Origin of the sequence: Perlucidibaca aquatica (assembly GCF_001676655.1) — a bacterium.
Lineage (GTDB): Bacteria > Pseudomonadota > Gammaproteobacteria > Pseudomonadales > Moraxellaceae > Perlucidibaca > Perlucidibaca aquatica.
On record NZ_LZDB01000002.1, the window covers coordinates 1,545,434 to 1,587,343 of the forward strand.

The following is a 41,910-nucleotide window of genomic DNA, read 5'->3' on the forward strand; positions in this document are numbered from 1 at the left end:
CCCGCCACACTCGACGACATACACAAACGTGAGTTGGTATCGATGTTGGCGGTGCCAAGAAAGCCCTTCATGAGCTTATTGGCGACGTAGTAGTCCTCGGTCAGCAGCTGACCCGACACATAGAAGGCGACGGCATCACGACCGTACTGCGCCTGCACGCGACGGATCTCGCTGGCGATGGTATTGGCGGCCTCGTCCCAGCTGGTGCGCTGACCGCGCACTTCCGGGTACAGCAGGCGCCCTTCCAAACTGAGCGTTTCGCCCAGCGCCGAACCTTTCGAGCACAGCCGACCAAAATTGGCTGGATGCGCACCGTCCCCATCAATGCGAACCTGCCGAGTGGCCGCATCTTCAACTGTGGCAATCACGCCACAGCCCACGCCACAGTATGCGCAGGTGGTATGTGTAGCGCCTTCGGCATCCGCCAAGGCAATGCGATTAGCGTCGAGCAGCACAGTGCCGCCCACGCGTTCAAGCGGCTGCGACATGTTCGCTCCCAGCACCAAATAACAGGTCATCCCTAAGGTGGCGAACGTCGCGCCCCTCACGAATCAAATCAAAATACCAAGCGCCATCCTGCGTATCGCCATACAGCACTGCGCCCACTAAACGACCATCGGCCACACACAGCTTTTTGTAGACGCCACGCGCAGGGTCGCGATAAATCAGCTTATCCGCCGCTTCATGGTTAAAGTCGCCGGCCGAAAATAACGCCACGCCACTGACTTTCAAGGTGGTGGCCGTGGGTTTTTGGATGTAGCGACTAATGCCCATTTCAGCGAGATGATTGGCGCAGACTTTGGCTTGGTCATACAAAGGTGCGACAAGACCAAAAAGTGCACCACGATGTTGCACACACTCGCCCACGGCATAAACACGGGGGTCGAAGGTCTGTAGGGTGTCGTTAACCAGAATGGCTTTATCAACCTGCAAGCCCATGGACCGCGCCAGCGCCACATTAGGGCGCACACCCACGGCCATCACTAATAAGTCGCAGGGCAGCTCGCTGCCATCTTTGAAGTGCAAGGCCTGTAATTTGCCCGTTTCTGCCTGATGGCTGATGTGCGAGCTCATGGCCGAGACTTTGAACGCTATGCCATTGGCTTCAAGGGCTGAGCGCAATAATTTAGAGGCTTCCTCGTCTAGCTGGCGATTCAGCAAATAGGCGGCATCATTCACGACCGTGACCTTCATGCCTTGCTTCACCAGGCCATTGGCCGCTTCCAGACCCAACAATCCGCCACCCAGCACGGCGACGCGAGCCGGCACTGAAGTGGGTGCCAACATGCGGCGAACGTCTGCGATATCGCGAAAACTAATGACATCCGGATGGTCGTGACCGGGCAACGGCACCATAAAGGGCAGCGAGCCTGTGGCCAGCAACAGGCGGTCATAGCTCACGTCAGTGCCTTGATCCGTTGTGACGCGGCGTTGAACACGATCCACCGCCGTCACGGTGTGGCCGGCCAGCAGCGTGATGCCGCGCTCGGCGTACCAACTCAGGGGATGAATAACGATGTCTTCAAAGGCTTTTTCACCCGCCAGCACCGGCGACAACATGATGCGGTTGTAGTTGCCATGCGGCTCACGGCCAATCACTGTGATGTCGTATTTGTCGGGTGCCAGCTGCAAAAGCTCCTCGACCGTACGCATACCGGCCATGCCGTTGCCGATGACCACCAGTTGCATTCGGGTCATATGCCCTATTCCCAGTAACGAAGTAATGCCGTGCCCAAAGCAAGAGCCATGCCATGCACTGCGCTGGTGCTGTTTTGCGTATTTATGGCATGGCACTTGCTAAAGCGCTTCACACCGATACTGGTCGATCTTGGAGCACCTACCTCATGGCCTTTCGTTTTCCCTTGCCGTTATTGAACTGGCAGGAACCGCGCATTCGCACCCTGCACTACACCTGGATGGCCTTCTTCATCACCTTCCTGATCTGGTTCGCGCATGTGTCGCTGATGCCGATGATCAAGGAAACCATGATGCTCACCGATAATCAGGTGAAAGCCTTCCTGATTCTGAATGTGGCGCTAACCATTCCGGCGCGCATCCTGATTGGCATGCTCGTGGATAAATACGGTCCGCGTCGTAGCTATAGCGTGTTACTGCTGGTCTGCGGCTTCCTCTGCTTAGGCTTCGCGGCGGCACAGACTTTTGAACAGCTCGCGGTTATGCGCTTCCTGCTCGGCTTCACGGGTGCCGGCTTCGTCATCGGCATCCGTCTCGTCAGCGAATGGTTCCCGGCTCGCGAAGTCGGCATCGCTGAAGGCATTTACGGTGGCTGGGGCAACTTTGGTGCGGCGGTCGCCAAAATCTCCATGCCCATCATTGCGGTCAGCGTGTTTGGTGGCGAGTTCGGCTGGCGTTATGCCATCGCCCTTACCGGCGTGCTGGCCATCCTCTACAGCGGCGTGTTCTACCATAATGTGCGCGACACCCCGAAAGGCGCGACCTACTTCAAACCGAAGAAGACCGGCGGCCTGGAGGTCACCAGCAAGGGTGATCTGGTGTTCTACATGCTGGTCAACCTGCCGATTTATCTGATCCTTTATGTACTGGCCTGGCGCTTATCGCCGACCGGGCTCGACATCATTAGTCAAACCTTTACCGAAGCCTGCTACGGTATCATCACCTTCCTGATGGTCTGGCAGTCGTGGAAGATCTGGCAGGTCAACCGTCACCTGATGACCGAAGTGATTCCCAGCACGCAGCGCTACAAATTCAAGCAGGTCGCCATTCTCAACCTCGCCTACATGGCCTGCTTCGGCTCTGAAATCGCCGTGGTATCTATGCTGCCGATGTTTTATGGCGAGACCTTTGGCTTGTCGCCCGCGATGCTCGGCCTCATGGCTGGCTCGTTCACCATCATGAACTTGGTGGCGCGTCCGGCCGGTGGTCTGATCTCCGACCGCATCGGTCGTCGTACCGTACTGATGACTTGCCTGGCGATTCAAACCGGCGGTTACGCGCTGCTGTCGCAGGTCAATGCGGGCTGGGGCATCGCACTCGCGGTCGTCGTGACGCTAGGCACCTCCGTATTCGTGCAGGCGGCCTGTGGCGCCGTGTACTCGGTGGTGCCGCTGATTCAGCGCCGCATGACTGGCCAGATCGCCGGCATGGCGGGTGCTTACGGCAACGTCGGTGGCGTGTTCTTGCTCACCGTGCTGTCGTTCGTCTCGCCGATGACCTTCTTCTTTGTTATCGCCGGGCTGTCAGCCGTCGCCTTTGCTGCCGCACACTTTCTCGATGAACCCCGTGGGCATATCGTAGAGGTCGATGAAGATGGCAATGTCCAAATGATTGCAGTGAGCTAATGTGACTTCAGCCCAAACCAGTACCGCGACACTTCAACTCAGCGTTGCCCAGCGCTCCCTTGCCGGCGTCAAGCCCGGCAACGAGGATGCCCTGGGCATTCGTTTGCCTGATGCCAGCGAGCGCCATCGTGGTGCCGCGCTGGTCATTGCCGATGGTGTCAGCAGTGCCGATGCCGGCCGGCAAGCCGCCGAAGCCGCAGTGCAAGGCTTTCTCAGCGACTATTACGCAACGCCCGACACCTGGTCGATCCAGAGCGCGGGCGAGCGCGTGGTGACCGCCATCAACCATTGGCTGCATGGCCGAGGCCAGGCGCATGCCGAGAATCAGGGCTGGCTAACGACCTTCACGGCGCTGGTGCTGCGTGGCCGTAGCGCACACATCTTGCACATTGGCGATACCCGCGTGTATCGCCTGCGCGGCGAGACGCTGGAACCGCTGACTCAGGATCACTGCACGCGCATCAATGCCGACACGACTTACCTGAGCCGCGCACTGGGCATGGACTGGCGTGTCGACATCGACTATCGCCACAGTGACATTGAAGTGGGCGACCTCTTTATGACCTGTAGTGACGGGGTTCATGGATTTATTTCCAACCCGCAACTAAAGCAGTTATTGCGCGAGCAGCAGCACGACCTGGAAGCACTGGCCGATACCCTGCTCGCCACGGCACTCGCGCAAGGCAGCAACGACAACCTGTCTTGCCAGCTCGCACGGGTGGAGTCGGTCGGACTGGACACTCATGACGAACTCGGCCAGCAGCAGTCACGCTTGCCAGTTCCGCCGAGCTTACTGCCGGGGCAGACGCTGGATGGCTACTTCATTGAAGCCGAAGTGCATGCCAGCCCACGCAGCCACCTCTACCGTGTGCGTGACAGCAAGACCGGCCAGCTCTTCGCACTGAAGGCGCCGAGCGTGCAGTTCGAGGATGACGAAGACTATCGTTCGCACTTCGCCATTGAGGGTTGGATAGGCCAGCGCATCACGCACAAAAACCTCATTCGTATTCATCCGCCCACACGAGCGCCTCAATGCCTGTACCACATCATGGACTGGCTCGAAGGCGAATCGCTGGCAGGCTGGCATGATCGCCAAGCGCGGGTGGATATTGCCGTGGTCGTGGGCTTTGCCCGCCAGATCGTTGCCGGTCTGCGCGCCTTGCATCGCCGTGACACCCTGCATCAAGACCTGAAGCCCGACAACATCCTGCTCTGCAACGATGGCACGCTGAAACTCATCGACCTCGGCTCAGCGCGCGTGGCCAGTCTGCAGGAGTCATCTCCACGCGATGTGCTGGATCGGCCGGGTGCAGCTGATTACGCCGCGCCGGAATATGCGCTGGGGCTGGCTCGTGACACGCGGGCCGATCAGTTCTCCTTGGCGGTGACACTCTATGAGTTACTGACCGGTCAGCACCCCTATGGTGAAGACTACGATCAAGCTCAGACACCGGCGGCGTTTCATCAGCTGCGCTATGTCAGTGCCTGCAAGTACAACCCGCATCTGCCGCTCTGGTTCGATGCAGCCCTGCGCAAGGCCTGCGCCATCAATGCCGACAATCGCTATGAGGCGCTTAGCGAGCTGCTGCTGGATTTGGAGCGACCGAATCCAGGTCTTACGCCGAATCAGCGCCTGCCGTGGATCGAGCGCGATCCGGTGAAGTTCTGGAAGTGGCTGGCACTGGTGGCCGTGGCGGGACATGTGGCGTGGCTGGTGCGGGCGCTGATGCCTTAACAACGGTGCTCCGAACATCGGCCAGCGAGGGCCAACACCGGCTGAAACACGCCGCTAGTACGTCCAGCTCGCGCGCTACATCGCGCGGTCGTTCACGCGGTTCGGCGCGATGCGCCGACAAACCCCGCGCTCACCCTTATAGGCTCTCATGCGCCATCCATGGCGCATGAAAGTTTCAGCCGGTGGCGACCCTCGCTGCCTTGTTTCAGGGGTGGTTTTTCGGGGGCGTTAGAACTTGTAGTCGATCTGGGCCCAGGCTTTGACGACATCCTTGGTTGTGGCCGAGGCATCTTCGCCACTGCCATCGTACTGAGCGACCTTGACCATGGCTGACCAGTTTGGCGTGAAGGTTTTGCTTATGCTGGCATCAATTTCCTGACCAAACTTTTTGCTGCTGTCGTTGGACTTAAAGCGATGCACCGCCAGTGCCAATCCCAGTCCCGCTACTTTGCCGGAAGCCTTGATATTGGTATCCACCAAGCCGCCTGCAGGTGTCACCAAGAAGCGATCGGCCCAACCGTTGAAGGCATGCAGTGTCGCCAAAGGCGTCTGAAAACCATTCTCCAGCGCTTCACGCTGAACCTTCACGAGCACCGGCCCAAAGTCGTAGCCAAGTTGAATGTCGCGATAGGTGGCATTCGGCACGACCGCCTCAACAGAATCTGCATAGTGACGCTGCTGACCATAAGAGAGGTCATATAAGAACTTGCCCTTCTTGCCATCCACTTTCAGCAAGCGATACTCACGACTCTTGTTTTTGCCCGCATTAGCCAGCAAGAACGGCTGACCAACCGCTTCTTTGCCTTCCAGACCTGCCCAGAACAGGATCACATTCGCCCCTATCGGCGTGCGCGCCTTCAGGTTCACGATAGGCAGGCGAATGTCGCCGTCCTGGCCACTGATCATGGCAACCTTGTTGGCATAGGTAGCGTGCAAGTCTAACCACGGGAGCAGCTTGGCTTTTTCGTAGCTGATCGCGGTGAACACCTGATCGTCCTGACGGAAAGCGACATCACCAATGAAGCGGGCATTGTTGTAGACCACTTTCTGCTTGCCGATTTTGAAGCCGTAACCCGCCAGCCAAGCCTGATTGATCGCCGTATTTTCGGGATCGACCACGGTGGCATATTTCGTATTCATCTGCACGGCAGGAACATGGTAATCGTCAGCCAAAGCACGAATGTCTTCGGCCTCGGCGTAGGCGGTGATGCCGGCAATCGGTGCCAGCTTGTAGCCGAGCACGGTACGCACAATAAACGCCTTCGCAGGGTCAGCAGCGGCCATGCCATCATCATCAACAAACTCGAAACGCGGGCGCACCTGAAAGGTCGCCTTGCCCGCTTTTACGGCATCGGTGAATACATCTGCTGCGTGCACTTCGGCGATGGCCAGCGACAACAGCGACACAGTTAAAATCAGTTTTTTCATGATCACATCTCCAAGTTTAGGTGTGTAGCAAGCTTCAGGCCGCAGGCCGTTTTTCTTTCTGATAAAGGAACTCCAGCACGCTAGAACGCAACTGGTGGTAAGCCGGATTTTCCGCCAACGCGAGGCGCTCACGCGGGCGCGGCAGATCTACCGTTAGGATGTCGCCGATGACCGCTGCCGGGCCGTTACTGAGCATGACGATACGATCAGACAGCAGCACGGCTTCATCGACATCGTGAGTCACCATAACGACCGTAGACTGTGTCTTGGCCACAATAGCCAGCAGCTCATCCTGCAGGTGGGCGCGGGTCAGTGCGTCGAGGGCACCAAACGGCTCATCCATGAGTAGCACACGAGGTTCCATGGCCAACGCCCGCGCAATGCCCACGCGCTGTTTCATGCCTCCGGAGATTTCATTCGGACGCTTCTGTGCCGCATGGCTTAGGCCCACTAAGGCCAGCGCCGCATCGGTACGCGCTTTCAATTGCGCTTTGCTCTCGCTCGCAGAAAAAACACGCTCAACGGCGAGGTAGACGTTGGCGTAGCAGGTTAGCCAGGGCAATAACGAGTGATTTTGAAATACCACACCGCGATCCGGGCCAGGGCCTGCAATTTCGCGGCCTGCACAAATTAAATGGCCGGTGCTGGGCAGCGTTAGGCCAGCAATCAAATTCAGTAGCGTTGATTTGCCACACCCTGAATGTCCGATCAAGGTGATGAACTCGCCCTGCTCAATGGTCAGGTTAATGTTTTTCAGGGCGGTGAAACTGCCTTTGGCCGTTTCAAAGGTCATGCCCACATCGGAGATTTCAACGAATTTTTTCGACAAGCTCATGGCTATTCTCCGGCTCAGTATTCGAAACGACGGGCCAACAACACCAGCGTCTGTTCCAACAGCAGACCAATTAGGCCGACCACAAAAATCGCGATCAGAATGTGTGCCACGTTTAAGTTGTTCCACTCATCCCACACCCAGAAGCCCAGCCCGGTGCCACCGGTGAGCATTTCAGCAGCGACAATCACCAGCCACGCCACACCAATAGCGAGTCGAACACCCGTCAGCAGGTAAGGCAGTACGGCAGGAAAGAGAATGGTGGTGAGTACCTTCCACTCACTGAGGTTGAGCACGCGCGCCACATTGAGGTAGTCCTGCGGCACCTGGCGCACACCGGCAGCGGTATTGAGAATCATCGGCCAGATACTGGAGATGAAAATGACCCAGATCGACGCCGGCTCAGCCTTCTGAAAGACGAGCAAGCCAATGGGTAGCCAGGCCAATGGCGATACCGGCCTTAACAGCCCCATGATGGGCGACAGCATGCCGGAGATAAACGCCGATCGGCCCACAATAAAGCCCAAGGGAATGCCCACCACAGCGGCCATGCCGAAACCCAGACCCACACGGGCCAGCGAGTGCAGCACGTTCCAGCCAATGCCCATGTCGTTCGGGCCGTTTTCATAGAAGGGGTCCGCAAAAAGTGTGAGTGCCGCATCCCACGTTGCTCCGGGGCCCGGCAGGTCACTGCGAAAGCCTGCCAGCATTTGCCAGGCCAGGAGGAACAGTAAGACGCCCAACAGAGGCGGCAAAACCTGCATGGCGTGAGCCTGCAATTTACGCCGGCGCATGCGGATGGATTCAGCGGCGATATTGGCCGGCAGTGCCGCAGAAAATTTCAACATAAATCTCTCCCAGCGAGGGCGCAAACGCCCTCGCAGATAACGGTTCCACTTCGTTATTAAGTCGTTCGCTTTAGGCGCGAATAGCGAAGCTCGCGGCATAGGCTTTAGGATCTTTGCCATCCCAAACCTTGCCATCAATTAACTTGCTGCTACGCATCACCTGCTTAGGTACAGGCACCCGCGCCATGGCGGCCGCTTGCTTGTACAAATCGATTTGGTTGATCTGCTTAGCGACACCGAGGTAATCCGGATCAGTGCTGAGCAGGCCCCACCGTTTGTGCTGAGTCAGGAACCACATGCCATCGGACAGGTAGGGGAAATTGGTTTGGCCTTCGCGGAAGAACGCCATGCTGTGTTTGTCCTGCCACTTGCGGCCAATGCCGTCGTCGTACTGACCCAGGAATCGACCGGCAATGACTGCTTCAGGGGCATTCACATACGACTTATCCGAGATCAATTTGGCCACCAACGGGCGATTTTTCGGGTTGTCGATCCAACGCGATGCATCCAGCACCGCTGCGATCAGCGCGCGTGCCGTGTTGGGGTTCTCTTTCACCCACGCCGCGGTTGCGCCCAACACTTTCTCGGGGTGATCAGCCCAAACATCCTGCGAGGTGGCCACGCTAAAGCCAATGTTGTCGGCAATGGCACGGGCATTCCAAGGCTCACCCACGCAATAACCGTCCATGTTACCGACCCGCATATTGGCAACCATCTGGGGCGGCGGCACCACGATATTCTTCACATCCTTGATCGGGTTCACACCCTGAGACGCCAGCCAATAATTCAGCCACATGGCATGCGTACCGGTGGGGAAGGTGTTGGCAAACGTGTACTCACGCGGGTTGGCTTTAATGTGTTTGGCCAGCGATGGGCCATCCTTCACGCCTTGATCTAACAACTGACGGGATAGCGTGATGCCCTGGCCGTTATTGTTCAGACCCATGAGCACGGCCATATCATTTTTGATGCCGCCAATGCCCAGCTGCACGCCGTAAATCAAGCCATAGAGTACATGCGAGGCATCCAGCTCGCCGTTGACCAGCTTGTCACGCACACCGGCCCAGCTTGCTTCTTTACTTGGGATAATCTCGATGCCGTACTTCTTATCAAAACCCATTGCTGCCGCCACCACGATGGAGGCGCAATCGGTGAGAGGAATGAAGCCCACTTTCACCTGTGTTTTTTCTGGCTTGTCGCTACCGGCAGCCCACGCCCCACTCGATACCGTCATACCCACGCCTCCCGCCAGGGTTGCAGCGCTAAAAAAAGCACTATTTTTGATAAAGTCGCGGCGATTGCTGACTAAGGTCTCGGCGACTGATTTGCTGTCTTCACTCATGTCCGTACTCCGCCTGTGGGCCATTTCTTCAATTCAAAAAAAAACGCCCGCACCGCTTTCGCGATACGGACGCCGTTGTCCGAAATGTCACTCGTTACCGAGTCACATCAGTCAAATTGTGACGACAACGCGAGGGAACCCGTTGTCGCTTGTACAGGCTTGAACTGCACATCTGAGTTAAAGCAGAAACTGTGCCAACTCTACAAAAAATGGCTTAGTGCTATCCCGGGCTGATGTCGCCGGCCTTCGCCAAGAGCAGCCGAGCCACATGCCCTAAGCTCTCACCGCGCTCCATCGCTTTTTGCCGCAATGCTTCGAAAGCCGCCTGGGAGCTGCATTTTCGGCTATCGCTCAGCCAATCTTTGGCTCGCTCAATATCCCGCCGATCACTCAATGCCTGACGCAAGCTGTCAACCTCGTCACGCAAGGTGCGCTCGCGCGACACCAGTACATCTAAGACCGGCAGCAAGGCTGCCAAATGCACCACATCACTACCAAAACCCGTGTAAACCGCGAACCCCGCACGACTAACGCGCTGCGATAGGCCTTGATCTAAGCCTTGGCCTAATAACAACAAGGGGGTGTCGAGCCCGAACGGGGCATAGCAAAGCTGCTCCACACTGTCGCGTAAGGGGTCGGTGTAGTCGACAAGCACCACATTGGGGCGCATGGCCGTCACCAATGCTTCGAGATGCATCAGGCGCGACGCGGGCAAGGTTTCCACCGCGTGCCCAGCGTCCAGCAGCAAGCGCCCGAGCGAATCGGAGCGAGTACCAGGCTCACCGAGTAAAAGCACACGCAACATCAGAAAAACCTTTGGCTATTTTGCCGAAGCTAAGCAATCGCTGTGCCATCGCTGTTTTACCTGCATTAGAATGACTGCATTCAGATCACTAGTTCGGACCCTTCAGATGAACCGTATCCTCTCCACGACCTTCCTTGCTGTATTGCTAAGCAGTGGCTTTGCTAACGCCTTTGTTGTGCCCAACCCACCTGCACTGGAAAACAAATCCTATGTGGTCATGGATGCTGACTCAGGTCGCGTATTGGCCGCCAGCAATGCCGACTTGCAACTTGAGCCGGCGTCACTCACCAAAATGATGACCAGCTATATTGTTGAGCATTCATTGGTGAGCGGTCGTCTAAAAGAGTCGGACCCTGTGTTGGTCAGCGAGCATGCGTGGTGTCGCGGCACCAGTGCCGAGTCTTGCATGTACCTGCCACTGAACGGCTCCGCCTCCGTCATCGACATGCTTCGTGGCGTCATTATTCAGTCCGGCAACGATGCCTCGAAAGCTTTGGCAGAGCATATTGGAGGCTCAGAGCCTGCGTTCGCTGAAATCATGAATGCGGAAGCTAAGCGCCTGGGCATGAAAAACACTCACTTCATGAATGCCACTGGCCTGCCTGATCCCGCCCACCTCAGCACCGCGCGTGACATGGCGATTTTGGCTCAGGCCATCATTCGCGATAACCCCAAGTACTACCCGATCTACGCGGAAAAAGAATTCACCTACAACAACATCAAGCAGGGCAACCGTAACGCCTTGCTCTACACCGACCCCACGGTGGACGGTCTGAAAACGGGTCACACAGAGAATGCCGGCTTCTGCTTAGTGGCCTCTAGCAAACGCGGCAGTATGCGGTTGATCTCAGTGGTCATGGGCACCAACAGCATGCAAGACCGCGCTGATCAAACCCGCGCGCTGTTTAACTGGGGCTTTAGCAGCTTTGAGACCATTAAGCCGCTGGCGGCAGGCAAAGTGCTGGGCGACGCGCAGGTGTGGTTTGGTCGTGAAGACCTCGTCAAAGCCGGTCTGGATCGTGACCTGTCCATCACCCTGCCCCGTGGCCAGAAAGACAAAGTCCAAGCTGTTACTCGCTTGATGCCTGATCTGGAAGCCCCCATTGCCAAGGGTCAGAAAGTCGGCGAAGTCGTGGTGACGCTGGATGGCAAAACCATCGCCACACAAAATGTAGTCGCCATGGAAGCCGTGGAAGAAACCAACTTCGTGGTTCGCCTGTGGCACCACCTGAAGCGCTTCCTGAGCAACTTGTTCTAAACGAGAGATTCGCTATGGAACGCAAACCAACTGACATTTTGCATGAGGAACTCTGGCAGTTCCCCATGGACTATCCGCTCAAGGTCATGGGGGAAACCCGTTTCCCGATGGCGCAAATAGTCGCCGACATCATTTGTCGCCATGTGCCTGATTTTGACCCGGCCAGCCTCGATATCGTGCCGTCATCCAAGGGCACCTATGTGTCCGTACGGGCGCTATTCCGAGTCGAGCGCAAGGAACAGATCAACGGTCTCTACGCGGATCTCGCCGCCGAACCGATGATCAAGAAGGTGCTCTGATGCGCGCGGTCTTGCACACGAGCTGGCTAGGGCGGCGAGATTACGAGCCCACCTGGCAGGCCATGCAAGACCTCACGCAAACGCGAGATCAAAGCAGCCCAGACCAACTGTGGCTGCTCGACCATCCGCCGGTTTACACCCAAGGTCAGGCAGGCAAGCCCGAGCACTTGTTGCTCACGGGCGATATTCCAGTGGTGCAATCTGATCGCGGCGGGCAAGTCACCTACCACGGTCCGGGGCAGCTCGTGGGCTACCTCTTAGTGGATATCGACCGGCTAGGCATCAGTACTCGGCACTTTGTCGAGGCCGTTGAAGATGGCCTAACAGCGGCTGTACGCAGCTTTGGCATCGCGGCAGTCGCCGATCGCTCGGCGCATGGGGTCTACGTTGACGGTCGCAAAATTGCCTCGATAGGCATGCGCATTCGACGCGGCTGTAGCTATCACGGCTTTTCAATCAATGTGGACATGGACCTCAGCCCTTTTCGTGGCATCAATCCCTGCGGCTATGCGGGACTGAGCATGTGCCAATTACGCGACTTTGTGCCGGCTCACGCGTCTCTGATGGCGCAGGCGCGTGCTGCCGCCGTGGGTGGGCTTCAGCAATACCTCCCACAACTCGACTTTCGTCTAAGCCCCACGGGCTAGACGCTCGCGCAGCCTTACACCATAGTCGCAGAGAATCTATTCAACGGCCGTCGCTGGGGAGTTAGGCATGCCACATTGGCTGCTGCCGCTTATTTCGCTGCTGTATATCAGCCTGCTGTTTGCTATCGCTTATTGGGGTGATGAACGTAGCCATAGCCTATCCTCTTCCCACAAAAACCTGCTCTACAGCCTTACTTTGGCCGTGTATTGCACTTCGTGGACGTTTTATGGTGCCGTGGGCGCTACCGTCACTGGCGGGTGGGCCTACCTACCCATTTACTTAGGGCCATTGCTGTTTATTGTCTTTGGTCGCTCCCTGCTCGAGCGCATGGTGCTCATCAGTAAGTCACGCTCCATCACCAGCATTGCCGACTTCATTGCGGCGCGTTACGGCAGAGCACAATTACTGGCAGCGATGGTCACTGTGGTCGCCATTATCGGCGCCCTCCCCTATATCGCCTTACAGCTGAAGGCCGTGGCCATGAGTGTGGATGTCCTTAGTGCAGGCGGTTTGGGCCAAGCCTTCCCTACGAACGACACGGCACTTTGGACCAGTCTTTTACTGGCCCTACTGGCCATGCTTTTTGGTACACGCCACATTGACGCGACCGAGCACCACCACGGGCTTATGCTCGCGATTGCCTTTGAATCGCTGGTTAAACTGATCGCTTTACTGGCCGTTGCATGGCTTGCTTGGCGTGGCTTGCAAGCACTTCCGGCCGGCTGGCAAGCGGATGCTCGTCTCAATCAACTCCTGCGCCCCAGCAACCTCCCTACTGGCTTCATGGCACAGCTCTTACTCGCCTTCTTAGCCATGATGTGTTTACCCCGACAATTTCACGTCGCCGTCGTGGAGTGCCACGATGTTAGACAAGTGCGTCAAGCGCCACTCTGGTTTGGCCTCTATCTCCTGCTGATTACGCTTGCCGTACTGCCTATTGCCTGCATGGCGTTGTTAGATCCACGCTTGGCTGGCATACACCCAGATACCGCTGTGTTGGCCTTGCCGCTCATGCTTGGTGAAGAGGCGCTAGCGATGCTGGCGTTTATCGGTGGGTTTTCGGCAGCCGCCGGGATGGTAATTGTTGCCTCCGTGGCGTTATCTACGATGATTTGCAATGACCTCGTGGTGCCCTTGCTCCTGCGCTTTGGACGCTTTGGACGGCAGCCGATGCCACGCTTACTGTTATGGATTCGGCGCTGGGCTATTTTAACGTTGGCACTCCTCGGCTATGGCTACTACCGCCTGCTAGCCGAGTTTTCTCAACTCGCATCCGTGGGCTTGCTAGCCTTTTCCGCCGTGGCGCAATTTGCCCCCGCATTGATCGGGGGGCTATTTTGGCGAGGAGGCTCTCGGCAGGGCGTCATTGCAGGCCTCATCGCTGGTTTCGCCATCTGGCTATATACACTGATGTTACCGGCCTTGTTGCCCGCACTCGGCTTTGATAATGACTGGCTAACTCACGGTCTATTCGGTGTCGATTGGTTCAAGCCTTACGCCCTGTTTGGCCTCACCGGTTGGGACACCCTGACGCACGGTGTTTTTTGGTCGCTGCTCATCAATATTTCGTTGTTCGTACTCGTTTCATTACGGTTCCGACCCAGCATTCGTGAGCAACTGGAGGCAGCCCCCTTTTTAGATCCCTACGCGGATGAGGCGGACAATCTGCACACGGCCGAATGGCATCGACTACCCCTCAGTGAACTTCACACCTTAGTTGCTCGCATTCTAGGCCAAGAGGCGACACAGCAAGCCTTTGAGCAATTTGCTCGTGGACGCATGCAGCACTTAGATTTGCGTCGGCCTGCCAGCCGGGGCTGGGTGCAGTTTTCAGAGCGACTCTTGGCAGGTGCGATGGGCACTTCATCGGCACGCACCTTATTGACCACTGCATTACGCGGCTCCGGCCTAGAAATAGGCCAGGTCGTGGCATTACTTGACCAAAGCTCGCAATTACAACGCTTTAATCGTGGCGTGCTGAGCACCATGATGGAGCACATTGAGCAAGGCATCAGCGTGGTCGATGCTGAGATGAAGTTGGTGGCGTGGAATAGTCGCTATTTAGAGCTATTTGACTACCCTGAAGGCATGGTCTACGCCGGCTGCCCAGTGGCTGATCTCATTCGCTACAACGCCCAACGCGGCGAATGTGGTCCTCGCGATATCAATGCGCATGTCGCGAAACGACTGGATCATATGCGCAACGGCAGTGCTCATGTGGTCGAGCGTCGGCGTGCCGATGGCAAAGTCCTTGAACTTCGTGGCCAGCCCATCCCGGGCGGCGGCTTTGTTACCACCTTCGCCGACATCACGCACTTTAAGCTCACCGAGAGCGCGCTTTCAGAGGCCAAAGCAGCACTGGAACTGAGGGTGGCTCAACGAACCGCAGAGCTGGAAGCCGCGTTGATAGCCCAGCAACAAGCTAAGCAGCAGGCCGAACACGCTAATCAGTCTAAAACTCACTTTCTAGCGGCTGCCAGCCATGACTTACTTCAGCCCATGAATGCGGCACGACTATTCTCATCCGCGCTCAGCCTGCATCCCGCCCTGAGTGGGGACGCCCAACAACTGGCCAAACAAGTGGATAGCTCTTTACGCGGTGCCGAGGAGCTGCTCTCGGCATTGCTCGATATTTCACGGCTGGATGCAGGTGCACTCAATCCACATCAAGAACCCATTGCCCTTAGCGACCTTTTGCGCGAGTTGGCGGAGCAGGTGCGGCCTGTGGCCCAGCAACGCCACTTGCAATTGCGTCTTCATTTGCCGGAAGCGCCGGTTTGGGTGGTCAGCGACCGGCAATGGCTACGTCGTATCCTGCAAAACTTTATCAATAATGCCCTGCGCTACACCCGAGAAGGTGGTGTCTTGATTGGACTCCGTGCGCGTCAAATGAATGGTCAATCGACTTGGCGTGTTGATGTATTGGATACAGGCCCGGGAATTCCTTTCGGCAAACAAGCGCATATATTTGAAGAGTTTCAACGCGGTGGAGAAGCGTCACCCTGGGGCGAAAAAGGTCTGGGGCTAGGGCTAGCGATTGTTGACCGCATGGCTCGTCTACTGCAGCACCCCGTCACCGTTCGTTCAACACGGGGACGCGGCGCCTGCTTCAGCATTTTGATGCCCGAAGCCATCCACACACCTAGCCATAAACACCCGTTGGCTGCTGACCTTCAGCAAGAAGGTAACCTGCAAGGCCTGCGTGTACTTTGCATTGATAACGAGCCCGACATACTGGCCGGCATGAGTGCCTTGCTCAGTCGCTGGGGCTGTACCGTATTTCTCGCGCCGGATGGGCCAACAGCGAAACAACTGCTGCAAGAAAAAGACCCACAAGTGGTACTGGCCGATTATCATCTTACCGACAATGAAGACGGCTTGTTGCTCCTATGCGAACTCAGTGTGGGACGCGCAGGCGCTTTGGTGACCGCAGACCATACCGATGCAGTAGCCCATCGCGTTCGTGAGGCGGGCTTAGGCCTGCTCCGCAAGCCCATCAAACCTGCCGCTCTGCGCGCGTTCTTGAGTGCGCAGCGGCGCTAACGCTCCGGAGTATGCTGGGCATGAGTGAACAAATTGCCGTTATTGGTAGCGGCATGGCGGGCTTGGCCGCCGCGAGATTAGCGCTCTTAGCGGGTCATCGCGTGACGGTATTTGAAGCGCATCCGCAACGCGGCATGGATGCCCACAGCCTGCACATTCATGGCGGTTTGGTGGACGTGCCTTTACGCGTCATGAGCCCCTTGGCTTGGCAGAGTGTGCTGACACTGGCCGAGCAAGTCGGCGTGAGCAGCTTCCCCGTCGATACCTTCACCTCTTGTAGCTGGGATGATGGCAGCACCTGGTTTCGCAGCAGCCGGTTGCCCGGCGTGAATTGGCCTTGGATTGGCTCCTGGCGTCATCTCAATGGCAAAACCCTGATGCTGGCACAAGGCCTGCGGCAACTGCGCGCAGCCACCGAGCGACTGCGCAATAGCCCAAACGACACGCGCTTGCTGCAACAGTTTCTCGCTGAGGAGCAATTCCAACCGCTGTTTTGGCGCGGCTTGATGCTGCCCATTTTGACCACGATTTGCACCTGCCGAGAAGCGCATCTCATGGCGTGGCCAGCGCGCGACCTCATGCTCTTGGTGGATACCATCTTGCATGGCAGTACCTTGCGCCGACTCACGGGCGGCACCCCGGCACTGGTCGACGGCCTAGCTCGCGGCCTTCACTTTATCAGTGGCAGCCCCGTGACGTCGGTCACCCGCAACGACCATCAGCCACACCCGTTGCGCGTCACCAATGCCCGCGGTGAGCAGGCCGACTTTGACCGCGTCATTGTGGCCACCCAAGCGAACCAGATCGATTTTCTGGACGCCACGGAGTATGGCCGCGAGCGCGCCTTATTGACTGATGTACGCTTCGATCACGGCGAGCTATGGGTGCATAGCGATACGCGCTTCTTACCCCGCCGTCGCAGTGAGTGGAGCGCGCTCAACTTTCAAATGGACCGCCAGTTCACTGAGCCCATGTTCACAGTCCTTGTGAATGCGGTTGAGCCGTCGCTGCAAAACGCGCCGCCGGTACTACAGACATGGAACCCCGCGTTCGAGCCCGAGGCCGAGCACGTCATTGCCCGTGTTCCGTTAGCTCGTGCGGTCGTTCATGCGGGGACGCGCAGTGTGCAAGCTGCCCTCGCTGAACTGCACGCCGAACCCGACCGTCGCGTCTTCTTTTGTGGCTCTTGGGCCTACCCGGGTGTGCCGCTGCTGGAGTCCGCCGTCCGCTCGGCACAAGCCGTCGCAGCGGTGCTGCCGACCTCTCGGCCGGCATGAAATGGCCGCCTACGCATGACAGCAGACACCGCCACATTCGCCATTGCGCACGTCCTACTCGATGACGCCATGCCAGCGCCGGCATGGACCAATCTCGGCTGCTGGCAGCGGCCCGATGGGACGCCCATAACAAACTATGTGGAGGCTGCCGAGCAGCTCGCTTGGCGCGTAGGCGCGGCAGCTATAACCTCCACGGGGCAATGCGTAGCCGACCTAGGCTGCGGCCATGGCGCCAGTCTGCTGTTTTGGCAGCAGCAATTCGCAGCGGGCCATGTGATTGGCATAGAGCTGCAAGCAACTTGCGTAGCGGGCTGGCCAGCTCATGCCCGAGAAGGCCTCTCGATGCATCAGGGCCGCTTCGATCAGCTGCCCCTGCCGGAAGCCGTCATCTCAAAGCTCCCGCCAGAGGGATGTGATACGGTGGTCTGTGTGGATGCTGCTTACCATGCCGACTCGCTGGGTGCCTTTGCTGCCGTAGCTAAAAATCTTCTGCGCTCTCAGGGTCGCCTGGCCTTTACCACGGTGCTTAAACCCTCACACAGCGGCATGCTTCGCCAGATACAACATCGCCTCATCACAACGCTCACGGGCATCCCTAAGGCCAGCTTTGTCACCGCCAGCGAACTCGAGCACACACTGACACGACTGGGCTTTGAGGCCATTCGTATAGAGTGTTTGGATGCAGAGGTTTTACAAGGATTCGCCGATTTCGTGGCACGCCGCTCGGCAGAACTTCCCACCACGAAAAAACGCGCTCTAGCTTGGCTGAAAATAGCCGGAACTGCCGCCCTCTGCCGACACTGGCTCCGATGGCAGAGGGCGCATTATGTGTTGGTCAGTGCGCAGCGCACCGATTAACTCAGTCCTCTTCTATAACCTCAACCATTCGCATACTCGGATCAAGCTGCAGCCGGGCAGCCGCTACCACAGCCTGTGTCCGATTCGATGCTCCAAGCTTTCTCAGAATGGCCGTCATATGCGCCTTAATGGTCGCCTCTGAGACATTCAATTCGTAGGCAATTTGCTTATTCAACAAGCCATCCGCCAGCATCATGAGCACGCGAAACTGTTGGGGTGTGAGATCACGGATACGCTCAGCAATATCGACTTCATCCGGCGCCAGTTGCGTCTGCTGTGAGCCCGCCGCCGAGGCCGGCAGCCAGACATCGCCGTCCAACACACCCGCGATGGCCTGTGCCATTTCCTCCAAAGACGAGGACTTGGGTATATAACCACTGGCACCATGGGCAATGGCTCGACGCATTACGCTAGGCTCTTCATTCCCAGACACCACAATAACCGGCAACGAAGGGTAACGCGCCCGCACATGAACGAGCCCTGAAAATCCCGAGCTGCCCGGCATGTGCAGATCCAGTAGCAGTAAATCCAAATCGTCTGCGGCCTCGAGCCGCTGCTGCAAGCTTGCAGTGGTGTCGGCCTCAATCAATTGAGCCATCGGGAACAAGCTCGCCACTGTCCGCTTAAGCGCATCACGGAACAGCGGATGATCATCCGCGATAATGAATTTCATGCTCGCCTCCCACCTCAGGTTTGCCTTAGCCCGCTTTACGGCTCTTGATCAAACTCTCGACTACCGACGGGTCGGCTAGCGTGGAGATATCGCCAAGGCCATCAAACTCGTTGGCGGCAATTTTGCGCAGAATGCGACGCATGATTTTGCCCGAGCGCGTTTTTGGCAGGCCCGGCGCCCACTGAATCATGTCCGGCGCAGCAATCGGCCCAATCTCCGTACGTACATGCGCGATCAATTCTTTACGCAGCGCTTCGCTAGGCTCAGCACCTGCCTGTAGCGTGACATAGGCATAAATGCCTTGACCTTTGATGTCGTGCGGGAAGCCCACCACCGCTGCCTCCGCGACCGCCTTATGGGAGACCAGCGCGCTTTCGACTTCGGCGGTTCCCATGCGGTGGCCCGACACATTCAACACGTCATCGACACGCCCGGTAATCCAGTAATAGCCATCAGCATCGCGCTTGGCACCATCGCCCGTGGTGTAAACACCGGCGAAAGTTTTGAAATAGGTCTCAATAAAGCGCTGGTGATCACCATAGACCGAACGCATTTGTCCGGGCCAGGAATCGAGGATGACGAGGTTGCCTTCGCAGGCGCCCTCCAGCACCTGGCCTTCGTTATCCACAATGGCGGGTCGCACGCCAAAATAGGGCAAGGTGGCCGAGCCCGGCTTCAACGCAGTCGCACCGGCCAGCGGCGAGATCAATACGCCGCCGGTTTCGGTCTGCCACCAGGTATCAACAATTTGGCAGCGGCCATCGCCCACCACGCGGTGATACCACTCCCACGCCTCAGGATTGATCGGCTCGCCCACAGAGCCGAGCAAGCGCAGACTTTTGCGTGACGTGGACAGCATGGGGGCATCGCCCTCACGCATGATGGCGCGAATCGCGGTGGGTGCCGTGTAGAGGATGGTCACGCCATGCTTATCTACCACCTGGCCAAAACGACTCCAATCCGGATATTGCGGCACCCCTTCAAACAGCACGGTAGTGGCGCCATTAGCCAGCGGGCCATAAAGCGCATAACTATGCCCGGTGACCCAACCCACATCAGCAGTGCACCAGTGCACATCGTTCTCGCGAATATCAAAGACATTGGCGAAAGTACTGGCGGTATAGACCAAATAGCCCCCGGTGGTATGCAACACGCCCTTGGGCTTACCGGTAGAGCCCGAGGTGTACAAAATGAATAGCGGGTCTTCGGCATTCATGACTTCCGCCGGGCAATCTGCGCTCATGCCCGCCATCAGATCGTGATACCAATGGTCGCGGCCAGCCTCCCAGTTCACCGAGCCGCCAGTGCGGCGCACCACAATGACGGTCTTCACGCCACTGCCTGCCGGCGTGCGAATGGCGTTATCCACATTCGCTTTCAGCGGGATGGCGCGCCCACCGCGTAGGCCTTCATCAGCTGTAATCACGATGGTGGACTGGCAATCTTCTATGCGGCCGGCCAGTGAGTCCGGCGAGAAGCCTCCGAAAACCACGGAGTGCACTGCCCCAATGCGCGTGCAGGCGAGCATGGCCACAGCCGCTTCCGGAATCATCGGCATGTAAATCGTCACGCGGTCGCCCTTCTTAACGCCTTTGGCCTTCAGCGCGCCAGCAAAGCGACAGACTTCATCATGCAATTCGCGATAGCTGATGTAGCGACTCTCACTGGGGTTATCCCCCTCCCAGATAATGGCCGTTTTGCCGGCACGATCCTGGAGATGACGATCCAAGCAGTTAGTGGACACGTTCAGCGCGCCATCGGCATACCAGCGAATTCGGAAGTCCTCAACGTTGTAGGACACATCTTTGATTTGGGTGAATGGTTTCATCCAATCCAGCAGTGTCGCTTCTTCCGCCCAGAACGCCTCGGGATCTGTCACCGACAATTCATAACGCCGCTCGTAGTCAGCAGCCGAGTTACGCGCACCTTTGTAATCGTTAGGTACGGCGTAGGTTTTGATTTCACTCATGAAGAACTCCTTCGGCAATCCGCCATTGAATGGTGCGAGTATGTCCTGACTTACGAGTCAGGCGCATTAGTCTTTGGTCGAAATTCACCCTTCCAGTTGGCATTCGCACAAGGTCTTAGAGACTAAGGGCTAATAGCCAGTCTTCATGAGCTATCGCTATACATCGATAACCCTTAGCGCTGGAGAGTTAGAATCATGAGCCGTCTGATGCAACTTTGCCGCTTCACCCCCCTAGCCTTGGCATTGCTACCCGTTAATAGTTGGGCAGATACACACAGCGACATTGCTGAACTGAAAGCACGCCTCGCCCAACTAGAGCAGCAAATTAATAGCGCTACGGAAAATACCTCGCCAAAGCCCTCGCCCGCTGTCGCCGTACCTGCCACTCCAACAGGCCTGAAGCTAGGAGAGACCCAGGTTGGCTTCAAAGGTTATGTAAAACTAGACGCCATCTCCTCTCAGTTCTCAGCAGGAGAAGTAGGCCGCACCGTGGGTCGTGACTTTTATGTCCCGAATCAAATCCCGGTTTTTGGTGGCGCAGGTGCCACCGCCATGAGTAATGGCAAATCGCGTCAGTTTTTTGATCTACATGCCAAACAAACACGCTTCATTGTCACCACTGAAACCCCAGTGGGGGGTGACAGTGCGCTTAAGGGTCATATAGAAATGGACTTCCTCGGCTCAACACAAGGCGATGAACGCATCAGCAATGGTTATAGCCCTGAATTAAGACAAGCCTTTTTTACTTACGGCCGGTGGATGGCAGGTCAAGCGTGGACCACCTTTCAAGACTTGGGCGTGCTGCCGGAAACCGCTGATTTTGTAGGGTCCTCCGACGGTGCCGTGTTTGGCCGCCAGCCACAGCTCCGCTACACCCGTGGGCCTTGGCAGTTCGCCCTAGAAAACAGCCAAACCGTCGTGGGCGGCTCAACAGACAACGGACCTACAAGCTCAGCAGCGCCTGTTGAAAGCAACGACAGCGCCGTACCAGACATCGTGGCGCGCTATACGCACAAAGGTGGTTTTGGACACCTGTCCAGCGCTGCGCTCGTGCGCCAGCTACGCGTCAAAAACCCAACAGGTGCAACCAATACCGGTGACAGTCAAACGGCCTACGGCGTTTCGGTCTCCGGCAAAGTCAAGGTGGGGCAAAAGGACGATATTCGCTTCATGCTCACTCACGGTGACGGGATTGGCCGCTACATGTCTCTCAACACCAGTAATGACGCCACCTTAAATACGGTAACTGGCGAGCTGGACTTAATTAGCATTAGCGCAGGCTATGTCACTTATCGTCATTTTTGGACAGATAATCTACGGAGCAACCTACAGTTCTCCTTGTTCTCTGCAAGCAACCCCCATTCCGCCACGGCAGATGCGACGAAGCGAGTGACCTCCGGACTAATCAATTTGATGTATGCGGTAAACCCCAAGCTAGATGTGGGCGTAGAAGGACTACATGCCAAACGAAAAGTTGAAGGCGGGGCTGAGGGCGACTTGGATCGACTGCACTTCACCGCTCGCTACAACTTCTAAGTCAGGCCAATCCATTCATCCTGAACGGTGAACGCAACACAGCTTAGCCCCGGTCTTCCGGGGCTTTTTTTGGGCCGATTTCATTGAGTCGAAATTGCAAGTCCTTACAAAACAGCAACGCGTCTGCAATTTCACTCTACGCGCACAAGGCATAAGTTCAGTACATCTCCACAGTAAGGACGCCAGCTCATGTCCACTTGGCACAAACACGCACTAACTCGTTTAAGCACACTGGATGCCCTGAGCGACGGCATGTCCACTAGCCCGCTGCCTGAGTTTGGCACGCGTGGCAATGTGGCGCGTGTGTCCCACCTCAAGTTAGCGGCATCGAATGCCATCCCCAAACCTCAGCTGGATCAGCCCTTTTTCTCAACCCACGGCTCGCCGTTACTGGGTGTTTGGTGGGCGCTTTGGAGCCTAGCTGGTTTCGCCATGATTACTCAGGGTGGCGGTGGCGGCTGGATGGCCTTCAGCCTTTTCGGACTCCTCGCCATGCTGCGTCAGAGCAGTAACCTATTGGTTGTCTCCAACCGCACGCTGCTCTTGCGGGATGGCATTGCCGGCGGTCGCACCCGCCTGCTTGCCTGTGCCGACATCGATGATGTCTGGGTGCATCAGTCGCTACTCGGGCGTTGGCTGGACTATGGCCGCATCGGCTTGCGCTCAAGCCAGAACGATATTGTCTGGAGCCCGGTAATCGCGCATCCCTTCGCCGCTAAAAACGCCGTTGTTATGGCCGTGACGGGGCGTCGCCCTGTGGGCATTCCGCCTAGCCAGCAAACACCGCTAACTGGCATCTAAGCTCCTCGTTGCCTGCAACTTGCAGGCAACGCGTAATCCCGCCACTATCCGGTCATAACAACAAAAACCGGACCCATCATGAATAGCGTTTTTATTACTCTGCTGCTGCCCGTTTCACTATTTATCATTATGTTTAGTCTTGGCCTGGCACTTACGCTGGCCGACTTCCGACGCGTCGTGTTGTACCCCAAGGGCATCAGCATTGGCCTGCTCAATCTACTCTTAATTTCGCCGCTGCTCGCTTTTGTGCTTGCCGTTGTCTTCAAGCTGCCGCCTGAACTTGCCGTTGGCATGGTACTGCTTGGTGCATCGCCCGGCGGAACCACCGCCAATATGCTGACTCACCTCGCACGAGGCGACACGGCTCTCTCCATCTCCATGACCGCCATCAGCAGTGTGGCTGCGGTGATCCTAACGCCCCTGATACTTAGCCTCGCCAGCGACCACTTCATGACCGGCGAGCTCGCCGTTCAGCTCGACATGTCTGGCATTGTGGTGAAGGTGCTCATCATCACCCTGATTCCGCTCAGCCTAGGCATGTTGGTGCGCGCCAAAGCTGAAGCATGGTCGCTGCGTAACGAACCACTCGCCAAGAAAATCGCCATGGTGTTTTTCGTGCTGGTGGTCTTTGCCGCGCTCTTTAGTGAGCGCGCCCACATTGGTGAGAATCTGGCTGTTGTTGGTCTGGCCGTGGTGAGTTTGAATGTGTTGGCCATGACCATCAGCTACCTGATGTCTATTGTGTCCGGCTTGAATGGCCGCCAGGCCACCGCTGTGAGCATTGAGCTGGGCGTGCACAACACCACGCTCGCCATGGCCGTTGGCGCGATGGTATCGCCCACCATGGTGATTCCAGCCGCCGTTTACGGGGTATTTATGTTCTTCACAGCCGGGGCTTTTGCGCGCTGGATGTACCAGCGCAACGCCTAAGCGCATGAGCCGCTTAAAATAAGCGGTTCATGCCGTTGAGCGCAGCTACCCGATAAGCCTCCGCCATGGTCGGATAATTAAACGTGGTGTTGGCGAAGTAATCGATAGAGTTACCCGGCTGATTCATCACGGCCTGCCCAATGTGCACAATCTCAGCCGCGTTGTTGCCGAAGCAATGAATACCCAAAATCTCACGGGTATCGCGATGAAAAAGAATTTTTAGCATCCCCACCACATCGCCCGATATTTGCGCGCGTGCTAAATGGCGGAAGAAAGACTGCCCCACTTCGTAAGGCACTTTGGCATCGGTGAGCTGCTTCTCGGTTTTGCCCAAACAAGAAATTTCCGGAATGGTGTAAATGCCTGTGGGCACTTCGTCCACATGCGGCACATCTTGGCTGCCGGTGATGTGCGCGGCGGCACAGCGACCTTGGTCGTAGGCGGCGGAAGCCAGCGCGGGCGGGCCAATAACATCGCCTACGGCAAACACCGACGGATTGGCGGTGCGGTACTGTTCATCCACGGCGATTTGTCCGCGGCTATTGGCTTGCAAGCCCACCGCTTCCAGCGCCAGCGTCTCCGTATTACCGGCGCGGCCATTGCACCAGAGAATGGCGTCGGCCTTAATTTTCTTACCCGACTTCAGGTGTAAAACCACACTATCGTTTGTGGTTTCCACGCGCTCGTACTCTTCTTGATTACGAATCAGCACGCCCAAGTCGCGCAGATAGTGCGAGAGTGCATCGGCAATTTCATCATCGAGATACGACAGCAACTGCGGCTGCGTATTGACCAGATCGACCTTGTAGCCAAGGCCAACAAAAATCGAGGCGTACTCACAGCCAATCACCCCGGCACCGTAAATAATCAGTTTATTAACCGCGTAGTCCAGCTTCAGAATTTTGTCGCTGTCGAACACGCGGGGATGACCAAAGTCGATATCACGCGGCTGGTAGGGCCGGCTGCCCGTTGCAATCACGGCATGCTCAAAACCAATACGCTCGGTAATGCCTTCCGGCGTCAACACGGAAATGAGATTGGGCTCCTCGAAGCGCGCCTGCCCGAAATAAAGATCCACATCGTTGCGCTCGAAAAACCGATGGTGCGTGCTGACCTGTGTCTCAATGACTTTGTGCGCGCGCGCCAGCACCTGAGACAGCGGCACACTGCGAATGTCGGCCATGCGCGATAGCAATGGGTCGCGCCTAAATCGCATCAGGTTATATACCGTTTGGCGCAGCGCCTTGGAGGGAATGGTGCCGACATGCGCACAGTTGCCGCCGACCTCGCCGAGTTGATCAATGACCGCCACGCGACGCCCTTCTTTCACCAGCTTCATCGCCGCTCCTTCACCGGCGGGACCCGCACCAATCACCACTGCATCGTATCGCGTTGCCATTACTGCTCTCTCATTGTTCAAGGCATTCGTCATCAGATGCCTAGCCTACTGGATTTTCAGATGCATCGACTATTGGCGTTTGGCCTTATGCAGACAGGTTGCGCTACACTTCGTGGACTAAATGAGATTTGTCATGAGCGAACCTAGCAATCTATCCCCGGTAGCCATTCACCCGGCCAACCAACCCACTAGCAGACCTGCCCCCATCGAGGCCGGCGTAAAGCTACGTGGCGCCGAAAAAATGGCGCGCATTCCCGTGAAAATCATTCCTACCGATGAGTTGCCGCGTAAGCCGGACTGGATTCGTGTGCGCGTGAAAAACCCAGGCGAAGTGCAGCGCATTAAGGGCCTGCTGCGTGAGCAAAAGCTTCATACCGTCTGCGAAGAAGCCGCCTGCCCAAACCTTGCCGAATGCTTCGGCGGCGGCACGGCCACCTTCATGATCATGGGCGATATCTGTACGCGTCGCTGCCCGTTCTGTGATGTCGCCCACGGACGCCCCAATGCGCTCGACGCCGATGAGCCGCGGCATCTCGCCGAGACGGTGGCCAATCTCAAGCTCAAATATGTGGTGGTCACCTCTGTTGACCGCGACGACCTGAAAGATGGTGGCGCACAGCACTTTGTCGACTGCATTACCGAAGTGCGCAAGCTCAACCCAAACACCAAGATGGAAATTCTCGTGCCGGACTTCCGTGGCCGAATGGACATTGCACTACGCCTCATCAGCGAATGCCCGCCGGATGTTTTCAACCACAACATCGAAACCGTGCCGCGTCTGTATAAAGCCATCCGCCCCGGTTCCGACTACCAGCACTCGCTACAATTGCTGCAACGCTTCAAGCAGGAACGGCCCGACATTGCCACCAAGTGCGGCTTAATGGTCGGCATTGGCGAGACAGAAGAAGAAGTCATGGCTTTGCTGGCAGATCTGAAAGCGCACGATGTGGATCTGGTGACGATTGGTCAGTACCTGCAGCCATCGAAAACGCACGCCCCCGTGGATCGCTTCGTGCATCCCGATGAATTCGCCCGCTACGCCGCCTATGGCCGCCAGCTCGGCTTCCGCAATATCGCTAGCGGCCCCATGGTGCGCTCGTCGTATCACGCCGATTTGCAGTTTGCGGGCGTGGATGTGGTTAATTACGGGCTGAAAAACTGATGACCATCGCTGGGCGTGATTTGTTTAATGCGCTCCGCGTGGTGCCCGCCACGGCCACTGGCACCAACACTGTACTCACAGCCAGCCGAGTCGACATCGGCTGGGCTGCATGGCGCGCAAGCACGCCTCCCTTGCAAATATCTCGCTTGAAGCAATGGGCTTTTAGGCTAAAGCTCTGGCAGCACTTTGGGCAGGCGCAATTTTTGGTGCAGATAGATGACAGTTATCACACCGCAACCAGCATTCGTGTTCGCCACCAGCCAGAACAGGGCAACATCGACATTCTTCTGATTCAAACCGCCAGCATCTGGCAATGCTTTTACGGGCTGTTGCAAAAGCAGTTGGGTAAGGCTCCGCCATCTTGGCGCAAACAGCTCAGTGGCCAGGTCATACGAGTTTCGCGCTACCCCAGCAGCCAAGTCCATCCTGTTCTGCCACAGGTCCATCAGCTCGGCTACACCCACTGTGCCGAGGCAATGCTCGATGGCCAGCACGGTTGTGAGCTCCCCCTGCACATTAGCAGCGACCGCTAATCCTTAGTGCCTAGACTTTTTCTGCGCCAGAGCCGCTTCTGCCGCAGCCAGCGTGGCTCGCGTTTCCGCTCTGTCCAATTGCTGCAAAGCTCGTCTGGCTAGGGTTATCGCTTCGGATAGCTGCCCACTGCGCGTCAAGACATCCGCGAGATTGTTCAGCAGCCACGGTGCCTCCGGCAACGCCAGCAGCCCCTCACGCAAGACCGCCTCAGCACTGACCAGGCCCTGCTCCTGCTCGGTTACTTTTGCCAATGCCAACCACAGAGGAACTTCCTGCGGCCAACGCTGAAGCGCACGACGCACTCCCGTCAAGGCAAAAGCTGGCGCCACCCTAGACATAGCCAGCAGCTGGCGACTAACGACAGGTAAAGCGGCAGATGCCGGCCATTCAGCCGTCACCGGTAGCAGGCGGATGGCCCAACGACCGCTGCGGGTCCAAGTACGATCAAAAACCGACCAACTCATAACGAGACGTGGCTCCTCACCGGAGCGCAGAATCACTTTACCGCGCGCGGCATCAACGCCAATGACCACGGCGTAATGCCAAACTGGGTACCATGACAAACCGTTGTTCTGAAACACAATAACCGGGCTACCTTCGGCCACGGCCTGCGCAATCACGCGCAAATCGGGCGTCAGTCGTTCAGGCACAAAGCCACGCATGCGAGACTGAGCCAATAACTCATCCGCCAAAGTGCCTTCGCGATCTGGAATATAGAGTGAGGGCGCCAGCTCATCTGGCGTGATCGCGCGACCGAGATAGCTCATCACCATCGCTAGGGCGGCAGGACCACACTGATACTCGCGCTGGGCATAAAAAGGAACAGCGCTTAATTCGACGGCTTGCGGCGGCTGCTCGCGCAAATCAAGGGCCTGCGGCGTCATGCAGGCGCTCAACACTAACGCCAGCAGCGCCGTCAGCAGGAAACGGCTGCGGCGCATACGGGCTTTACTCAACGCGAACGCGTGAATGGGAAGACTTTGGTCAGCCCGAGAAGATCAGTTACCAGCAGCACCAAAAAGATGAAAACAACAGCACCAACAAAGCCGTTACCACCCACTGGAGTCGCATCAATTTTGCCTGCCAGACGCTGAACTTCTTCATCGGAAAGCGCGGCAACACGATCGACTGCTTGATCAGCACTCACACCAAAACGTGTCATTTGCGTTCGCACATCGTCACGCTGTAGCCAGCTCACGACTTGCGCGCGCTGCCCATCAAGCACTGAACTGTCAGTACTCGACAATACTGCCTCAGGCGCAATGGGTCCGGCGACGGCCATGACGCTCCAGGTGCTAGTGGTCAGAATCATTACACTTGCTGTAGCAGCTCGAATGAACTTTTTCATTTTTCTAACTCCATGAATAGCTCATTGAACATACGCTCATCTTCCTCGGCGTGTTGCTTTATTTTTAACCGCGTTTGTCAGCCACAAACGGGTTGGTTAAACGCTCATGCCCAATCGTGGACATCGGCCCGTGGCCGGGCACGAACTCCATGTCATCCGGCAAGCTCCAGAGCTCACGCTTAATGGCATCAATCAGAGTCTGATGATGCCCCATGGGAAAGTCTGTGCGGCCAATCGAGCCGGCAAACAGCACATCGCCCACAAAACTCACGCGCGCGGCCTCCGAGATAAACACCACATGCCCCGGCGTATGGCCAGGGCAGTGCCTGACCTGCAGGGTTTCAGCCCCAACACAAACCTCTTGCCCCTGATCCAACCAGCGCGAGGGTGTAAAGGGTCGCGAGGCCGGAAAGCGGAACATGCGCGACTGATCATCGAGTCGATCTATCCAGAACTGATCGCCCACATGCGGCCCCTCAATAGGCAAATGCAGACGCTCCGCTAATTCCGCGACGGCTCCGGCATGATCGATATGCGCATGGGTAACCAACAGCTTAGTCAGTGTCACACCCTCCTCGGCCACGGCCGCCAGCAAGCGCTCGATATCGCCACCGGCATCCACCAGCGCCGCCTCACGGGTGCTGTCACACCAAATTAAACTGCAGTTTTGCTCGAATGCGGTGACCGGCAAAATACGAAAACGCAGGGCCATGATTTACTTCTCCACGGGCTGAGTGGGGGCGCTGATTTCAGCCGCCGCCGGCGGACGCAACGCAGGCTTTAGGCGGATATAGAGTGTCTTTTGTACGCGCGCTACAACCTCGCCGGCCGCATTGACCACCTCTACGGGCAAGACCGGGCGTATCGCTTTACCCGTCGCTGCTTGGGCGCGAAAGTCCGCAATCTGCTCGACGCTAAGTCGGAAGCGGGCATAGACCGTACCGCGCCCAGGCGATACAAAATCAATGTGCGCGGCCTGGTCCCACACCACATAGTCTTTCGCTAAATGCTGCATGAGCATGAGCATGTAGAAGGGATCGGTCATGCTGTACAAACTACCGCCGAACTGTGTGCCGACGTAATTGCGGTTAAAACGCGTCAGGCGCATGCGCACATCAATTTCGGTGTAGTCGTCGTTAATCCGCTCTATGTGTACCCCAGCCCCCAGAAAAGGGACGTACAGGTTCATCATCCAACGTAAGACAGCCGGTTTCATCGTGCAGGACCTCAGGTATCATGCAGGCGGAATTTTTATCGGGAGCAAAGCTACCATGCCATCCATGGATGTTGTGTCTGAACTCGAAGTTTTCGAGGTCAATCATGCCGTGCAAAACACGGTAAAAGAAATTGCCACACGCTTCGATTTTCGTGGCTCTGAGGTCAAGGTCGACTTCAATGAAAAGAATAAGGAAATCAAACTGTCGGCCGAGTCAGACTTCCAGGTCGATCAAGTGCGCGCCATGCTGGAAGCGCACCTGATGAAGCGCAAGCTTGATCCGCAAGTCATGGACCCGCAAAAAATTGAGGCGTCGGGCAAGTACATGAACCAAGTCATCAAGCTCAAAGATGGCCTGGACTCCGACACGGCAAAGAAAGTCGTGAAGCTGTTGAAAGAAAATGGCTACAAAGTTCAAGCCAGCATTCAGGGCGACAAGGTGCGCGTGACCGATAAAAAGCGTGATGCCCTGCAAGATGTCATGGCGTTTCTGCGCCAGCAGACACTGGGCCTGCCACTGCAGTTCAATAACTTTAAAGACTAAGCGCCGTTCGCCGCTGTGCTTGTCGATAAGCCAGCGGCGTCAGCCCAGTCCAGCGGCGAAACACGCGGGAAAAATTCGAGCTATCCCGGAAGCCCAGGCTACTGGCGATGGCCTTAACCGAGGCCGACGTGTTGGCTAGGGCGTGTTGTGCACGACGGCTACGCTCCTCATTCAGTAAGTGCTGATAACTACACCCTTGCTGACTGAGTCGCGCTCGTAATGTGCGCACGGGCAATCCCAGCAACACAGCCATCTCGTTCAAACTGGGCAGAGCGTCACGCTGCTGGCTCAGCGCATGGCGCACCCCATCGGTAAAGGCTCCTCGTGCTAACAACACATCCATGCGGGCATTAATTTTTGACAATACGTCGGCATGGGCTTGCGCATCGGCACTGGCGATGGGGCGATCCAAAATATCGTTGGGAATACTCAGGCCATTGAAGCTGGCATTGAAATGCACGCCGCCTCGGCAATGGCTCAGTAAGGCCTCAGCAAATGCAGGGGGCGGACTCATCAAGTGTACCGACAGGCGCTCTGCCTCTTCGCTCAGCAAGCCCTCACAGATATTAAATGCCGTGGCCAACAGCAGCGTCATTACAAACGCTTCATCCATGGGTAAGTCGTTAAACAACTCCAGCGCCAAGGTCAGCCGGTCTCGACGCTGGCTTTGATGCATCAGCACAAAGGGAGCCACCGTGGCCATGTATTCGTAATAAAGCGCAATGACCTCGCGCAGACTCGCGGCGGTCAGCGTGGCCTGGCCCAGCAATCCGTGAGCATTCGGCGGCAAACATTGGGCGTAACGCAGGGATAAATCTGGCGCTGCCGTGAGTTGCTGCGCGCGCACAAACAGCGCAAATACCTCACTGACTGGCACCAATAACTCGGGCCTCGCCAAAGACTCCGCACTGAGCTGCGTCGCGCTCAGCAGCTTTTCTGGCGGAATTTGCCACTGGCTTTCACACAATTTAAGCAGCTTTCTGGGATAGGCCGCGATGGTAACCAAACGCGGAGAATTCGCCGACATGTCGCGTTCTCGCTAAAACAATGGCGCCAGCATAACAGAGCCCGACTTGACCGATACGGTGTCAGCTTGCGTCAACTCAGCCAGTCCAAGACCGCGTATTTTCGGGCAAGCTGTAACCACTTTGTCTAACCGAGTTCGCACCATGCAGATGATTGAAAACAACTTAACCCGCCTCATGCGCCCGCTGGCCAAGCTGCCAAGCAATCTGCGCGTCTCCACGCTCTCGTTTATTCTCGGCAAGGTCGTGCCGTTTGTAGGCACCAGCAGTTTGCGTTACGAAGAAGTGACGCCGACACGCGTGGTCGTCTCCATTCGTAATCGTCGCCCGGTGCAGAATCACATCAAGGGCGTGCATGCGGCCGCGATGGCTCTGCTCGCCGAAACCGCAACAGGCTTTGTGGTGGGCGTGAACCTCAGCGATGACAAGCTGCCACTCATCAAAAGCTTACACGTCGACTTTAAGCGTCGCACCGTGGGTGACATGCGTGCAGTGGCATCGCTAAGCGAAGAGCAAGTGGCGATGATTCGTAGCAACCCCAAAGGCGAGCTGCTGGTTCCGGTCACCGTTACCGATGAGTCCGGCGAAGAGCCGATTCAATGCCAAATGCTCTGGGCCTGGGTCAGCAAAAAATAAGATCAGTAGTGCGGCGGGGGCGGCTCGTCCGCCTCGTCAGCCATCTGTGACGGCTGCAAGGTTTTCATCTGCTGATAGAGCAGACGCATTTCCGCCTGCAATAAATCAATCTGCTGTTGTTGCTGTGCCACGGTGTGGTTCAGCGCCTCCAGCAGATCATCTTGAAAGGCTAGCTTCACTTCTAGCTCCGTAATTCGCGCATCCATCTCTGCATTTCGCCTTTGACTTACCAATAGGCGTAATTGTACGGCTTATGAACAGCTCAGGTTTGCTAGAATGCGCGCTCTCTTTTGCAGCACTTCGGCGTAATTCAATGGCTTTGCTTTCCCTGCGTGATGTTTCTGTGGCCTTTGGTGGCCCTCACCTGCTCAATAAGGCGGCGTTCAGCCTAGACCGGGGTGAGCGTGTTTGCGTCATCGGTCGAAATGGTGAAGGCAAATCGACTCTGTTCAAGGTCATCGCCGGCGAGATCCTGCCCGATGGCGGCGAGCTGGTGCGCCAGCAAGGTCTGCGCATTGCTACCATGATGCAAGAAGTGCCCCGAGACTGGGTCGGCACGGTGGAAGACATTGTCTCCGGTGGCCTGCAAGAGCATCCGGACATGGTGGGTCAGCTCGAAGATTGGGAAATTCAAACCAAGGTCGCGAAAATCACCACGCGCCTGGAGCTGGACCCGTATACGGATTTCGCCAGTCTCTCCGGCGGTCGCAAACGTCGCGTGCTGCTCGCGCGCGCGCTGATCACCGAGCCCGACATCCTGCTGCTCGACGAACCCACCAACCACCTCGATATCCGCTCCATCACCTGGATCGAGCAATTCCTGCTGGGCTGGAATGGCACACTTTTATTCATCACCCATGACCGCAGCTTTTTGGCGGCAGTGGCCACGCGTATTGTTGAGCTTGATCGCGGCACGCTGCGCAGCTTCCCCGGTAACTACGCGCTGTACTTAGAGACCAAGGCCGCGCAGCTAATTGCCGAAGAGCATCAGAGCGCGGTCTTCGACAAGAAGCTGGCCCAGGAAGAGGTCTGGATTCGTCAGGGCATTAAGGCTCGCCGCGTCCGCAACGAAGGTCGCGTGCGTGCGCTGGAACAGCTGCGTCGTGATCGCGCTGCGCGCCGTGAACGGGTCGGCAAAGCTAACCTCGCCATAAGCGATGCCGAACGCTCGGGCAAGCTGGTCATGGAAGCCACCGGCCTGTGCAAAACCCTCGGCGGCTTAACGCTGGTGAAGGATTTCGATGCCGTGGTCATGCGCGGCGACAAAATCGGCCTGATCGGTGACAACGGCGTCGGCAAAACCACGCTGATCAATCTGCTGCTGCAAAAGATCGAGCCCGATGCCGGCTCGGTACGCCACGGCACCCTGCTCCAAGTCGCCTACTTCGACCAGCTGCGCGCCCAGCTCGACCCTGAGCGCAGCGTCATCGACAACGTGGTGGAAGGCTCAGACTTCATCGAGATCAATGGTCAGCGCAAGCATGCCCTGTCGTATCTGCAGGACTTCCTGTTCTCGCCGCAGCGTGCACGCACACCAGTGAAGGCGCTGTCGGGCGGCGAACGCAACCGCCTGCTGCTGGCCAAGCTGTTCACCCGCCCAACCAACCTGCTCATCCTCGACGAGCCCACCAACGATCTCGACGTAGAAACGCTGGAGCTGCTCGAAGAGCTGCTGGTCAGCTATCAGGGCACGCTGCTGGTAATCAGCCATGACCGCGCCTTCCTCAACGAAGTGGTGAGCAGCACCTGGGTCTTCGAGGGCGATGGCCAGATCAATGAATACGTGGGCGGCTACGATGACTGGCTGCGCCAGCGCCCGACGCAGACCGCCGTGTCGCTGCCTGGCAAGCCCGCTGCTGCGGTTGCGGCCAGCCCCGCGCCCGCCGCCCCGGCCAAGCGCAAACTCAGCTACAAGGAGCAGCGCGAACTCGACAGCATTCCCACCGAAATTGCCGCGCTGGAAGCCGAGCAAGTGGCTGCCAATGCCGCCCTCGCCGATGGCTCGCTGTATGTCAGCGACAGTGCTCGTGCCGCCACGCTAAGTCAGCGCCTGAGCGAAATCGACGAGCGCCTGCTGCATCTGCTCGAACGCTGGGAAAGTCTCGGCGGCTAAGGCTTGACCCAACAGTCACGAATAGGCAAGCTCCTGCGACCCGCCGAACATAACCGGCCCGTTTACTCGCAGGAACTGCCTCGCCATGTCCGCCTCTCTCCTTGCCAACCCCTCCCTCGCACTCGCGCCTGCTCCGTGGCAGCTCAGTGGTCAGGGCTATGCCTTCCTGATGAAAATGCCGGAAGACGTGCTCGCCAACTGTCCGTTCACGCCCACGGGCCTGCGTAAAAGCCGCCGCAGCCCACTGTCATTGGCGATGCTGGTGGACTACCAAAGCAGCGCCGTTGGCCCCTATCAAGAACTGTTGTTTATTCCCGGCACATTCGACTTCGGCAACGGCGAGCGTCAGCCCAGCATCTCGCGCATTTATGTGTCTTCGCAGGCCTCCGTGCTGAATGGCCGGCGCAACTGGGGCATCCCCAAAGATCGTTGTGATTTCGCGGTATCACTAAATGACGAAGGCATCGATCGCGCCGTGCTCACCGCCGATGACGGTCGCCGCATTGCCGAAATGACCCTGAGCAGTAGCGGCCCGGCTCTGCCGCTGCCGGCTCATTGGCTGCCAGCTGCGTGGCGCACGCTAGCACAAGTCTGGGAAGGCAAAGTGTTCACCCTCGCCCCTAGCGCGCAGGGCAAGTGCCGCGCCGCGAAAGTGTTGGACTGGCACTTTGACCCCGAATTGTTTCCCGATCTCGCGAGCGGTCGCTGCCTAGCCGCAGTGAAAATTCCGCAATTTACGATGACGTTTCCGGAGCCATCGGTGCGGACTTGGCACGGCTGAATACATCGCCAGAATCACTGTTGCGCATCAGTAATCACTCTGCCAGAATATCGGCATGATCAAGAGCTTTAAACACAAGGGATTGGAAAAGTTCTTTACCACCGGCAGCACTGCTGGGGTTCAGGCGACGCATGTGCGTCGTTTGGAAGAGCGCTTGCAAGCGCTTCATACCGCCATGGACATTAGTGATATGGACTTGCCCGGCTGGCGCCTGCACGAGCTCAAGGGCAATCGTGACGGCCTCTGGGCCATTAATGTGAGCGGGAACTGGCGCGTTGTCTTTGAGTTTATCGATGGCCACGCTTATGTCGTGAACTATGAGGACTATCACTGATGACTATTCAGCAGCACAACCCCATGCATCCCGGCGAATTTATTGCACGGGTATATCTCGAACCCTTTGAGCTGGGTTCCAATGAGCTGGCACGAAAGCTCAAGGTCAGCCCAGGGCTGGTGAGCCGCCTCGTGAATGGCAAGACAGACATTTCGCCTGCCATGGCCTTAAAGCTATCCAAAGTGCTGGGACGCTCCCCGGAAAGCTGGCTAATCATGCAAGACAACTTCAATCTCTGGCTAGCCCGTCAACGTATTGATTTGACAGAGTTTGAAAGTATCCAGTTCGCGGTATGAAAACAGGCATCAATCGCGATGCCCACGCTCCGTCCACCACAGCTGCGTCAGCATCCACAGCCAATAGCCGGTACAGCCGATAAGGCTGAGTAAGCCCAACACGTGCATGCCCAAAATATGCGGTCCTTGCTCCAGCTGCATCATCATGCCACTGACCAAAAATAGGCCGGCCAAGAGCACGGCGCGGGCTTGGCGATGACTGGCGCGCTCTAAGCGATTAACCAGTTTTGATAATTCTTCAACCTGCATAGGCGGCGGCCCGGCATAGTTGCCGCCGTTGCCATGCAAGCCCTGCGTACCTGGGTGATACAATCGCTCCACCGCATCCAACGCGCGCGAACGCACGGCACGGGCCAGCACTTTTGGGCTGTAGCGATTCGCCAAGGTGCGCCTAAGCAACGGCATGGCCTCGTCCATAAGCTGAAAGTTCGGATCAATAAGGCGACCGAAACCCTCCAACGTCACACAGGCCTTGGCCAGCAGCGTTAACTCACTGGGCAAGCGCAAATTGTAATTACGTAATACCGCCGCGATGGCATTGAGCAAGGCCGTAATGTCGAGCTCCGCCATCGGCACGCCATCAAACTGCTCAATCAGTGTGGTCACCTCCGAGAGCAGACCTTCGCGATTAATGTAGCGTCCCGCCGACCACTCAACTAAGACTTGGGTGACGGTATCGGGCTCTTGCAGAGCCACACCGCGAATCATGCGGATGAGCTGATCACGCCGCGTCGCGGTGAGCTTGCCGACCATACCGAAGTCGAGCATGGCAATGCGGCTGCCAGGCAGAATGAGGAAATTGCCGGGATGGGGGTCGGCATGAAACAGCCCGTCCTCCAACATCATTTTCCACACCGCTTGCGCGCCCCGGCGAGCAATGAGCTTACGATTCAGACCGGCGCGATCAATTTCTTCAATACTTTTCGCCGGAATCCCGCGAATAAATTCCTGCACGTTCAGGTCTTCGCAGGTCCATTCCCAATAAATGCGCGGCACCACCAGCCAATCCAAATGACGCAGATTTTCTCGCATGCGATCGGCGCTGCGTGCCTCCACCGTGAAGTCCAATTCGCGCAGTAGCGAAGCCTCGAACTCCTGCACTATCTCGATGGGCTGATAACGGCGCAGCTCCGGTGATTGCGCCTCAGCAATCTCGGCCAATTTGCGCAGCAAGCGCAGGTCAGCCTGAATCTTTTCTTCTACGCCAGGGCGACGAATTTTCAGCACCACCTCTTGGCCAATCGGCGTCACCGCCCGATAGACCTGCGCCATGGACGCCGTACCGACCGGCTTTTCATCGATTTCACGGAAACACGCGCCGACCTTGGCACCCAAACTACGCTCTAATTGCTGCTTAAGCTGAGCGAAAGGGACCGCCGCGGCTTGATCCTGGAGCTTCTCTAATTCGGTAATCCATTCGGCTGGCAGCAAATCCACGCGTGTGGCGAGGATTTGGCCGAGCTTCACGAAGGTCGGCCCCATGGCTTCCAAGGCTAATCGAGCGCGCGCCTCACTGGGCAAGCGGCGAATATCCGGGGGCAAGTCTTGGCGCAACCAACGCTTCAATAAACCGGCACGATTTTCTAAATGCAACCAGCGCACCAGGTCATCAAAACCATACTTAAGCAGAATGGCGATGAGCTCGCGCAGCCGTCCGAACTCACGCGCACTGGAAAAAAAATTCATGAAGGGGCATCCCGATTTTTCTCGTTATGCCCCGAGTGTAGCGGAACTTAGGCGGCTCTACTTAAACAGCGTGATACGCCCCCGACAGTTCGACCACGGCGTTGATAAACGCGCCCGCGTGAGCGGGATCGACATGCTGATCGATGCCATGCCCCAGATTGAAGATATGACCACTGCCCTGACCGTAGCTACTGAGAATGCGCGCCACTTCGTCATGAATACGCGCCGGTGGTGCAAAGAGCATGGATGGGTCCATGTTGCCTTGTAACGCGACACGGCTACCCACGCGCTGACGCGCTTGTCCAAGGTCGGTGGTCCAGTCCAGGCCGAGGGCATCGGCACCGGTATCGGCCATCGCCTCCAGCCACTGCCCACCGCCCTTGGTGAACAGGATGACCGGTACGCGGCGTCCGTCATGCTCGCGGATGAGTCCGTTGACGATCTGCTGCATATAGGCCAGCGAAAACTCCTGATACGCCGCGTGCGACAGTGCACCACCCCAAGAATCGAAGATCTGCACCGCCTGCGCACCCGCCAGAATCTGCGCATTCAAGTAAGACGTAACCGATTGCGCGAGCTTATCGAGCAGCGCGTGCAACACCGCTGGCTGCGTCACCATCAAGGTTTTCGCGGCGCGGAAGTCCTTCGATGAACCACCTTCGACCATGTAGGTCGCCAGCGTCCACGGGCTGCCGGCAAAGCCGATCAGCGGCACGTGGCCATTGAGCTCACGGCGGATGGTGCGTACCGCATCCATGACATAGCCCAGGTCTTTTTCTGGATCAGGAATCGGCAGCGCATCGACCTCGACCTGCGAGCGCACGGTTTTGGCAAACCGCGGGCCTTCACCGGTCTCGAAATACAGGCCCAGACCCATGGCATCGGGGATGGTGAGAATGTCGGAGAACAGAATGGCGGCATCGAGCGGATAGCGATCCAGCGGCTGCAAGGTCACTTCACAAGCCAGCTGCGGATTCATCATGAGTTTCATGAAGTCGCCGGCCTGAGCGCGCGTTTCACGGTACTCTGGCAAGTAGCGTCCGGCTTGGCGCATCATCCAAACGGGCGTGCGATCCACAGGCTGACGCAGCAAGGCGCGCAGGAAACGATCATTCTTTAGGTCGGACATGGAAGCTCTCAAGTCAGTCATGGCGAGGGGGCTGGCGCAGGATTGTGCACTAGGTCTGCGAACATTTTGGGTCTATTGTAGCATCGATGGAATTTGACATTGACTGGGCATCAGGAGTTTCGTCATGCAAGGTTCAACCACCAACATCAAACTTTTCGCGCTGACGCTGGGCCTGCTCGTGCTAACCGGCTGCGCCACCCGCGAGCGCTACGAGAACGAGCTGCAGGGCTGGGTCGGCTCCAACATTAAGGTCGTGATGGATGCCTGGGGCTATCCCTCCGGTAGCTTTGAGTCGCCCACCGGCAACCTCGTGTATGTCTGGGATAAGCAAGGCAGCTATACCGTGGCACCCACCATTTCAACGTCAATATTTACCGGCTCCCGCGGGAGTGGCTTTGGTACCGGCGTGGGTTTTGGCTTTGGTGATCGTGTGGGTTTGTTGCGCTGCCAAACTTACTTTGAAGTGGATAAGGCCAAGACCATCCTGAGCTGGAAAACTCAAGGGAACGATTGCCGGAAGTAATCCAGCGCTCATAAAAAAGCCCCGCTGCCTTTCGGCAGCGGGGCTTTTGATTTAAACCGACTTAGAGTCGGAAGATCCACTCCCCGTTTAACTGCTCGGTGAATCCGTTGTAGGTATTCAACTGCGGCGCACTCACCGGGCTTAAGCCGCGGGACAACGCACCATTGACCGGTAAATTACCCTCCACCTGCAACGGCATCAGGATCTGCTCCATGAACTGACGGCTGTTTGCCAGCGTGCCACCCACCACTTGGAAGCCCTGCTTAATCAACGCCGATTCGAGACCTTGCTCACCGATCAGCAACTGAATACGCGGCAAGTCCACATTGTCGCCACTCACATCAATGATCCAGCCAGTGATGTTGGGTCGACCCGTGTTCACCGTGTTTACGGTGGGTGCCTTCACCGTAACTGCACCACCACCTAAGCCGGTTTTGGCTACTAGTGAGCTAATGGTCACCGCATTGGTGGCACTGTAGTTGATGGTGCCGCTACCGGCCTGAGTCGAAGCCGTCGGCGTCATTGTGACGGTTTGACCCGACACAGTGATATCACCACTGCCTGAAGTCGATACTGGACCGGTTTGGGTCAGAGTTTCGCTGGTCTGCAAGGCAATATCGCCACCGTTTGCCGTGACGCTCGCCACGATGAACGAACCAGGGTTGTTAAAGAAGACCCCTCCCGACTGTGTAGCCTTCGCGGTGAGCGTACCAATTGCCGTTTCCAATACCTGACCGGCTCGGCCAATGCCTTGGGCAGCTGTGGCATTTAGGCTTTGCGCGGTAATGTTAATGACGGGCTTCGTCGCATCATCATTATCCGCGTCAAGGATTGCGCCTGTAGTTGCCACCAAGGTCACTGCACCGTTTGCATCTGTTGCCACGATGCTGCCAATGCCAAGGTCCCCTGTCGTGCTAGTGGCCGACACATTCGCTGCCGTGAGGTTAGCGCGCGTCACACCATCTTTTTCAACCACGGCAATGTCGCCCGTGGTATCGATGTCGAGCAGTGAGCCTGCGTTGGTGTTGATGAATACGGCACCCTGCGCGGTTACCTTGACTTGGTTGCCCGTCAAGCTATTGGGCATGCCTGTAGCGCCTGTTAAGCCACCACCCGTGATTGCCAAGTTAATGTTGCCACTGGTCGACACTTCATCCAGCGCGAGGGCACCGTTCTGTGCCAGAACGATATCGCCGCTCGTGCTGGTCGCTTTCAGCGTGTCGGTTTGCAGCGTCAGAGGCGAGGTTGAGGTCGGGCTCGTCTGAGTGCCGATACCCGAACTGGCTGACAAAACGGTGCTGCTCGCCGTCACAGCGGGTGCAGTCACATCCGCCGCCTGAACGATACTACCGGTCGTTGACGTCAGCGTTGCTGTGGAAGTTTCACCACCTGCCACCACACGCTTCACCGTCATCGTGCTAGGGGAGGTCGGCGTGCCCGCTGAGGTCGCTTCAATATCACCGTCAGTGGTGCTGAGGCGCTCCAGAGTGATCGAGTCTGCTTCGCTAATCACGATGCCACCCTTCTTGGAGAGGACAACATCTGCACGATCCACCGCTGTGCTGATGTTGACGCCATCCTCAGCCGTCACCGTCAGGTCTTTGGCGGCAATTTGACCCGCTGACGTCATAGGATCTGAAGTCGCTACAGCGGTGGTGAGCTTGCCCTTCACATCGAAGGTTGCCGAGCCGTTAATGGCGACATCACGAGCCAATACATCATCACCCGCCTTCAGATTGAAAGTGCCCGAGTTCGTGCTGACTTGGGTTAATTCTATCGCGTTAGTCTCTTCAATGTTGATGTCGCCTGTGCCGGTGACCTTGGCGATCAGCTTATTCAAGCTAGTGCGCAATGCATTGCCGATACCTGTTTTGGCGGCAGCGTCCAGTGTGCCCGCTTGAACGTGCAGCGTCGTGTTGGTTTGACCCGTAATGGCGCCGTTCGTGGCTTTAAGCGTGACCGTGTTAGCGTCTGCGACACTGAGTGCGGCAACGTTGATGTTGTTATCAGCCGTCAGCGTCACATTACCCGAGGCCACATCGATTCGGGTTGCCGCTGGCGAGTTATTCGCCCCAGCATCACGCATCGTGATGTTGCCGCCAGTCGGGTTAGCGCCTGTGGTGGCCTTCGCTGTCAGCAGTGCATTGCCTTCGTTCAGCTTGCTGTTGGCGTTCTGCAGGAGGTCTCCCGCATTCGCTGTCAGCGTCAGATCACCTTTGTTCAGCGTGATATCAGCGTTCTGCGTGATCGACGTGGCCGCATCCACCGTGATGTTGCCGTCAGCGAACGTGCCGTCTACACGAGCCGCAGTCGCGTTCGTGGTCAACGTATCGTTCAGCGTCACGAAGCCTTTCGCCGTCTTCAGTGCAATGTCACCCGCTGTGGTGGACACCGCATCACCCACGGTGATGTTGGTGTCAGCAGTCAGGGTCACGTCTTTTGTCGCGCTGATTGCAGCGTCGATATCCGTGTCGATCTTGCCCGCTGTCGCCGTCAGCTTCACCGCACCACCTTGCGTGGTGATGGTGTTGTTGGCCAGCAAGTCAGTACCTGCCGTCAGGGTGATATCGCCCAGCTTCGTCGCCAGAATCTCACTGTCGATCTGCTTACCTGCGCTATAAACAATATTGCCCGCATTGGTGATGTCGGTTTTCTTGCCCGTGGTCATCTTGAGGTTGCCCTCAGTGGCCGTCACCGACACATCACCGTTCTTCACCAGGATGTCCGCGTTCTGGGTCACATCGGTTTTCGCTGTCAGCATCACATTGCCGGCCGCGAATTTGCCGCTCGTGGCATCGCGAGTTGCCGTCGAGCTCGTGCTCAGATTGTCGTTCAGCGTGATGCTGCCCTTCGTCGCCGTTAACGAGACATTACCTTCTGTCGTAGCAATCGTGTCGTCGATCACGATGTCCGTGTCGGCCAAAAGCGTCACGTCTTTTGTCGCGCTAATCGGCGCATCGCCTTCTGTCGTAATCGAACCCGTTTCAGCCTTCACCCCAATTTTGCCCAGTAGCGACTTTAGGATGCTGCCGATTGTCACCGAGTTCTTGGCGGTGAGGCTGATGTCGCCGGCCGTTGTGCT

Annotated in this window: 39 protein-coding genes (1 of these 39 running past the window's edge); 20 read left to right on the top strand and 19 right to left on the bottom strand. The window is 57.1% G+C overall.

What is annotated here, in order from left to right:
• Positions 1-488 carry the start of a nitrate reductase gene (locus A8710_RS10955; RefSeq protein WP_082968814.1) on the bottom strand. It extends 2,254 nt beyond the left edge of the window, so 488 of the gene's 2,742 nt are visible here — the first part of the coding sequence; it begins with the start codon at positions 486-488; its stop codon lies beyond the left edge, outside the window.
• Positions 472-1,698, bottom strand: a complete 1,227-nt coding sequence (locus A8710_RS10960) for an NAD(P)/FAD-dependent oxidoreductase (RefSeq protein WP_068860488.1) — start codon at positions 1,696-1,698, stop codon at positions 472-474. Before A8710_RS10960 ends, A8710_RS10955 begins: the two co-directional genes overlap by 17 nt.
• A gap of 146 nt (positions 1,699-1,844) precedes the next feature.
• On the opposite strand from A8710_RS10960, the gene A8710_RS10965 reads away from it, so the two are divergent.
• Both A8710_RS10965 and A8710_RS10970 read left to right on the top strand, forming a co-directional pair.
• Positions 1,845-3,320, top strand: coding sequence for an MFS transporter (locus A8710_RS10965; RefSeq protein WP_068860807.1), 1,476 nt, complete (start codon positions 1,845-1,847; stop codon positions 3,318-3,320).
• Position 3,321: 1 nt separating this feature from the next.
• Complete coding sequence (locus tag A8710_RS10970) at positions 3,322-5,055, top strand: bifunctional protein-serine/threonine kinase/phosphatase (RefSeq protein ID WP_068860490.1); 1,734 nt, start codon at positions 3,322-3,324, stop codon at positions 5,053-5,055.
• Positions 5,056-5,283: 228 nt separating this feature from the next.
• Here A8710_RS10970 and A8710_RS10975 read toward each other — a convergent pair whose 3' ends face one another.
• The 5 genes from A8710_RS10975 to A8710_RS10995 form a co-directional block, all read right to left on the bottom strand.
• Entirely contained in the window at positions 5,284-6,483 is a 1,200-nt protein-coding gene (locus A8710_RS10975; RefSeq protein WP_068860492.1) for a hypothetical protein, read from the bottom strand.
• A 34-nt stretch (positions 6,484-6,517) separates the two neighbouring features.
• Positions 6,518-7,318, bottom strand: a complete 801-nt coding sequence (locus tag A8710_RS10980) for an ABC transporter ATP-binding protein (protein ID WP_068860494.1) — start codon at positions 7,316-7,318, stop codon at positions 6,518-6,520.
• A gap of 14 nt (positions 7,319-7,332) precedes the next feature.
• The gene (gene ntrB, locus A8710_RS10985) at positions 7,333-8,109 is read right to left on the bottom strand and encodes a nitrate ABC transporter permease (protein ID WP_319822951.1); all 777 of its coding nucleotides are present in this window, start codon (positions 8,107-8,109) and stop codon (positions 7,333-7,335) included.
• A 124-nt stretch (positions 8,110-8,233) separates the two neighbouring features.
• On the bottom strand, positions 8,234-9,505 hold the full coding sequence (locus A8710_RS10990) for a CmpA/NrtA family ABC transporter substrate-binding protein (RefSeq protein WP_198341664.1): 1,272 nt from the start codon (positions 9,503-9,505) through the stop codon (positions 8,234-8,236).
• Between the two features lie 220 nt (positions 9,506-9,725).
• Positions 9,726-10,310, bottom strand: a complete 585-nt coding sequence (locus A8710_RS10995) for an ANTAR domain-containing response regulator (protein WP_068860497.1) — start codon at positions 10,308-10,310, stop codon at positions 9,726-9,728.
• A gap of 106 nt (positions 10,311-10,416) precedes the next feature.
• Here A8710_RS10995 and A8710_RS11000 point away from each other — a divergent pair, with 106 nt between their 5' ends.
• The 6 genes from A8710_RS11000 to A8710_RS11025 all read left to right on the top strand — a co-directional run bounded on the left by A8710_RS11000 (position 10,417) and on the right by A8710_RS11025 (position 18,193).
• Positions 10,417-11,568 (top strand): D-alanyl-D-alanine carboxypeptidase family protein, encoded by a 1,152-nt coding sequence (locus A8710_RS11000; RefSeq protein WP_068860498.1) that lies wholly within the window; start codon positions 10,417-10,419, stop codon positions 11,566-11,568.
• Between the two features lie 14 nt (positions 11,569-11,582).
• Positions 11,583-11,867: a YbeD family protein gene (locus A8710_RS11005; RefSeq protein WP_068860500.1), complete on the top strand. Its 285-nt coding sequence runs from the start codon at positions 11,583-11,585 to the stop codon at positions 11,865-11,867.
• Positions 11,867-12,514: a lipoyl(octanoyl) transferase LipB gene (lipB, locus tag A8710_RS11010; RefSeq protein WP_068860501.1), complete on the top strand. Its 648-nt coding sequence runs from the start codon at positions 11,867-11,869 to the stop codon at positions 12,512-12,514. The genes A8710_RS11005 and lipB overlap by 1 nt, the downstream gene beginning before the upstream one ends.
• A 67-nt stretch (positions 12,515-12,581) precedes the next feature.
• Positions 12,582-16,058, top strand: coding sequence for a PAS domain-containing hybrid sensor histidine kinase/response regulator (locus A8710_RS11015; protein ID WP_068860503.1), 3,477 nt, complete (start codon positions 12,582-12,584; stop codon positions 16,056-16,058).
• A gap of 20 nt (positions 16,059-16,078) precedes the next feature.
• Positions 16,079-17,335 (top strand): FAD-dependent oxidoreductase, encoded by a 1,257-nt coding sequence (locus A8710_RS11020; protein ID WP_157686404.1) that lies wholly within the window; start codon positions 16,079-16,081, stop codon positions 17,333-17,335.
• A gap of 15 nt (positions 17,336-17,350) precedes the next feature.
• Positions 17,351-18,193 carry a class I SAM-dependent methyltransferase gene (locus A8710_RS11025; RefSeq protein WP_068860507.1) on the top strand — a complete coding sequence of 281 codons (843 nt, stop codon included), beginning with the start codon at positions 17,351-17,353 and terminating at the stop codon, positions 18,191-18,193.
• Between the two features lies 1 nt (position 18,194).
• On the opposite strand, the gene A8710_RS11030 is transcribed toward A8710_RS11025, so the two are convergent.
• Positions 18,195-18,866 carry a response regulator transcription factor gene (locus A8710_RS11030; RefSeq protein ID WP_068860509.1) on the bottom strand — a complete coding sequence of 224 codons (672 nt, stop codon included), beginning with the start codon at positions 18,864-18,866 and terminating at the stop codon, positions 18,195-18,197.
• 25 nt (positions 18,867-18,891) lie between these two features.
• The gene (gene acs / locus A8710_RS11035; protein ID WP_068860511.1) at positions 18,892-20,835 is read right to left on the bottom strand and encodes an acetate--CoA ligase; all 1,944 of its coding nucleotides are present in this window, start codon (positions 20,833-20,835) and stop codon (positions 18,892-18,894) included.
• Positions 20,836-21,030: 195 nt separating this feature from the next.
• On the opposite strand from acs, the gene A8710_RS11040 reads away from it, so the two are divergent.
• The 3 genes from A8710_RS11040 to A8710_RS11050 all read left to right on the top strand — a co-directional run bounded on the left by A8710_RS11040 (position 21,031) and on the right by A8710_RS11050 (position 24,102).
• Positions 21,031-22,371 (top strand): DcaP family trimeric outer membrane transporter, encoded by a 1,341-nt coding sequence (locus tag A8710_RS11040; RefSeq protein WP_198341665.1) that lies wholly within the window; start codon positions 21,031-21,033, stop codon positions 22,369-22,371.
• A 189-nt stretch (positions 22,372-22,560) separates the two neighbouring features.
• A complete protein-coding gene (locus A8710_RS11045; protein WP_068860513.1) occupies positions 22,561-23,172 on the top strand; it encodes a hypothetical protein in 612 nt (203 codons plus the stop codon).
• Between the two features lie 54 nt (positions 23,173-23,226).
• Positions 23,227-24,102, top strand: coding sequence for a bile acid:sodium symporter family protein (locus A8710_RS11050; protein ID WP_227513028.1), 876 nt, complete (start codon positions 23,227-23,229; stop codon positions 24,100-24,102).
• Between the two features lie 13 nt (positions 24,103-24,115).
• On the opposite strand, the gene sthA is transcribed toward A8710_RS11050, so the two are convergent.
• The gene (sthA, locus tag A8710_RS11055) at positions 24,116-25,501 is read right to left on the bottom strand and encodes a Si-specific NAD(P)(+) transhydrogenase (protein WP_264753534.1); all 1,386 of its coding nucleotides are present in this window, start codon (positions 25,499-25,501) and stop codon (positions 24,116-24,118) included.
• Between the two features lie 133 nt (positions 25,502-25,634).
• Between sthA and lipA the strand changes: the two genes are divergently transcribed.
• Positions 25,635-26,663, top strand: a complete 1,029-nt coding sequence (gene lipA, locus A8710_RS11060) for a lipoyl synthase (RefSeq protein WP_082968816.1) — start codon at positions 25,635-25,637, stop codon at positions 26,661-26,663.
• Positions 26,663-27,196: a hypothetical protein gene (locus tag A8710_RS11065; RefSeq protein ID WP_068860519.1), complete on the top strand. Its 534-nt coding sequence runs from the start codon at positions 26,663-26,665 to the stop codon at positions 27,194-27,196. Before lipA ends, A8710_RS11065 begins: the two co-directional genes overlap by 1 nt.
• Positions 27,197-27,199: 3 nt before the next feature.
• On the opposite strand, the gene A8710_RS11070 is transcribed toward A8710_RS11065, so the two are convergent.
• The 4 genes from A8710_RS11070 to A8710_RS11085 all read right to left on the bottom strand — a co-directional run bounded on the left by A8710_RS11070 (position 27,200) and on the right by A8710_RS11085 (position 29,761).
• Positions 27,200-28,138, bottom strand: a complete 939-nt coding sequence (locus A8710_RS11070; RefSeq protein WP_068860521.1) for a PA2778 family cysteine peptidase — start codon at positions 28,136-28,138, stop codon at positions 27,200-27,202.
• An 11-nt stretch (positions 28,139-28,149) separates the two neighbouring features.
• Complete coding sequence (locus tag A8710_RS11075) at positions 28,150-28,545, bottom strand: PA2779 family protein (RefSeq protein WP_068860523.1); 396 nt, start codon at positions 28,543-28,545, stop codon at positions 28,150-28,152.
• Between the two features lie 64 nt (positions 28,546-28,609).
• Complete coding sequence (locus A8710_RS11080) at positions 28,610-29,257, bottom strand: MBL fold metallo-hydrolase (RefSeq protein WP_068860525.1); 648 nt, start codon at positions 29,255-29,257, stop codon at positions 28,610-28,612.
• A gap of 3 nt (positions 29,258-29,260) precedes the next feature.
• Complete coding sequence (locus tag A8710_RS11085) at positions 29,261-29,761, bottom strand: DUF4442 domain-containing protein (protein ID WP_068860527.1); 501 nt, start codon at positions 29,759-29,761, stop codon at positions 29,261-29,263.
• 55 nt (positions 29,762-29,816) lie between these two features.
• Here A8710_RS11085 and A8710_RS11090 point away from each other — a divergent pair, with 55 nt between their 5' ends.
• Positions 29,817-30,305, top strand: coding sequence for a YajQ family cyclic di-GMP-binding protein (locus A8710_RS11090; RefSeq protein ID WP_068860529.1), 489 nt, complete (start codon positions 29,817-29,819; stop codon positions 30,303-30,305).
• Here the strand turns inward: A8710_RS11090 and A8710_RS11095 are convergent.
• A complete protein-coding gene (locus tag A8710_RS11095) occupies positions 30,295-31,332 on the bottom strand; it encodes an AraC family transcriptional regulator (protein ID WP_068860531.1) in 1,038 nt (345 codons plus the stop codon). The two genes, A8710_RS11090 and A8710_RS11095, sit on opposite strands and share 11 nt — an antisense overlap.
• A gap of 142 nt (positions 31,333-31,474) precedes the next feature.
• On the opposite strand from A8710_RS11095, the gene A8710_RS11100 reads away from it, so the two are divergent.
• Positions 31,475-31,966, top strand: a complete 492-nt coding sequence (locus tag A8710_RS11100) for a DUF4442 domain-containing protein (protein ID WP_068860533.1) — start codon at positions 31,475-31,477, stop codon at positions 31,964-31,966.
• A gap of 2 nt (positions 31,967-31,968) precedes the next feature.
• Here the strand turns inward: A8710_RS11100 and A8710_RS11105 are convergent, their stop codons facing one another.
• Positions 31,969-32,172, bottom strand: coding sequence for a SlyX family protein (locus A8710_RS11105; RefSeq protein WP_068860534.1), 204 nt, complete (start codon positions 32,170-32,172; stop codon positions 31,969-31,971).
• Positions 32,173-32,279: 107 nt separating this feature from the next.
• Between A8710_RS11105 and A8710_RS11110 the strand changes: the two genes are divergently transcribed.
• The 4 genes from A8710_RS11110 (at position 32,280) to A8710_RS11125 (ending at position 35,490) form a co-directional block, all read left to right on the top strand.
• Entirely contained in the window at positions 32,280-34,079 is a 1,800-nt protein-coding gene (locus A8710_RS11110; protein ID WP_068860536.1) for an ATP-binding cassette domain-containing protein, read from the top strand.
• Positions 34,080-34,164: 85 nt separating this feature from the next.
• A complete protein-coding gene (locus tag A8710_RS11115) occupies positions 34,165-34,860 on the top strand; it encodes an acetoacetate decarboxylase family protein (protein ID WP_068860538.1) in 696 nt (231 codons plus the stop codon).
• Between the two features lie 55 nt (positions 34,861-34,915).
• Positions 34,916-35,194 (top strand): type II toxin-antitoxin system RelE/ParE family toxin, encoded by a 279-nt coding sequence (locus A8710_RS11120; protein WP_068860540.1) that lies wholly within the window; start codon positions 34,916-34,918, stop codon positions 35,192-35,194.
• A complete protein-coding gene (locus tag A8710_RS11125; RefSeq protein WP_068860542.1) occupies positions 35,194-35,490 on the top strand; it encodes a HigA family addiction module antitoxin in 297 nt (98 codons plus the stop codon). The genes A8710_RS11120 and A8710_RS11125 overlap by 1 nt, the downstream gene beginning before the upstream one ends.
• Before the next feature lie 9 nt (positions 35,491-35,499).
• Here the strand turns inward: A8710_RS11125 and A8710_RS11130 are convergent, their stop codons facing one another.
• Positions 35,500-37,176: an ABC1 kinase family protein gene (locus A8710_RS11130; RefSeq protein WP_068860543.1), complete on the bottom strand. Its 1,677-nt coding sequence runs from the start codon at positions 37,174-37,176 to the stop codon at positions 35,500-35,502.
• A 61-nt stretch (positions 37,177-37,237) separates the two neighbouring features.
• Complete coding sequence (hemE, locus tag A8710_RS11135) at positions 37,238-38,305, bottom strand: uroporphyrinogen decarboxylase (protein WP_068860545.1); 1,068 nt, start codon at positions 38,303-38,305, stop codon at positions 37,238-37,240.
• Between the two features lie 124 nt (positions 38,306-38,429).
• Here hemE and A8710_RS11140 point away from each other — a divergent pair, with 124 nt between their 5' ends.
• Positions 38,430-38,828, top strand: coding sequence for a hypothetical protein (locus A8710_RS11140; RefSeq protein WP_068860547.1), 399 nt, complete (start codon positions 38,430-38,432; stop codon positions 38,826-38,828).
• A gap of 61 nt (positions 38,829-38,889) precedes the next feature.
• Here the strand turns inward: A8710_RS11140 and A8710_RS11145 are convergent.
• Positions 38,890-41,910, bottom strand: a 3,021-nt coding sequence (locus tag A8710_RS11145; protein ID WP_157686405.1) for a beta strand repeat-containing protein, incomplete at its 5' end; no start/stop codon positions are given.

What these genes read in the sequence shown, in the direction of transcription:
- A8710_RS10960 (WP_068860488.1), bottom strand. Translation starts at nt 1,698, where the DNA reads ATGACCCGAATGCAACTGGTGGTCATCGGCAACGGCATGGCCGGTATG.
- A8710_RS10965 (WP_068860807.1), top strand. Translation starts at nt 1,845, where the DNA reads ATGGCCTTTCGTTTTCCCTTGCCGTTATTGAACTGGCAGGAACCGCGC.
- A8710_RS10975 (WP_068860492.1), bottom strand. Translation starts at nt 6,483, where the DNA reads ATGAAAAAACTGATTTTAACTGTGTCGCTGTTGTCGCTGGCCATCGCC.
- A8710_RS10980 (WP_068860494.1), bottom strand. Translation starts at nt 7,318, where the DNA reads ATGAGCTTGTCGAAAAAATTCGTTGAAATCTCCGATGTGGGCATGACC.
- ntrB (WP_319822951.1), bottom strand. Translation starts at nt 8,109, where the DNA reads ATGCGCCGGCGTAAATTGCAGGCTCACGCCATGCAGGTTTTGCCGCCT.
- A8710_RS10990 (WP_198341664.1), bottom strand. Translation starts at nt 9,505, where the DNA reads ATGAGTGAAGACAGCAAATCAGTCGCCGAGACCTTAGTCAGCAATCGC.
- A8710_RS10995 (WP_068860497.1), bottom strand. Translation starts at nt 10,310, where the DNA reads ATGTTGCGTGTGCTTTTACTCGGTGAGCCTGGTACTCGCTCCGATTCG.
- A8710_RS11000 (WP_068860498.1), top strand. Translation starts at nt 10,417, where the DNA reads ATGAACCGTATCCTCTCCACGACCTTCCTTGCTGTATTGCTAAGCAGT.
- A8710_RS11005 (WP_068860500.1), top strand. Translation starts at nt 11,583, where the DNA reads ATGGAACGCAAACCAACTGACATTTTGCATGAGGAACTCTGGCAGTTC.
- lipB (WP_068860501.1), top strand. Translation starts at nt 11,867, where the DNA reads ATGCGCGCGGTCTTGCACACGAGCTGGCTAGGGCGGCGAGATTACGAG.
- A8710_RS11015 (WP_068860503.1), top strand. Translation starts at nt 12,582, where the DNA reads ATGCCACATTGGCTGCTGCCGCTTATTTCGCTGCTGTATATCAGCCTG.
- A8710_RS11020 (WP_157686404.1), top strand. Translation starts at nt 16,079, where the DNA reads ATGAGTGAACAAATTGCCGTTATTGGTAGCGGCATGGCGGGCTTGGCC.
- A8710_RS11025 (WP_068860507.1), top strand. Translation starts at nt 17,351, where the DNA reads ATGACAGCAGACACCGCCACATTCGCCATTGCGCACGTCCTACTCGAT.
- A8710_RS11030 (WP_068860509.1), bottom strand. Translation starts at nt 18,866, where the DNA reads ATGAAATTCATTATCGCGGATGATCATCCGCTGTTCCGTGATGCGCTT.
- acs (WP_068860511.1), bottom strand. Translation starts at nt 20,835, where the DNA reads ATGAGTGAAATCAAAACCTACGCCGTACCTAACGATTACAAAGGTGCG.
- A8710_RS11040 (WP_198341665.1), top strand. Translation starts at nt 21,031, where the DNA reads ATGAGCCGTCTGATGCAACTTTGCCGCTTCACCCCCCTAGCCTTGGCA.
- A8710_RS11045 (WP_068860513.1), top strand. Translation starts at nt 22,561, where the DNA reads ATGTCCACTTGGCACAAACACGCACTAACTCGTTTAAGCACACTGGAT.
- sthA (WP_264753534.1), bottom strand. Translation starts at nt 25,501, where the DNA reads ATGGCAACGCGATACGATGCAGTGGTGATTGGTGCGGGTCCCGCCGGT.
- lipA (WP_082968816.1), top strand. Translation starts at nt 25,635, where the DNA reads ATGAGCGAACCTAGCAATCTATCCCCGGTAGCCATTCACCCGGCCAAC.
- A8710_RS11065 (WP_068860519.1), top strand. Translation starts at nt 26,663, where the DNA reads ATGACCATCGCTGGGCGTGATTTGTTTAATGCGCTCCGCGTGGTGCCC.
- A8710_RS11070 (WP_068860521.1), bottom strand. Translation starts at nt 28,138, where the DNA reads ATGCGCCGCAGCCGTTTCCTGCTGACGGCGCTGCTGGCGTTAGTGTTG.
- A8710_RS11075 (WP_068860523.1), bottom strand. Translation starts at nt 28,545, where the DNA reads ATGAAAAAGTTCATTCGAGCTGCTACAGCAAGTGTAATGATTCTGACC.
- A8710_RS11080 (WP_068860525.1), bottom strand. Translation starts at nt 29,257, where the DNA reads ATGGCCCTGCGTTTTCGTATTTTGCCGGTCACCGCATTCGAGCAAAAC.
- A8710_RS11085 (WP_068860527.1), bottom strand. Translation starts at nt 29,761, where the DNA reads ATGAAACCGGCTGTCTTACGTTGGATGATGAACCTGTACGTCCCTTTT.
- A8710_RS11090 (WP_068860529.1), top strand. Translation starts at nt 29,817, where the DNA reads ATGCCATCCATGGATGTTGTGTCTGAACTCGAAGTTTTCGAGGTCAAT.
- A8710_RS11095 (WP_068860531.1), bottom strand. Translation starts at nt 31,332, where the DNA reads ATGTCGGCGAATTCTCCGCGTTTGGTTACCATCGCGGCCTATCCCAGA.
- A8710_RS11100 (WP_068860533.1), top strand. Translation starts at nt 31,475, where the DNA reads ATGCAGATGATTGAAAACAACTTAACCCGCCTCATGCGCCCGCTGGCC.
- A8710_RS11105 (WP_068860534.1), bottom strand. Translation starts at nt 32,172, where the DNA reads ATGGATGCGCGAATTACGGAGCTAGAAGTGAAGCTAGCCTTTCAAGAT.
- A8710_RS11110 (WP_068860536.1), top strand. Translation starts at nt 32,280, where the DNA reads ATGGCTTTGCTTTCCCTGCGTGATGTTTCTGTGGCCTTTGGTGGCCCT.
- A8710_RS11115 (WP_068860538.1), top strand. Translation starts at nt 34,165, where the DNA reads ATGTCCGCCTCTCTCCTTGCCAACCCCTCCCTCGCACTCGCGCCTGCT.
- A8710_RS11120 (WP_068860540.1), top strand. Translation starts at nt 34,916, where the DNA reads ATGATCAAGAGCTTTAAACACAAGGGATTGGAAAAGTTCTTTACCACC.
- A8710_RS11125 (WP_068860542.1), top strand. Translation starts at nt 35,194, where the DNA reads ATGACTATTCAGCAGCACAACCCCATGCATCCCGGCGAATTTATTGCA.
- A8710_RS11130 (WP_068860543.1), bottom strand. Translation starts at nt 37,176, where the DNA reads ATGAATTTTTTTTCCAGTGCGCGTGAGTTCGGACGGCTGCGCGAGCTC.
- hemE (WP_068860545.1), bottom strand. Translation starts at nt 38,305, where the DNA reads ATGTCCGACCTAAAGAATGATCGTTTCCTGCGCGCCTTGCTGCGTCAG.
- A8710_RS11140 (WP_068860547.1), top strand. Translation starts at nt 38,430, where the DNA reads ATGCAAGGTTCAACCACCAACATCAAACTTTTCGCGCTGACGCTGGGC.